This is a genomic window from Synechococcus sp. Cu2B8-bc1011 (assembly GCF_047302735.1).
Taxonomy (GTDB): Bacteria; Cyanobacteriota; Cyanobacteriia; order PCC-6307; family Cyanobiaceae; genus Synechococcus_C.
The window spans coordinates 111934-167880 of record NZ_CP138915.1; the positions used below are offsets into that span (position 1 = coordinate 111934).

A 55947-nucleotide genomic window follows, 5' to 3' on the forward strand; every position below is an offset into this window, starting at 1 on the left:
GAGCTCACTCCTAAAAGCAAGTGACTACTCTAAAACCACTGATTGACAACGGATTTGGCCAAATTCAACCAAGTCTCTCTAAGAATCGTGATTTGGCTGATGGGGGCTGGTTACCTCTTCATTGAAGCCCGCGAATTCGTAGCCACTAAGCAACTCTCAAACATAGCAATATTTGCCATTTTGTTCATCCTAGCAAGCTACCAATCAAGCGTTTCGCGACTTTATATCTCTCTCAAGAAATTCGCGCCAGCATGTCGCTGTTACCGGGCATCAAGCCTGATGTTTACAGCTTCATTAATGGCAGTATTCGATGCTTCTCTTGACTTTTTAAAAAGCTCCATCTCACCCGAATCCCTCGCACCGATCGCCCTTACCTTGCTCTTCATCCTGGGGTGGAGTGTGAATTTAACGGCAGTTATCTTCACCCTGATCTCAATGGAATTGTTTCTCCCGATCATCATCTCTGGACCAAGCACACAACCTGCCGATTGGGATTCGAATACCGTTTCAAACAGTGGTGATTAAGCAAAAAACAGAGTGAAGAAGCAAGCAAGATCTGAGCGCATCAAAGGCGTTTCCGTACTCCCTCAAGGATTAGAGGAAGCTGGAGTGGCTGAGCTCGTGGCTCTCGGAGCCAAAGCGGTCAAACCACTACGGAGAGCGGCCACGTTTGAGGCCGACATGGCTTGCTTCTATCGGCTTCATTTGCAATGCCGACTTCCTTTTCGATTGCTTCGAGAAATGGCTCGTTTCCGATGCGATGGCCGCGAGACGCTGTATTCAGGGATTCAGGAAGGACTGAACTGGGAACGTTGGCTGCATCCTTCGATGAGTTTCCGGGTGGATGTCACCGGCACGGCTCCCGGCCTCAATCACAGCCACTACACCGCACTACAAATTAAGAACGCGATCGTCGATCGACAGCGCGACATCTGGGGGCAACGGTCCTCAATCGATCTCGAAGAACCCGATGTTTCCCTGCATGTGCATCTCGATCGAGAGGGTGGGGTCCTGAGTCTGGATGGATCAGGCGGCAGTCTCCACCGCCGCGGCTACCGCGCAGAAATGGGGGAGGCTCCGCTCAAAGAAAACCTTGCTGCTGGTTTGATCCGCCTGAGCGGATGGACAGGAACAACGCCTCTGGTCGATCCGCTCTGTGGCTCAGGGACGCTCCTGATCGAAGCGGCCTCCTTGGCTGCAGGCCATGCCCCGGGACTGAACCGCAGCTTTGCCCTTGAAGGCTGGGCTGATTTTGATGACAACCTTTGGAGAGAAGAAAAAGAGCGCGCGCTCAACCGCCAAGAGCAGGACCAATTCCAGCCGATCATCATTGGCTGCGAACAGGATCCATCAATTGCCAAACAGGCTCGCAACAACGTCGAGGCCGCTGGTCTCTCCCACTTGATCTCCATCCAAACGGGAGATTTCAGAGATCTCAAACTTCCAGAAGGACCAGGAACGATCGTTTGCAATCCTCCTTATGGATTACGTGTCGGAGCCGATCAGGATCTTGAGGCGCTGTATGGCGATCTCGGTGGCATGGTGAAAACCCAGGCCTCAGGATGGGACTTCTGGTTGCTCAGCGGCAATGCTGGTGTCACGGGAGCCCTCCGGATGAGAGCGTCCCGACGTATCCCGATCAACAATGGTGGGATCGACTGCCGCTGGTTGCACTACCAGGTGCGTTAGCCGCAATCGATCAACGCCCCATCACAGCACGGGTGGTTTTGGACAAGCCTTCAAGGGTCTGCGGCAAATAAGGACCCTTCGCCAGCTGTCCTCCAATCCGCAAGCTCGCACCAGCAAGCACCACATTCAACACAGCAAGGGTGAGCAACGACTGCATCAAGGTCCAGTTGAAAGCGGTTTGCGACCAAACAACAAAAGCCGTTTCAACAGCCACAAGAGCCAGGAGCATCAAGGTTCCGCCCATGGCCAAAAACACTCCCCCGCTGATCAGGCGACGCTTCTCGCGACCGACCTCCTGCAACGCAATTCGCACATGCAGGTCCATCACCGAACCAGCTAAAGCTGTCACTCGAGCCGCAGCGCCGAATCCCCTTGGGCGGCTCTCTTGAGATCCTGGAAGTTCACTCATCAGGAACGACGACCTCCAGTTAGCAGGGCACCCACCAGGACGCCAACGCCAGCAGCGATGGCCAACGCCATCAGCGGCCGCTCCCTGACGGGACGTTCAATCTTGGGTCGCAAGGTGGCATTGAGATCATCAAGCAGCTGCTCGAGTTGCTCCTCGAGGGGCTCAAGCGTGTCCGCAAAACGACGCACACCATCACCGGGCTGATGCATCAGATCTTCCAGCTGTTGCTGCACGGTTTGCACCGCTCGATCGCCTTGGGAGGCAATCAATTGCACAACCTCATCAAAACTGCCCCGGGTGGCCTCTAAGGCTTGATGCGTCACCTCGGGCCACCGACGCTGGATTTCAGGGACGAGAGACTCAAAATGATCCCGAAACCGTTGCGCAAAATCCTTGTCTTCCTCTTGGGATGGAGCTGAGTCCATGGATAGGGGTAACGCCTTTCTCAGCCTAGAGATGGTGTCCAGGAGATGACACCCATCACCGTGCAACTGTCTCGATACCTATTCCTGGAACACACGAATGCGCCAGATGATCCGACCTGCCGACATGTGGATTTACTCCTGGAAGATGGCGCAAGCTGCCGCACCTGGCGTCTGAGCAGTGTGCCCCTTCCCAACGGCCCCAGCCTCCAAGCCATCCCCTTGCCAAGGCACCGTCTGATCTGGCTTGAGCGAACGTCAGCGGCAGTGTCTGGAGGACGCGGCTGGGGACGCCGCATTGTGGGAGGTGCTTTTCAAGGGGTCTTGCCCGACAACCCAAAGGAGCCGATCAAGGTTGAACTACTTGGCACTGCCGCTCTCCACTTACCAGACCCCTTAACCCTTGAACTGGCCAATGGCGAATGCCGGCTGCACACATCGGCTCATAACGGTCCAGCAAAAAGCCCTTGAGCTTTTCAGAAGCTTCGCTAGTTTTGATTTGCTGACAGCTGTGTCACCTGTTGGTCCATATCAATCAGGTCGGACTGACCCATTTCAAGTCCTTCGGTGGGGCGATGACCATCCCCCTCGAGACCGGGTTCACTGTGGTGACCGGTCCAAATGGGTCTGGAAAGAGCAATATTCTTGATGGAGTCCTTTTTTGTCTCGGCCTAGCCAATAGCCGAGGGATGCGTGCCGATCGCTTACCCGATCTGGTCAACAGCGGCATGCTCAAAGCTGGCAAGTCGGCTGAGACCACTGTCAGCGTGCGTTTTGACCTGAGCGACTGGCAACCAGATGCAGCAGAAGAGGGGATTGAGCCCCCTGAAGAGGGTCCCTGGATTCAAGCTGATGCCAATGAGTGGACGGTGACGCGCAAGCTGCGCGTGATGCCTGGAGGCTCGTACAGCAGCACCTACAGCTCAGACGGTGAGCCATGCAATCTGCAGCAGTTACAAACCCAGCTGCGCCGATTACGCATCGATCCTGAAGGCAGCAATGTCGTGATGCAGGGCGACGTGACTCGGATTGTCTCGATGAGCAATCGGGACCGCCGCGGCCTCATTGACGAGCTGGCGGGTGTGGCACTCTTCGACACTCGAATCGAACAAAGCCGCCGCAAGCTCGACGATGTGCAAGAGCGGCAAGATCGCTGCCGCATCGTTGAACAAGAACTGCTCACAGCGCGACAACGTCTTGAAAAGGACTGCGCGAAAGCACGGGCCTATCAAGATTTACGCGATCAGGTTCAGCGTGGCCGACAGCAAGAGCTGGTGCTGGCCTTTGAAGCAGCTGAAGCGCAGCTGAAGCAGCTCAAAACCCGCCAACAACACCTCAGCGAACAGGAGGTCCGCGACAGCGCAGCAATCAAGGAGAAAGAGAGCAGCCTGTCGGAGCAGGCCACACGCCTCCAAACCCTTCAAGACAGCGTGAAAGCTCTAGGCGAAGACCAACTACTCAGCGTGCAGGGTGAATTGGCCGGTCTCGACCCCCAGAACCGCGAACTCGAACGTCAAGCCACGCAACATCAGCAGGAGGGCGAACGCTTACAAGGACTGCGACACAACCTCACCAGCCGCCGTCACCAACTTCAAGCAGACAGCGAAGGACTCAAACAAGCCAACAACCCAGAGGTCCTCCAGGCAGCAGAGCAAGCCTGCCGCGATGCCGAAGCTGCGGTTGAAATCTCGCGCAGACGCCTCGGCGACGTGGCCGGGCGATCTGGAGCCTGGCTGGATGAGCAACGTCAAAGAGCAGCACGCCGCTCAGACCTACAGACCACGCTCACTCCTCTTCAAGAGGAACAACAGCAATTACAAGAGCGTTTGCGTCAGGACGAAGCCCGTCAATCCGAGCTGCAGCTGGAACGAGACGAAGCCGGCGCAGAAGACCGCGAAGTCCAAGACCAGCTGGAACAACTGGAACAGGAGTGGCAATCGCTTCTGGAAAGCCTGCGAAGCGGCAAAGAACAGCTTCAAGAACGCGCTGAAGCCGTTGCGATCCAACAACGCACCCGCACCAGGCTTGAAGAGGAGCAAACCCGTCTGGAGCGGGAAATTGCCCGTTTGGAGAGTCGACGAGAGGCCTTACAGGAAACACGAGGGACGGGAGCCTTGCGCCTCTTGCTGGAGGCGGGGCTGGATGGAATCCATGGAGCGGTGGCCCAACTTGGCGAAGTGGAAGATCGTCATCGCCTGGCCCTAGAGGTGGCAGCAGGAGCACGCATGGCCCAGGTGGTCGTTGACGACGACCGGATCGCAGCCCGTGCCATCGACTTGCTGAAAAGCCGGCGTGCAGGCCGTTTAACGTTTTTACCTCTCAACAAGATTCGATCCCAAGCCGCCGGTGGTGGCGCGGCGATGGCCCGTGGCCGCCGACCGGAGGGGGGCAATGGCGACGGCCTCATCGGTCGAGCGGTGGAGCTGATCCGCTATGAGCCGATCTACAGCGACGTATTCGGGTACGTCTTTGGCGACACCCAGGTGTTCAGCGACTTGGGCAGTGCTCGGCAACAACTCGGGCGTTTCCGAGCTGTGACCCTCGAAGGCGAACTGCTCGAGAAAAGTGGCGCGATGACGGGGGGAAGCTTCAGCCAACGTAGTGGTGGACTGAGTTTTGGTGTCAGCAGTGACAGCGATGAGGCCGAGCCCCTGCGGCAACGGTTGCTCGAGCTCGGCGAGACCCTGGCGGCTTGTCGACGTGAAGAAAACCGGCTGCTTCAATCTCTCGAGCAAGAACGACCACTCCTGCGTCAGCTGGAGCAGAGGCAAGCGGCTCTCGATGCGGAGAGAACGGCAGCCAAGCGAGCCCATGGACCATTGCTGGAGCGTTGCCGCCAACGCAGCGAACGTCTCCACAGCCTTCAAGTCAACCGCACGGAACAGGAACAGCGGCTCCAAGTTCTCAAAACCACCATCAACCCTCTGCTGGAAGAACTCGAGAGAATCTCCACCGAGGAACAAAAAGTGCAAGCCGAGGCCGATGCCGGGAATTGGCAACAACTCCAGGCCGAACTCGAACAGTCGGACAACGCCCTCGAACAGGCCCGCCGCCATCGTGATGAGCGTCTTCAACATCAGCGTGAACGCGAGCTCGCACAAACCCGCATCGGTGACCAGCAACAGGCCATTGAAGAAGAGGAAAACAGTCTTCAACTAGCGGTCACAGCACTCGCTGCGGCACATCAACGCTGGCGGGAGGAACAAAAGGAGTTGGAGGAACGCCGTCAAACTCTGGAAAACCAGCAACAAATCCTCCAAACCAAGTTTGGAGAGGAGCGTCGCGCTCGGGATGCAGCGGAAGCTGCCGTGGCCGAATTGCGTCAGAACCTCCAGCAAGCCCGCTGGGAACTTGAACGGTTACAGGAGGAGCGCCAAGCGATTCAAGAGCAACTGCGCAGCGGTGGAATCCGACTCGAAGAGCTCAAGCCAACACTGCCCAACCCCCTTCCCGAGATCCCAGAAGAGATTCGCCATGCCGGGCTTGAGGCACTGCAAGACCAGCTGCAGCAACTTCTAAAACGGATGGAAGCCCTCGAACCGGTCAACATGTTGGCCCTCGAGGAACTAACGGCCCTGGAAGAAAGGTTGGGAGACCTGGGCGAACGCCTGGATGTGCTCAGCCAGGAGCGCGAAGAACTGCTCCTGAGGATTGAAACCGTGGCCACACTCAGGCAAGAGGCGTTTATGGAGGCCTTTCAAGCCGTCGATGGACATTTCTCAGAGATTTTTGCAAGCCTCTCCGAAGGCGATGGCAAGCTGCAACTGGACAATCCGGATGACCCCCTCGAGGGAGGGCTCACCCTGGTTGCTCACCCAAAAGGCAAGGCCGTGCGCCGCCTAGCGGCCATGTCTGGTGGGGAGAAGTCCCTGACAGCACTGAGTTTTCTGTTTGCACTGCAACGCTTCCGCCCCTCACCCTTTTACGCCCTTGATGAGGTCGACAGCTTCCTCGATGGCGTGAATGTGGAGCGGCTGGCCGCGTTGATCGCCCGTCAAGCCGAACAAGCCCAATTCCTTGTCGTGAGCCACAGGCGACCGATGATTGGCGCCTCTCAGCGCACCATTGGTGTCACCCAGGCTCGTGGCGCTCACACCCAGGTTGTGGGATTACCCGATGCAGCTTGAACAGCGAGCTCCCGGGTCTTGCGTCAAAATGAGTCGAATTGCTCCGGCAGAGGCCTGCGTTTGAGCTCGTCCCCGTCCCCCAACGACCCACTGGCAACCGTCCCCAGCGACAGGCTGTGGCTTCGGTCGGAATTAATGGGGACCCAAGTCATCACCCGCGACTCAGGCAGACGCTTGGGTGTGGTCGGCGAAGTGGTGGTCGATATCGACCACCGCGAAGTGGTTGCCCTCGGATTGAGAGACAACCCGCTCACCCGTTTCTTACCGGGACTTCCCCGTTGGATGCCCCTGGATCGCATTCGCCAAGTGGGGGACGTGATTCTTGTTGATTCCGCAGACTCCCTAAGCGAGGCCTTCTCTCCAGACCGCTACAGCCGGGTGATCAACTGCCAGGTGATCACAGAATCGGGGCAAACCCTCGGCCGCGTGTTGGGCTTCTCCTTCGACATTGAGACAGGCGAACTCAGCTCGCTTGTGATGGGAGCCGTTGGTGTTCCCCTTCTTGGAGAGGGCGTGCTCAGCACCTGGGAAATTCCTGTCGATGAAATCGTTAGCAGTGGCGCCGACCGAATCATTGTTTATGAGGGTGCCGAAGACAAACTCAAACAACTGAGCAGTGGGGTGCTGGAAAAACTAGGCGTCGGCGGACCGAGCTGGGAAGAGCAAGAGCGGGAGCGATACAGGGTGAACATCGTCCCTGTCGAAAACCAGCTCAGTTCAGGGCAAGCGGTGGAAGAGGCACCACGAATGCTGGAAGCCTCAGAATCACAACGCTTCGAAACGGAACGGGAACTCGAGTACGTCGAACTGGAAGATCGCCGCAGTGACAACACGCGTGAGCGTCGCTACCTCGATGAAGCACCGATGCAGGAGCGAGAGAACTCCTATCGAGAGCCCTATCGCGAACCCGAGAGATACAACGAGCCCCCGTTGTATCGAGAGCCCCAACCGTTCAATGGACGACGGTCGGTCGATGAGAGACAGCCGCTGGATGAGCCACAACGATTCAATGAGCAACAGCGCTACAACGAATCTGACCGGTTTCGCGAACCCCAGTCTTTCCAGGACGAAGACCGCTATCAAGCCCCTCAGCGCCCATCACAGCCACCTCAGGAACTCGATGCAGCTCCACGCTTCGAGCAACGTCCAAGACCGGCGTCTCGTCGTCCGATCGAACGGCCAGGCGAACCCCTTGATGTTGAACCCATCGAGCTTCGCTCTCCTCAAGACCAGGAGAGCCAGCCCCTCGATGATCCCTGGTAACTCCAGGGATCAATCCACACCTCAACTCAAGCGGTGGCTTTCTTTTTGAAGTCGAGGGAAGCACTGTTCGTGCAGTAGCGCTGACCTGTAGGAGCCGGTCCATCGTTGAACACATGTCCTAGATGGGCATCACAACGTGCGCAAAGGATCTCTGTTCGCACCATCCCATGGCTTCGATCCTCATGGGTGCGAATGGCACCCTCGGTCACACCATTCCAGAAGCTTGGCCAGCCGGTGCCCGACTCATATTTTGTGCTGGAGCTAAAGAGGGGTGCATCACAACAGACGCAGTGATACATGCCGTCTTCCTTGTGATTCCAGTAGGCACCGGTAAAAGCAGCTTCAGTACCGCCCTGACGCGCCACTTGAAACTGGGTGGGGCTGAGTTTCGCCTTCCATTCCTCAGGAGTGCGTTCCACCCGATCACCACCTGCTACTGGCGCACTCGTCATGACTCAAATTTGAACTAGCAGGGACGCTAGTCGGAAAGAGCTAAGGGCAAGAGTCCCTGAACTTCCTCAGCAAGTGCTCTAACAGCACCAGGTTCACCCCGAAGGCCGCGCAAATCATCGCGTTGCCCCTGCAACCTCTCGGGTGTCGCGAGCCAGGACTCAGCCTCAAGGGCAATTTGCTCAGGCGTGATCGGACCCACGCGTTCAGGAACCACCATGCGACCAGCGCTGATGTTTGGCCAAGCCATGAATCCATGGTTTCGGAGACGCCAAGCGCTCAGCAACAAGCCGATCAGACGCCGCAGACCAGGCAGACGGGCCAAGAGCCCGAGCCAACCATCCCAAGCCTGCATCACACCCAGATGCTGGGTGGGAACCAACACGATCATGGGCACACCCAGAGCGCCAAGTTCAGCCGTGTTGGCTCCGACGGTGGTGAGCGCAAGCTTGCACTGGCTCAGGGCGCCGTGGGCTGGAGGATTTTCCTGCAAGTGAATCTCCGTGCCATTGCGTGTCATCAAGCGCCTCAATCCCTCGCCGGCACGAGCCGGTTCAATCGAGGCGACATCGGTGTCGTAGGAGGCAGCGATGGGATTCGAGCAACTTGCATAACGTTCCAAGTCTTCGACGGAGGTGGTAGGTGCCACCGGCAACAAAAATCGGCAGCCAGGGCGTTGAGCCGCCAAACGGTCTGCAGTTTCCAGCAGAAAAGGAACACCCACGCTGAGTTTGGCCGGTTTCGATCCCGGTAACAAAGCCACCCACTCCCCCGATGGCAGCGGGGCCTCTTCTTTGGCATGGCTGGACAGATCCGCCATCAAGTCACCCACCACGCGGCAGCGAGAGCGAAAGCGTCTGGGCAGCTGGTCTCGCACCGTTGGGGCCATAGCAGCGATCCGATCGTTCCAGCGCGGCCAACGCGCCACCCACTCGGCGTAGGTGATGTGGCGATAGCCCAGCCGAGCTGATAACAACACACTCCAAAATTGATCCCCACCCAAAAAGACCACCACACCTCGGTCTGGCCAGCTCCCAAACCGAGAAGGCTTCAACAGCAGCAACCAAAACTGCCTGGCCAGAGTGATGCGATCAAACAATCCCCAACGGGAAGCTGCGGCGGCTTCCGTGCCAGTGGCATTGGGACAAGGGACCAAAACAAGCCGCAGGCTCACCAACGAGCCAGGGGCTCGAGGCCGCATCAGCAGGCGTCGATGCAGACGCTCAGCAAGGGGACGAACCCAGGTCGTGAGTTCACCAGGGCCGTTGGAAACGAAGACCACAGCCAGGGTTTGGTCCTTGGTGGGTGACGTCACTCAGTGCCGGTGGGGCTGGAAAAGAATGATGCGGATGGCGAGACTTGAACTCGCAAGGCCGAAGCCACACGCTCCTTAGACGTGCGTGTCTACCAATTCCACCACATCCGCGTGGCGACGTTGCCGATAGGGCTCGTCGATGGATGAGTATACCGACAGGCAGAAAAGTCCTAACCGCTGATACGATCCGCCCTGGCTCTGATGCTGCGGAATGCCCATCGGCAAGGTGCTGATCGCCAACCGCGGCGAGATTGCCCTAAGAATCCTGAGAAGTTGCCGTGAACTCGGCATCAGCACAGTTGCGGTGTACAGCACCGTGGATCGCAATGCACTGCACGTGCAACTCGCTGACGAGGCGGTCTGCGTCGGCGAAGGCCCCAGCAACAAGAGCTACCTCAACATCCCCAACATCCTTGCCGCAGCAACCTCCCGCGGTGTGGATGCCATTCACCCCGGCTATGGGTTTCTGGCAGAAAACGACCGCTTCGCCGAGATGTGCCGTGACCACGGCATCACGTTTGTCGGTCCGTCTCCCCATGCCATCCGCTCGATGGGAGACAAGTCAACGGCGAAAGCCACCATGCAGGCTGTTGGCGTGCCAACGGTGCCTGGGAGCGAAGGCCTCCTACCCAACCCGGAGGCAGCCGCTGAGCTCGCTGCTGCCATGGGTTATCCCGTCATGATCAAGGCCACCGCTGGAGGCGGTGGCCGTGGGATGCGGCTGGTCCCCAGTTCTGATCAATTGGTAAAGCTATACAAAGCGGCTCAAGGGGAAGCCGATGCAGCGTTTGGGAATCCAGGGCTGTACATGGAAAAATTCATCGACCGCCCCCGGCACGTCGAAGTACAGATCCTGGCGGACCGTCACGGCAACGTGGTCCATCTGGGAGAAAGAGACTGCTCGATCCAACGACGTCATCAGAAACTTCTCGAAGAGGCGCCAAGCCCGGCCCTTGACCCTGAGCTGCGTCTTCGCATGGGAGAAGCGGCGGTCGCAGCGGCGCGCAGCATCGATTACGAGGGTGCCGGCACGGTGGAATTCCTCCTGGATCGAAATGGTGGGTTCTATTTCATGGAAATGAACACCCGCATCCAGGTGGAGCATCCCGTCACGGAAATGGTGACGGGGATCGACCTGATTGCTGAGCAGCTACGCATCGCCGGCGGGGAACCGATCAGCATCCGCCAAGAAGACATTCATATGAACGGGCATGCGATCGAATGCCGAATCAATGCCGAAGATGCGCAGCACAATTTCCGGCCAGCCCCCGGACGGATCACGGGTTGGTTACCCCCTGGAGGCCCTGGGGTACGCGTCGATAGTCACGTGTACACGGGCTACGACATCCCGCCCTTCTATGACTCCCTGATCGGCAAGCTGATCATCTGGGCTCCCAATCGCCCAGCCGCACTCGAACGCATGAAACGAGCGCTCAACGAGTGCGCCATCACAGGAATCCCAACAACGGTGGACTTCCATCTGCGCATGCTCGACCGCCCTGAATTCCAAGCGGGCGACGTGCACACCAAATTCGTTGAAGAGGAGATGCTCTAGATCAGAGCAACAAGGATGCCCAGTGCTCTCCAAAAGCGCTTAGGCAATGGACTGGGCGCGGAGCAGCACCAGGGAGAGCAAACCCTGCTGACCCACCAACAGCTCCCGAAGCAAACTGAGCAGCCCAACCCAGATCACAGGAGTGACATCCACGCCCCCGATCGGAGCGATAACTCGGCGGGTCAACCCCAAAATCGACTCAGTGGGCCAGGCCACAAGGGGCCAAAAGCCTTTGGACAGATCCACCTGCGGGTACCAAGTGAGCACGATGCGCGCGAGGAATGCGAGGGTCCATGCAGCCAACAGCAAACCAAGTGCCAAGTTGAGAGGCGGAAGGATGGCGACAAGCGTTGGCGTCACAAAGCCCTAAGCAATGGTGCCGTCATCGTAGAAACTTGACCTTGATCCCTAAAATCGCAGCGAATCAGGCCTCGCTGAACGCATTCGGTCCTAACCCCTATGACGCCTTCCCTCTCCAATTTTCTGACCAGCCTCGTTGCTGGTGTCGCGATCGTTGTGATCCCTGCATCTATTGGACTCTTTTTTCTCAGCCAAACCGACCAGGTTGATCGCAAACTTTGAAGACCCTTTCACGCTCCGTAGACTGAGCTCACTCGACCCGAGCTTCGGTTCCACGCAGGTCGTTATCAGAGAGCTTCACTGTGGTTAATGCCAGTCTGAATTGGGCCAGCATTGTTGGCATTGTGCTGGCTGTAGGTGGGGCACTGCTCTACTTCATGCGCAGTTTCAAGCCTGCTCTCGCCCGTGATTACGACGTATTTTTCGCGGCAATCGGCTTGCTCTGCGGAGGAATTCTTTTCTTCCAGGGCTGGCGGCTCGATCCAATTCTCCAGTTTGGGCAGTTCTTGTTGGCAGGAACCACCGTGTTTTTTGCCTATGAAAGCGTTCGCCTTCGGGGGATTTCAGCGGAACAGGCAAGACGCTCCGCCTATTTCGATGACGAGCCTGAAGCCAACAGCCCCGCTGGAGGTCTGCGCGGTGGCTACGACGATCCCTACGACCGCTTCGACGAGCCCCAGCCGATTCGTCGGCGATTTGGAGGCCAAGGGCTGGATGAAGACGAGAGGCCTGAACAAGATTTTTATCGCCCGCGTCGCACCTCGCGAGCTGCAATCCCTGAACAGGCAGCGAGTCGGAGCCGTCAGCGTTCCGATCCCGCCTCCGATTGGTCAGACAGCAGCGAACGAGATCGACGCATGGCTCGGTTCGGTCGCAGTGAGGACTCTGCACCGAGTGGCCCAAGCTTTGGAGAGCGCCGCAGCCAACGCCAGGATCAGCGCAGAGGGTCCAGGCCTACCGCAGTTGCGTCATCAAGGCCTGCCCCCTCATCCCGCCCCTCTGATGGGGCGGCTGGCTTAAACCAGCGCGCTCCAGGGTCAGCTCGGAGCGGTAGCGGCCTAGATGGGACACCTGGCATTCCTCAAGGCAGCCCACTGCGACGCGAGCCCGAAGATGCCGCTTACTCCCCAAGCACGCGTCAAAACGCCTCCACTCCTCCCGTGAGCAGACGCAATTCCCCTCCTGAAGACAGACCTGCAACGGCTAGGGACACCAATCGCACCCCTCCCCGCAGTTCCCGCCCAAGGGACAACAGTTCTCGCTTTGACGACTGATCAGGCTGAGCATTCACTCCGGTATGACCCGACGCCTCCTCTTTGTGCTTCTTGCACTTGGACTCGTCGCTTGTGAAGGTCGCTCGACCCGAGCACCATCTGGCCTGCTTTCACCACAACAACAAGACCCTGCTCTCAGCGGTAATGGTCGATTGTTAGCCGTGATCGAAGACCAAAACGGACGACCGACCGTCCAATTGCGCGACGTACAAGGAGGGGGCTCATTGCGTTTGCGCCATCTCTCACGTCATCAGCCCCACAGCTCACCGTCCTTGAGCTGGAACGGCCGTTATTTGGCCGTGATTACCCAACGCGGCAACCACAGGCTGGTCTTGATTGAAGATCGCCTGAGCGGCAAAGCCCACCCCTTGCCCTTGCCCTCCGGTCGAGATCCTGTTCGGGTCAGCCTGGCTCCGGATGCACGCAAACTCGCCATTCAGACTGCAGATCAAGGACGTTGGCGCGTCGAAGTGATTGATCTGAGCGGATTGCTAGAACCCGACGGCCCGGGAGGCCAGCGACGCACCACACCCAGCGAAGCCAACCGATGAGACAGCGATTCATCACATCGGCCCTACTGCTTTGTTTCGTCGTTTTCGGTTGCAGTCAAAATGGCATCCGTCCCATGTCCCGGGTCGGGGCATCGCTACGTCGCAGCGCCGAGAGCAGGCGCCTTCCATCGATGGGGCGACGTTGGCTGGCGAGCCTCGCCAATCGCAACGGACGAGAGCGCGTGGAGCTGATTGACCTGAGCAACGACACACCCGTGCCCCTGAATGGGATTCATCAGGCCGACTCCCAGACCATCAGCCTCAGCGTCAGTGGGGATGGTCAGAGGATCGCCCTGATCCGGCAACGCGAAGAACGTACCGAGTTAATGCTCTATCGACGCAATGTCAGCGCTTTGCAACGACTCCCCATCAATCCGCCTGGTGTACCCCGTTCCGTCAGCCTGGATGGAAATGGTCGACTGCTCGCCGTTCAAGTGAGCCGCAGAGGCCGCTGGGATGTGGACTTAATTCGCCTCCCTTAGGCAGGGAATCAGCTAGTCAGGGAATCAGCCCTGCCCAATGCAAAAAGGTATCCCGACTGAGGGCTTCAGTGAGCAAGACAGCTAAAAATCCGATCATGGCGAAACGTCCATTGATCCGCTCCGCATAGGCGCTCCAACCAAAGGCAGGCAGATCTTTGGTGGTGGCACTGGTGGTGACACTGGCCTTTCGAGCGGTCGACACCTTGGAGGGCTCCTCCGGAGTGGGATCAATTGGTTGATCAGATTTTTTCATGGTTGATAGCTACTGGCAGGGATCAGGCTCCAATCGCCATCCCCTCGCAGTTCAAGCACGTTGTCATGGAAGTGCTTGAGGGAAGGACGATGGCCAACACTAATAAACGAGAGATCTCGATCTACAAGCAACTCATAAAGCTGCTTTTCCGTCTTCACATCAAGAGCACTGGTCGCCTCATCCAGGACCACAAAACTTGGCGAGTTCAACAACAACCGTCCAAACGCCAGGCGTTGCTGTTCTCCCAGGGACAGAATTCGAGGCCAATCCTGCTTGATATCCAAGTCGGGATATCGCGTCACTAGCTTCTGCAAGCTGACTTGTTCAAGCACGCTTCGCAATTGCTCATCGCTAAAACGATTCTCATCTGCTGGATAACACAGCTGCTCTCTTAACGAGCCCAACAACATGTAAGGCTTCTGAGGGATGAACAGGAGATCACCCATCGACGGCCTCTCAACACTGCCTCGACTTGGTTCCCATAGGCCGCTAATCATGCGCAGCAGCGATGTTTTTCCGCACCCAGAAGGCCCCACAACCAATAACTTGTCGTGATCAGAAATATCAAGCGTGAGATCTTCGATCACTGGATTGTTTCCATTCGGCGGATATAGATCGGCAGAACGAATGAAGATGCCGTTACTTCCTGGAACAATGCGACTGTTACTACTGGGAGCCTGTTTGCTTACCTGTTCAATCTTGGTCTGGAAGCCTTCCAGACGACTAATACCCGCGGCAAATTGAGCAAGCTGCTCAATTCGAGCCACAATAAAGAACAACGAACCCTCCACCATATTGAAGGCAAAATTGGCTTGATTGAACACACCAAAATCAATCTCACCGGCAAAATACACAGGCGCCATAACTAAGAAGGGAAGAAAAACTCCTGCGTAGGACACCGATCGACGCATCACATCAATGATGACCTGCCAAATAATCAAGAGATTAAAGTTTTGAACAACCGAGCCAAGACGCCTGTAAGATTCTTGCTTCTCTTGACCTTCCCCAGAGTAAAAAGCAATCGATTCGGCATTGTCCCTAATATGAACCAGACCATAACGAAAATCAGCTTCATAACGGAGCTGATCGTAATTAATTCGCACCAGATTGCGCCCTGAGACAACCAGCAGAGTTGTGGCAACTGCCGAATAGCCAAACAGGGCAAAAGTAAGCCTAGAACTAATACTCCAAAGCACCAATATATTCAAAGAAAACGTCAGGAGTGCATCAAAAAGGCCCAGGGCAAGACTTAAGCTTTGCGCCGTGAATGATTCCGTGTCCTGAGTAATTCTCTGATCAGGGTTGTCAATATCCGTTTCGTCTTCACTGTTTGGATTGAGAACATAATAGGCCTTATTTTTCATATAATCACCTATCAAAGATTTAGACAGCCACTCCCGCCAAATAATTCCCAGCTTTGCAGTGATATAAACCTGAGTCACCCGAATAGGGAGGGCAACCACAAAACAAGCGCCATAAATCGCCAATCGACCATAAAAGCCACCTTGATCCTTCTCCACCAAGGCATTCGTAATGTCTCGGTAGATGAATCCAATCCCCGTATTAATTCCGTTAACAGCAAGCAACATGAACACAATCGTTGCCAGTAAGCCCCAATTGAGCCACCGCCTATGGCGCAATTGCTGACGGAAAGCAACGAAACTGGCCATCCCAACCAGAAACAGAGCGACAAAAGCCACTCCCCACCAACTCGACCAAATCGTGGCAATCGTGCCGGATACACCAGAGAGATATTTCTCCGTTAAGTCCGGCTGAAACCGATCCAGGCTTCGGATCAGTGCGGTAAGAACCGCAAGCACCAATCCGCCAACACAAAACAGAAGGCACACCAACAGCCAGATGAACTGCCATCCGCTGGCCTGATCAAGCGGCAAGAAAAAGGGTTGGGCCAGGTGACGCAGCTTTGTGAGCTGATTGCGGAGATTTTTGAACGGGCCGCTGCTGCCGAAAGTAGACGCTGTCATGACGCCATTCTCACAAGCCAAGCCTTCATCCGGGAGGCCAATCCAGGGAACGCCCACCAATGACATGCACGTGCAAGTGGAACACGGTCTGTCCTGCACCCTCTCCGCTGTTAATCACCGTTCGCCAATCCCTTAAGCCTTCTTGCTTGGCAACCCTCGCAGCCACCATCAACAAATGACCCAGAAGCTCCTCATCCCCTGGTTCCGCCTCGCGCAAGCTCTCTAGTGGCTTGCGTGGAATCACCAGCAGATGAACAGGAGCAACCGGCGCGACGTCACGGAACGCCAAGCAGCTCTCATCGCTGTACACCTCATCGCATGGAATCTCTCCACGCAAGATGCGGGCAAAAATCGTGTCACCAGCCATGGTCACAACCCTGGGCAAAACAGTGCATGAGACGGGTGGGGCATCAGATACCTACCCCGCAACCATCCAATGCTGGCACGCTGCTCCAGCGCATCCCTTCAAGGCATGGAGGCGCTCCCCGTCACGGTAGAAGTGGATCTGGCCCCAGGGCTTCCCGGCCTTCAACTTGTGGGGCTTCCAGATACCGCAATCCAAGAATCGCGCGAACGCGTTCGGGCAGCACTTCGCAACAGCGGCTTTCGCGGGCCCCTCGTTCGCGTCATCGTGAATCTGGCACCAGCGGATCGACGCAAGGAGGGACCAGCCTTCGACCTCCCGATCGCCCTTGCCTTGCTCGTGGCCAGCGGTCAGCTTGATCCCCAAAAGCTGGAAGGGCTCTGCTGTGCAGGAGAACTAGGCCTGGACGGAAGCTTGAGGTCTTGCCGCGGCATTCTGGCCATGGCCTGCCAGGCAAAGATCCAACAAGCCAAGGCGTTTGTGGTGCCATCAGCCAACGCGGCAGAAGCGTCTCTGGTAGCCGGACTCACCGTCATTAGCGCCAAAACTCTTAGGCAACTCGTTGAGCAATTACGGCATGGGATCCAACACAACTGTTGCCCTCAACCCAAAACGAAAGAGCCTGCAACGCCAATCAACCCTGAAAGCGCATTGGAGCCGCTGACCGCAGCACCCCTCACGATTCAACATTTCGCTCGACAGGCACTGGCGATTGCTGCAGCTGGGGGACACCACCTCCTGATGGTGGGGCCTCCTGGCTGTGGCAAAACGATGTTGGCGCGCCAGCTCCCCAAGATTCTTCCACCGTTGAGCGATGCAGAGGCTCTGGAGCTCACACGCCTGCAATCCATTGCTGGCACGCTCGGCAGCGTGACAAGCCTGGTTCGACAACGACCATTCCGGGCACCGCATCACAGCACCACGGCAGCAGGCCTTCTCGGCGGAGGCGTCAATCCTCGTCCCGGTGAATTGAGCCTGGCCCATGGAGGCGTGCTGTTTTTGGATGAACTCACTGAATTTCCGAGATCCATCCTCGATCAGTTGCGTCAGCCTCTGGAGGAGGGAGTTCTCTGGATCAGTCGAGCCCGAATGCGCTGCTCCTTCCCCTGTCGGGTCACCCTGGTGGCTGCCACCAATCCCTGCCCTTGTGGCTGGCATGGTGATTCTTCCAATCGCTGCCGTTGTTCGGAGCTTCAACGGCAGCGCTACTGGAATCGTTTATCAGGTCCATTTCTAGATCGTCTCGATCTTCAATGCCGCCTCGAACCCGTACCGACAGGCCAACTACGCCGTTGCTTCAAGACCACGGATGATCCAACAGACAATCAATCTGGAGGCAGTTTCTCCCCCGAAGCAATCCAGGCCGCGCGCATCAGAATGTGTGAACGCAACCCGGGCGGCCAACTCAACAGCCAACTCAGTGCGCTTGAGCTTGGGCGCTACGGCCAGATTGAAGAACGAGCCTTTCAATGCTGGGAGCAGGTGGTGTCGAAACGGCAGCTGAGCATGCGCAGCAGCTTGAGGCTCCTGCGCGTTGCCCGAACGATTGCCGACTTAGAAGCTCTGCCAAAGGTGAGTGAACAACATCTGGCAGATGCGATCTGCTTCCGTAGCTATGACCACACGCCTTCAGCCAGCACTTGAGCTGATGGCCACTAACGCGATCCGTGATGAGGAATATCCCGGTAGGGCTGGACACCAATCGGAGGAGGAACCGTCTTCTTCTCCTCACTTGGATTGCCAACGGCGTGTGACAGGGTTTCGGCAAACCAGTCACGAAGGGAATTAAACATGGATGCCATAAGGAATCTCATTCGAGATGCTTCAAGTCTCGGAAGACACTCAGAAAAAAGAAACAGTCGAAATACCGATTAATTCGATATTTCGACACGTCCTATCAGGTCTAAAGCTAAAAATGCTGTTCGATCAACGACGACGACGGCGCTGTTGAGCTTTGCGCTTGTACTTCTCGATTGGAGTCTCGTGATGGCGCAGGCGCTTGAGATCTGCAAAGATCCCGGCCTTGGAGACCTGACGCTTAAAGCGACGCAAGGCAGATTCGATGCCTTCGTTTTCTCCAACCGTGACCTGAGTCATTCAACAAGCGAGGATTTCCAGCTAAGCAATGTAGCAAGCGATGGGCAATGCGCTCAGAGTGCATCTGGGGATCCGGGCATGCCATCCCGATACACATAAAGATGTCCCAGCGTGCGCTTGCCGTATTGACGCCTCATCAGCTTCCAGCCTGGTTCAAGATTCAACTTGATGAAACCGTTTCCAGGACCTCCTGAACGAGCCACCACCATGGTGGGACGGGAGGGATCACGCGTCGGGACGGCCAAAAGCTCGACATCTGATCCGGATTTGACCACGGACAGGCGGTAACGCGTTCCCAGGTCATCTCCACCAATTCGCAGGGAATAGCCATTCCCATCGATATAGCGGTTACAGATTCCGGTGAAGTCGAAGCTGGCCAACAGCGGATCAACCACTGCAGGGGCAGCTCCCGAAACGGCAAAACACGGACGGGCACTGGTGCGCTGTTCGTAAATGTTCAGCTGAGAACTCTCCCCTTTACCGATGGGAGCCGACACCATCACGAACTGGCTTTCGTCCACGTCTGCAGCGGTGAAAACAGAGCCTTGAGCAGTCGCTGCTTGCGGGAGACCTGTGGCCAAAGCGGAGGCAAACACAGCAAAAGCAACAGCAGCGTTCCAAGGACGGCCCATCAATCAAATCCGATCATTAAGGGGATCGTATTAGTCCCTTTGGGTCCAAGCACGTGCCATCAGGCCGGTTTGTTGAGACGAATCGCGACCAAAAGTGACCCAAGTGTTGCTGGGAGACTCAAACCAAGGATCCACCGGGTTGGATTCACGCCGAGATCAGGATCGCCGTAGGCCAATTCAAAAACACTGCCTGTGGCTGCGATGCCGAGCACGCACGCCAGGGCCAGAAACAGGCCAGCAAGGGGTTTCATTGGCATCGGTTTAAGGCGTCATGGGGCGGACGTCCGTTGCAAGAAAGCCATGGTCTTTCAACTCCTTCTTCAGCCCACTGGAATCGGTCACGCGATCCACAAACAACACCCCACGCAGGTGATCCATCTCATGCTGGATGCAACGCGCCATCAAACCATCAGCCTTCATGGTGCGCGGTCGTCCCATCTCGTCTCTGAAACTCAATTGAATGGCCGTTGGACGGACCACATCGAGATACACGCCTGGGATGCTTAAGCAACCCTCCTCGTATGTATCAACCGATGCGCTGCAGGTTGTGATTTCAGGATTGATCAGCACAAGAGGTGGGGTGCTGGGTGTCTCAAGATCGAGGTCGATCACCAGCAATTGCTGATGAACCCCAACCTGAGGAGCCGCCAAGCCAATGCCATGGGCGGTGTACATGCTGCGCAACATATCGCGAGCCAAGTCGCGCACGCGCTCGTCCACCTTGCCGATCCGGCGAGCATCCCCGCGCAACGCATCGTCGCCAAGGGTATGGATATCGAGTGGAGCCTTCTCTAAAGGCTCCTTAGGTACGGCAATCGAGGAGCTGCTCTTCTCAGCCGATCGTGCCAACTGGGCAAAGCTCCTAGCCAAAGCCCCTCCTACCTTGAAGTTGTCCTGATCTTAGGCAGACCTGATCTCTGCCTGATCCGTTCGACATGTCTCTGCAACAGCCCCTGCCCGCAACAACCGCTCTCGGACGCACTCCGGTGCTGCGAGCTCCGCAACTGCTGGGGGATTGGGTGCTCTGGCTGGAGCAGCGCCCCCACGAGAAAGGACGCACCACAGCACTGATCCGCCGCTGGAAGGAGACAGCCAGCACACCCCTGGAACTCACACCAGCCCCCATCAATTTGCGCAGCAGAGTGCACGACTACGGGGGAGCACCGCTCACAGCGACCCTGATGGAGGGAACACTCCAGGTGGTTTGGGTCGATGACAAGGACGGTTGTCTCTGGTTCCAAGCCTGGACAGGCCTGGATGGGGCTAGCGCCCAATCACTAAACGCCCTGGCACCCCCCCATCGGCTGACCTCTCCCAGCGATAGCGCGCTGGGGGGAGGCGTGATCGACCTTGCCCGCTCTCGCTGGTTGGGCGTGATGGAGGAAGCCGGTTGTGATCGCTTAGTGAGCGTTGCCCTCGATCAACGGAACCAAACCCCTGTCGTCGTGCATCAGCCCGCTGATTTCGCGGGCTATCTCGCCCTTAGTTCAGACGGCGGCCAGCTTGCCTGGGTGGAATGGCAGCAACCCTTCATGCCCTGGGATTGCTCCCAGCTCGTTCTGGCGCGGCTTACGGCCACAGGAGCACTGGAGGAGTGCCAAGTGATCGCCGGCGCTGACCCCGCAGATCCTCAGGGAATCTCAGTGTTTCAACCCCAATGGCTGCCGGATGGAAGCCTCGTCGTGGCAGAGGACAGGAGCGGCTGGTGGAATCTGATGCGCCACCCCCGCGCCGAAAGCTTGAGCAACCACTGGCAACGCCTTTGGCCCATGGCCAAGGAGACGGCCATGCCCCAGTGGGTGTTTGGAATGAGTACCACCGCTTGGGATGGAGACAAGCTGTTAGCGGCCATCTGTGATCAGGGTGAATGGCAGTTGCAACGGCTTGGACTCGATGGCTCAGCAGAGCGTGTGGACCAACCCTTCAACGATCTCGCCGATCTCAACGCAGCCAATGGCAGGGCCGTCGCCATCGCGAGCAACAGCACCACAGGCCAAGGGCTCCTCGAGCTCGACTTGGGCTTAGGCAGCTGGCAACACACTCCAGCCGCGGCAGCAGCCATGGAGGTCAACGCGATCAGCGTGGCCCAGTCGTTGTGGTTTGACGGGTCTGACGGGCAACGCACCCAAGCCTGGTATTACCCCCCAGTCGGGGGAGCCGATGCCTCGTCGCCCCTGCTGGTGAAGAGTCATAGCGGCCCGTCGTCGATGGCCCGCCGCGGCCTAAGCCTCGCCATTCAGTTCTGGACTTCGCGGGGCTGGGGAGTCGTGGACGTGAATTACGGAGGCTCCACAGGATTTGGGCGGACTTACCGCAACAGGCTGCAAGGGAAATGGGGAGTGGTGGATGTCAACGATTGCGCCGCAGCAGCCAAAACCTTGATTGCCAAGAACTGTGCGGATCCGAACCGCATCGCCATCGAAGGGGGAAGCGCCGGTGGCTTCACCACACTGGCCTGCCTTTGCTTCACAGATGTGTTCCGCGCCGGAGCCTGCCGTTATGCCGTGAGCGATCTCAGCGCTTTAGCCACGGAGACCCATCGCTTTGAAGCCCGCTATCTGGATGGACTGATCGGGCGGTGGCCCGAGGAGAGGGATCTCTATGAACAGCGATCGCCGCTGCGCCATGCCGAACAGATTCGCTGTCCTGTGATCTTTTTCCAGGGTCTCAAAGACAAGGTCGTCCTGCCACAGCAAACCGAACGCATGGCCGAGGCCTTGCGCCGCAATGCGATCCCAGTGGAAGTGCACACCTTCCAGGAGGAGGGGCATGGCTTCCGAGATAGCGCTGTGCAGGTCGCCGTTCTGGAGTCAACAGAGCGCTTTTTCCGCCAACACCTCAATTGTTAGCGGCTTGGCCATATCCCAAGCCACGGAACTGGCGATGGACCTCTTCCATTTGTGATGCCGACAACAGCGGAGGTTCCCCGAGCTGCAGAGCTTGCAAATACATCTGTGCCAGCGTCTCCACCTCGACGGCAATCTTCAGCGCCTGATCAAGATCCCGTCCCAAACTGACCAATCCATGGTGAGCCAGCAAACAGGCCTGCCGGTCCTGAAGTGCCTGCACCGTATGGGCTGACAACTCAGCGGTGCCGAAGGTGGCATAGGGAGCACAGCGAATGTCATCCCCACCAGCCACCGCTGTCATGTAATGGAACGGTGGAATCCCCCGGTCATGGCAGGCCAAGGCGGTTGCATGGATGGGATGGCAATGCAATACCGCCATCGCATCGGGTCGATCAGCGAAGACATCGGCATGCAAGCGCCACTCTGAGGAGGGTCTGCGGTCATGACCAGGCCGTCCGCTTGGCAAAGGTTGGCCGTAACAATCGATCGCCACCAGATCTTCCGGCTCCATCTGGTCGTAGGCCAAGGAGCTGGGGGTCACCAACAATCCCCCCTCAATCCGCAACGACAGGTTGCCGGACGTGCCCTGATTCAAGCCAGTGCTGTTCATGGCACGGGCCACCTCCACGAGCTCGCAGCGCAATGCCCGATCGTTCATTGCACCTCCTGAATCAGCCACGGTTGTAGAGCTCCTTCAGGCCAACTTCGTTAGCCGTCGCCACACCACGGTCGGTGATCAGAGCCGTGACAAGCCGCGCCGGGGTGACGTCGAACGCCGGATTAAACCCGGCACAACCATCAGGCGTGAGCTGCACACTCACAATTTCACCGGCCGACTCCCCAGCAATCACACGCCCCTGCATGGAAGTCACTTCCTCAGCAGAACGTGCCTCAATCGGGATCTCTGCCACACCATCCGCAAGGCGCCAGTCGATGGTGGACGTCGGCAGGGCGACATAAAACGGCACGTTGTTGTCATGGGCCGCCAGGGCCTTGAGATAGGTGCCAACTTTGTTGCAGACATCGCCGCAGCGCGTGGTGCGATCGGTCCCAACGATCACAGCATCCACCTGGCCATGCTGCATCAGGTGACCACCTGCGTTGTCCACAATCACGGTGTGAGGCACCCCCTCACGGGCCAACTCATAGGCCGTAAGCGATGCCCCTTGATTGCGCGGCCTGGTCTCATCCACCCAAACATGAATGTTCAGCCCTGCTCGATGGGCTTTATAGATCGGTGCCAACGCCGTTCCCCAGTCAACGGTTGCTAACCAGCCGGCATTGCAATGGGTGAGCACCTGAAAGGGCTCGTTTTGCCGTGCACTCGGTCGCTGCTCGGCCAACCTCCGAAACAGATTGAGGCCATGCTCTCCAATCGCCTCGCACATCGCCACATCTTCATCAGCAATCAGCGCCGCCTCCCGCCGAGCCGCCGCCGCTCGATCCGCTTCCGGCAACGGTTGCACTAAATCTCGAACCCGTTCCAAAGCCCATCGCAGGTTCACAGCTGTGGGTCGACTTGCGTTGAGCTGATCAAAGGCGTGGGACAAGCCAGCATCGCTGGCGTCGTCTTGAAGGGCGAGCATCAAGCCATAGGCGCCGGTGACACCGATTAATGGCGCACCCCGCACCACCATGGTGCTGATCGCATCTGCCGCCTGGTCACAACGCGTCAGCGTTCGAGTGATCAAACGGTGGGGCAGCAGGGTTTGATCGATCACACCCACGGAGCGCTGATCGGATTCAAGCCAAATCGTCCGCCAGGCCTGGCCATCAATGTTCATGGTCGAATCAACGGCAAGCGCCGAATGGCTTCTTTCATTCTCTGATGCGCACGATCCAGAAGTGAATCGGCCAAATCGCGCCACCTCTCCCTGTTGTAGCGGTCACATCGGCAGCTCAAATCGGTCGATACCCAAACCAGTCAGGCACCTGATTCTGACTTTCACCATCGAGCTGGCGATGGAGGTGCACGTAAACATTGTTGCTCCCAGTCAACGACAACTGTTCAATGGCCACGCAATCATCCACAGCACTGAGATCGTCCTTGTGCTGCTCAAGCGCATCCAGCAACCAGCGCGTCTTGGCTGCTGATTTAGCGGCTTGCCGCGAAGGGGCCACCACGAGTCCAAAGCGATGCAATTCCGCAAGCGAGTCGGGCTGGTAGCCCCCGAGGTTGACGAACCACAACCGCTGTTCATCGGAAGCAGGCTCCAGCTCAAGGGTGATGCGCCAGCCGTCGATGCAATGCACGGTCATGTAGCTATCGAGATGCAACCCGCGACGGCGACCAAACCACTGACGACGAAGCTCGGGATAGGTGTCCTCGATGCAGCGGCCCACCACAAAACGCACATCGTGAAGCTCGATCAAACTTCGATCCGTGCGACCTCCGAGTACCACCAGAAACAAGGTTGGGAGTTCCAAACGCGAGGGGTGGGAAGGGCTCATTCAAGGTGCCATCGTGTGGCCCAGATGTGAACCATGCGTGGATCTATTCGAAAGGCAATGGGCCACATACCGAATCCTGGTTGAACACAACCTGATGGAGCATTGTGAAATCAGTGAGGCCACAACCGCTGGGATCCATCAATGGCTGGCCCAGCGAGAGGATCAGACTCAAGCCGTTGCCATGGTTGATCTGGGCTGTGGAGACCTCGGGCAGCTAGCGCCCCTACTCCGCACCCTTCCCCTCAAAAAGTACGTCGGTTTAGACCTCACACCAGCAGTTCTACCGATCGCTCAACGCAATCTGGGGTCCGTTCCCTACCCCTGTGTCTGGGAACACGGCGATCTCCTGAACTGGGCCTGTTTAAGCCAACACAATCGCGTTGACCTCATCCACTCATCCTTCGCCTTACACCATCTCAGTCAAGACCAAAAGCTGATGTTTCTAGAGGGTGCAAGGAAAAAGATTGAAACCAATGGACTGTTCATCTGGGCGGATGTCTTCCGCCCCAATCAAGAATCACGATTGGACTACCTCAGAAGATATTGCAAACGAATCAGCCAATGGCCTGGCCTCTCTCAGACCCAACGAAACTCCATCTCCCAACACATCCAAACCCATGACTTTCCCGCCAACCGTGATTGGCTCGAGCAGCAAGCGAGAGCCCATGGCTGGTCAATGCGCTGGGCTTGGATCGGTCAACACAATGCTGAGGCTGTAGCCCTGCTTCAACCCATTTAGAAAGTCGCTAGCCGTTTTCACGGAAAAACTCGATCACACTCACCAGCTCATCAGCAAAGCAATCGATTTCAGCATGAGTCGTACAAAAGCTGAGGCTCGCGCGGGCTGAGCCCGTGACTCCGTACAAGCGATGCAGCGGCTGACAGCAATGGTGACCACTGCGAATACAGACACCGGCCAGATCAAGCATCGCCGCGATGTCGTTGGCATGAACACCCTCCACCACAAACGTGGCAAGGGCTCCTCGGCCAGGCTGCTGCTCTGGCGTAGGACCAAGAATGCGCAGGCCGTTAATCGATTGAAGCCGACTAAACAAATGGCTGGTGAGTTCCGCCTCCCACGCCTGAATCGCATCCAGTCCCAGCGTTTGCAAGTAGGTAATCGCAGCGCCCATACCGATCGCCTCACCAATGCCAGGGGTGCCCGCCTCAAATTTGTGAGGGAGCGCCGCCCAGGTGCTGTGATCCAAGAACACCTCTTGGATCATCTCGCCACCACCAAGGAAGGGCGGCATGGCCATCAAGGTGTCTTCCGACGCCCACAGAAAGCCCATTCCGGTGGGGCCACACAGCTTGTGAGAAGAGCCCACAAGGAAATCGGCCCCGAGAGTCTGCACGGCAATGGATTTGTGAGCCAGGCTTTGGCACGCGTCCACCAAAACCTTGGCACCCACAGCATGGGCAAGGGCTGCAATCTCTTCGATCGGGTTACAGCAGCCCAGGGTGTTGCTGATATGAACCAAGCTCACCAAGCGCGTTTTCTCCGAGAGCTGGTCGCGCAAGTCGGCGAGGTCAAGGGTGCCGTCAGGCGTCACACCCACATGCCTGAGTACGCAACCGGTGCGATCAGCGAGCAATTGCCAAGGCACCAAATTGCTGTGGTGCTCCATCACGGTGAGCAGCACCTCATCACCAGCCTTCAGCTGGGCATCGCCCCAACTGCGAGCCACCAGATTGATGGCTTCGGTTGCATTGCGCGTAAACACAATTTCTTTTGAGCTCGATGCACCGATCAATCCAGCGGTCGTGGCACGAGCCGCTTCAAACGACTCCGTGGCACGCGCACTGAGCTGGTGAGCACCACGATGCACATTGGCGTTGTCGCAGGCGTAGTAGTGCTGAATCGCATCGAGCACCACACGAGGCTTCTGACTAGTCGCCGCATGATCCATATAGATCAGGGGCTGACCAGAACTTGAAACCTGCTCAAGTATTGGAAAGTCAGCACGCACCCGTTCCGCGAGAGTAACGGGTGCGTTACGAGGAAGTGTGGTCATGGTGTCATTCCTCCCACTTGCAAGCTGCCGCCCAACCAGCGCTGCGAGCCATCAAGAGGCAAGCGATCCAGCACGTCTTGGCAGTAACCACGCAGGAGCAAAGCGGCGGCTGAGGACTGCGTAATGCCACGGCTGCGCAGATAAAAGAGTTGATCCTCCTGGAGCTGGCTCACGGTGGCCCCATGGGTACAACGCACGTCATCAGCCACGATTTCCAACTCAGGCTTGGCATCAACCCGAGCGCGTCCCGAGAGCAACAAGCTCCTGCTGAGCTGGGAGGCGTTGGTGCGCTGCGCTGGCCTAGGCACTTGAATAGCCCCGTTGAAGATGCTGTGAGAGCGGTCGGCCGCAATCGTTTTTTGGACTTGATCGAGCGTGCCTTCAGGCCCCTCAAAACGCACGTCGGTATGGACCGCAAACTGCTCATCAGCAGCGGTGACAGAAAGACCCTGAATCGAAGCAGAAGCCTGACCATCCACCTGAACAAGGCTCGGCTCCAGCCGCCCAAACGACCAGCCCTGCGACACCGAAACCAGGGAATAGTGACTGCGCGACTCTTGCTCCACGGCCAGATTGGCGAGCAGAGCCTCTTGGCCATCTCCCAAGGCAAGCAAGCCGTGATTCACCTTGGATTCCTGGCCAAGGTGAATTTCGAGAAGATGGCTATGGGCAGCCTGGCCCTTAGCACTCAAAACCTGGAGACAGTCGAGCTCTGCTTTTTCCTCAACCAGCAACAGAACCCGGGTTGGGACCAACATGGCGTCGGACGCAACCATGACCAACTCAACCGGTGGAACCTTGCCGCGAATGCGTAACGCCAGAATCTGCTGGCTCACCCCGTGATTGAGCTCAACGGGCCAATCCGACGCGCAGCGACAGCGGGACAAGGTGTGGCCTAAGGCTTGCTGCAACTCAGCACCCTCAAGCAGAGAAATTCCTGTTGGCAAGGTCACCCCCTGCAACGGATCCTGGCTGCCATCAATCACAAGCCTCAGGGCCTGCGCTGGAATCCTCGGCCAGCTGTCAGCACTGGAGCGACGTGGTGCCTGCTCAGCCAATGACAGCTGAAACAGGGCCTCCAGTCGCCTGAGATCAGTGAGTCTCCATGACTCCTGCCTCCGACTGGGGAAGCTGTGCTCTGACAACGCTAATCGTCCACGGCGCTGAACCGGTTCAAGTGTCCCCGCTGGCGCAGGGAGCTGTGTCAACCAACCCTCGGGCATCGCCATCGTTAGGCCACCCCCTCGGCCGCGAGCTGCTGATCCACCCAGTCATAACCAGTTTTTTCCAGCTCAAGAGCCAATTCACGCCCCCCGGTTCGCAAGATGCGCCCAGCACCCATCACGTGCACATAATCCGGCGTGATCTCATCCAAAAGCCTTTGATAGTGAGTGATCAGCAACGTGCAGTTGTCCGGACTGGCCAACTGATTCACGCCTCCAGCAACGATGCGTAAGGCATCAATATCAAGACCAGAGTCGGTTTCGTCGAGGATCGCGACCACGGGATCCAACAGGGCCATCTGAAGAATCTCGTTGCGCTTTTTCTCGCCGCCAGAAAAACCTTCATTCACGCTGCGCTCCAAGAATGCAGGGTCCATTTGGACCACTTGCAAGCGGTCACGCACGTGATCATCGAAATCAAACGTGTCGAATTCCTCCTTACCTTGCTTCTCGCGCCGGGCATTCGTAGAGACCCGGAGAAACTCGAGGTTGCTCACTCCAGGAATCTCAATCGGGTACTGGAAGCCCAAGAAGACTCCGAGTCGAGAGCGCTCCTCAGGCTCCAAATCGAGAAGGTCACGGCCGAGGTAACGCACAGACCCAGATGTCACGCGATAGGCGGGGTGACCAGCCAAAACCTTGGACAACGTGCTCTTACCACTTCCGTTACGGCCCATCACGGCGTGAATTTCGCCGGCTTTCACCTGCAGGTTCACCCCATTCAGAATCGGCTTGCCCTCAACGGACGCATGCAGATCAGTGATTTCGAGGAGCGGCGCAGCGTCGGGACGGATCACGTCAGAAGAAAACGAAGAAAAAAACGAGCAATAGAAGCTTGACGCTGGGTTTAACCCACCGAACCCTCAAGCTTGAGAGCGAGAAGTTTGTCGGCCTCAGCCGCAAACTCCATGGGGAGTTGATTGAACACATCCCGACAGAAGCCACTCACCATCATCGACACAGCTTCTTCGAAGCCGATGCCACGGCTTTGGAGATAAAACAATTGGTCTTCCGACATGCGGCATGTACTGGCCTCATGTTCGATCGCAGCTTGAGGCTGCTGAGAACGAATATATGGGTACGTGTTCGCTGCCGCTTGATCTCCAATCAACATCGAATCGCATTGGCTGTAGTTCCGAGCGCCGGTCGCGTTTGGGCCAACTTGAACGAGGCCTCGATAACTATTGCTGGACTGACCAGCGCTGATCCCTTTACTCACAATCGTGGAGCGGGTGCGAGGTCCGACATGCACCATCTTTGTACCGGTATCGGCTTGTTGACGATTATTTGTGAGAGCAACTGAATAAAACTCGCCGACCGAATCAGCGCCCTGCAATACACAACTTGGGTACTTCCAAGTAATAGCTGAACCCGTTTCGACCTGCGTCCAACTAATGCGACTGCGATCGCCCCTGCACTGCCCGCGCTTCGTCACAAAGTTGTAAATACCGCCAACACCATTCTCATCTCCCGCGTACCAATTCTGAACAGTTGAATACTTTATAGAGGCATCATCCAAAACAACCAATTCGACAACAGCAGCGTGAAGCTGATTCGTATCAAACATCGGCGCAGTACAACCTTCCAAATAGCTCACCGATGCACCTTCTTCAGCCACAATCAACGTGCGCTCGAATTGCCCAGTATCACCGGAATTAATCCGGAAGTAAGTAGAAAGCTCCATTGGGCACTCCACTCCCTTTGGGATGAATACGAATGATCCATCACTAAAAACAGCAGAATTCAAAGCCGCAAAATAATTATCGTTACTAGGGACAACCGAACCGAGATACTTCTCGATCAACTCAGGATGCTCAACAACCGCTTCACTAAAGGAGCAAAAAACCACTCCGTGCTCTGCAAGCTTTTCTTTGTAGGTGGTTGCGATCGAAACACTGTCAAAGACAGCATCCACGGCAACATTGCTAAGCCTTTTTTGCTCACTTAGCGGAATCCCAAGCTTGTCAAACGTTTCGAGAAGCTTGGGATCAACCTCATCAAGACTTTGCTTTTTATCTTGCTGTTTGGGCGCAGCGTAATAAACAATCTCCTGATAATCAATAGCTTTATAACCCAACTCAGCCCAGTCAGGCTCTTGCAACTTAAGCCAATGGCGATAAGCCTTGAGCCGAAAATCAAGGAGAAATTCCGGCTCATTCTTCTTGGAAGAAATCAGTCGCACTACCTCCTCGCTAAGACCTTTTGCGATCTTCTCGGTTTCGATATCAGTGACAAACCCGTACTTGTACGGCTGACTAACGAGATCGCGTGTGGAGGTACTGGTCATGGCCTTCAACCTGCTGTGGCGTGAATCGTTTCAGTGCTGATGGTCTGCTCCTCGCAGCGGAAGGGATTGTCTTCGGTGAGAAACAACATGCAATGGCAATCCTTCCGCTCTCGCATTGGCACACAGGGACAATTCCAAAATGCCTGAGAGACTTCTGCTTGCTTGTCTTCGTAATGACGACACGGGCAAAGTGCACCACCCAACTCGTCTTTGTGCTTGGCAAGACCCTTTAAAACGACTGCCGTCACACCGGGATCACTACAAAAATAGGTACCGGTCCGTTGGGCATAGGTTTCGGCAAATTTGCGAATGACCTCAAGGCTTTCAGCTGTCGGCTCTGTGCTGCCAGCGGACGCATCGGACATTGGGCTCAAGGGGGGAAAGGAGAGGACGTAGTTCAGAACAAAAGCCTGAATACACTCCGGCCAAGGGTCAGGCCAGGACCGAGATACGAAACAAAAAGGTTTCGTTTCCAGGAGACTAGGGCACGGATCCATCGTCCGGAGACGCCATCATTCTGAAGGGGCGAACACCCGCTGAGCAGAGATCGGGCCAATCTTCGTTAATCCTGGCAAAGACGGCAGGGGACTCTCAAGGCGGTTGAGGCCTTCCCGTGGCATCGTGAGTTCAACAGTTTCATCCCATGGGCGCTCAGGCTCAGGCCCCTACCCGCGAAACCACGCTCACCTTGCTTCTAAGGCAGGGCGAAGCCAGCGCGGCGACATTGGCAGAGACGCTGGGAATTTCCGTGCAAGCCATGCGCCGACATCTGCGCAGCCTTGAAGACGATGCTCTTGTGGAGGCCAGCCCCACGCCAGCGGGGCCAGGCCGTCCATCGAACCTTTGGAGACTCACGCCTAAAGGGCACCAGCACTTCCCGGACGGCAGCGAGAACTTTGCGCTAGGTCTACTGGAGTCCATGGCTGCGACCTTGTCGCCTGAGGTGATGGCGGACCTACTGCGCCAGCAAGCTCTTGAGAAAGCCACCCAGTACCGGAAACAGCTGGGGAACGCATCCCTTGAAGAGAGAGTCCGGGCGCTTGTAAACCTCCGACTAAAGGAGGGTTACGTCAGCGACATGCAGCCAGCCCCAACGGGACCGGGGTGGTGCATCTGCGAATTTCACTGCTCTGTACAAAGAATTGCTGAGGAATATCCAGCGGTCTGCGATCAGGAGCTGCAGCTCATCAGACACACCTTTCCCGATTGTCTTGTGGAGAGAGTGCATTGGCGCCTGGAATCGGGACATTCCTGTGGCTTCAGCATCGCCCCTAAGCAGGACTGATCCATGGCTGAACGGCCGATCTTCGGTTCAGGCCCCTTATCTCGAGCGGATGCCGAGCGGATTGAAGCCACGTTGCTTCCCAACCTCGATCGCCACCACCTGCGCCTCCTAGCCCACTGCCTGCGCAGCTTTCAAGTGATCGCAAAGCCACGTCAGTCAGGTCCACTTCCAGACCAACGCTCGCTCGAGCAATGGCTGTTGGAACAACCCCAATTGGTTGACGAGCCTCAATTCCGCGACCTACTCCTCAATCAATTTCTTGCCGCGGCACAGCAGCTGGAAGACCTCGCCAGACAGCGAGACCTCTCTCCTTTGGAACTCAACCTGGAAGAGCTCATTGAGGCCAGCACCACGGCAAGCAAGGCCAGAATCGAGGCCCCCCACAACCACCCCTTGGACTGCGATCATCCAATACAAGAGTCATCCCCCTCATGACCTCGGCCATCACCAACGCTGTCCATTTCTTTCAAAAAAGTTGCGGTCGCTGGCGCTCACAACGCAGCGTTCATCACCTCTTGCACCGACGAGCAGAAGCGGGTGGATCTCTCATCGTTGTGGAAGATCTCGATCCGAATGACCCCCGGCTGCAAACACTGGCGGAACAACACGGCCAATCCCCGGGGAGCATTGCAGGAGGGAGCTTTGTACGCTGGAGCGCCTCCATGGCCTGGGATCAAAACGGTGATGCCCATGACGGCGAGACGGTCTTTGGCCTGATCCCCGATGGGGAGGGCGGACGCAGCGGAACCCTGCTTCGCGATTTGGGCTACGCCGAAAAAGCACCGGCCAGCTCGACCTTCCAAATGGATCAGCAGGACGGTCTCATCCTCTGCACCAGCTACGAAACCATGACCGTCTGGGAACGCTTTTGGTTCACAAGCCCAAACGTCAGGCTGCGATCCAGCACGGTGGAAGGTCTCTCGAACAACGCATCCTTTTGCATGGAAACGCGTTTAAGTGAAGAAACAGAGGACATCACAGAGGCCCCAGCAGGGGCAAAGGATGTGTCATTGGAACCACTTTCAGCCCCCTTCGGCTGGTGAGAGCCAACGGCAGCAACTATTACGGACTGTGAGTGCTGGCCTGCGAGGAAGAGGCACAACGGACTCTTCTTCTACGATCGCTGGCGAAGGATGTTGAAGTTTGCGTGGCCATTCCTCTATTGCAGTACGCACCGATCACCCAAAATGCAAGGGTGGCGGCTCTGCGGGTCGCATCGGACGAGGTTCCACGGTCGTATTCCATGGACATCGCCATGGATGCCGAGAATCTGAAGACCGTGATTGAATCTGCTTACAGGCAGATTTATTTCCACGCCTTCAAGACAGATCGGGATGTGAATCTGGAATCCCAGCTGCGAGACGGTCAGATCACTGTCCGCGATTTTGTTCGTGGCCTCTGTCTCTCCGACACGTTCCAGAGAAGCTTTTACGGCATGAACAGCAACTACAAGGTGGTTCGCCACCTTGTAGAGAGGCTTCTAGGTCGCAAAACAGGCGGCAAATCAGAGGAGATCGCCTGGTCCATCCTGATTGCCACAAAGGGCATCACCGGGATGGTGGACGCGCTTCTTGACAGCGAGGAATACCTGGACGCCTTTGGGTACGACACTGTTCCCTACCAACGCAACAGGGTGCTTCCAGGCAGGGATCTGGGAGATACACCATTCAATATCACAACCCCTCGCTACGACGAGTACTACCGCGGAATCCTTGGGTTCCCCAAGTTTGTCTACACAAACTCGATCAAAGCCAAGACCATTCCAGAGAGAGCCAAAGTCAAGCGTGGCGGCTTCCCAGAGGACTACATCCCTTGGGTACGTGGTCTGGGAAATACCAATGGGATCGCTCCCAGTGGAACAGCAGACATGGATTACCTCTCCAAGGTTCCTTATCGCAGCATCGGTCGCTGAACCCAAAAAAAAATTCGATGAAAGACAAGGGGGCATCAGGCCCCCTTTTTTGTGTGTCCAGCTCGTGGGAGCAGCCAACTGAAGACTTCGAGGTCCTGGGCTGGAGTCAGAAGATGCTGACCACAGAAGAGAAAGGCGCCTGAAAAATGGAAGTTGGCTGCAAACTGATCCCGAAGAAACTCGGTTGGTTGTCCGTGACGCAAGCCCTCTCATCTCTAGCCCGCCTGACGCTGCGTCAGCTCCGCCAGATGGCAAGTGATCTGGGGGTAACCCTCTACAGCCGCAAAAGCAAGGAAGACCTTGTTAGCGCTATCGCTGAACGCCAAGATCGTCGCGAGGGCGATCGCGAAGCCATGGAAGCAGAGCTCCATGCTCCCTCCATGGCCGAAGCGACAACCCGCGTGGTCTTCCTGCCGAGAGACCCACAGTGGGCATACGTTTTTTGGGAAATATCGGAAGGCGATCGACGGCAAGCTCAATCAGAAGGAGCGGTCTTCCTTTGCCTGCGTCTCGCCGATGTAACTGGACTCGAGAACGGCTCCTCCCACCCTCACACCCTCCAAGAAGTGCCGGTGGATAGCCACAGCACGGAGTGGTACCTGCCCGTTCCTCTTTGCGACCGTGATTACAGAGTTGAACTTGGATACAAGTCAGAGAACAAATGGATCTCCCTGGCTTTCTCCTCCGTCGCCAGGGTGCCAGCACTCCACCCCAGCGATCAGATCCTGGATCAGTTTGTGCCTTTCAGCCTCGATGCCACACCAGCTGCTGCTCCCGTGCAGCCGATGACCATGCCTGGTCCTGATCCAGAACCAACCGACAGCAAATTGCATGAGCGTCTTTACCAAAGCGCAACGACCCACTTCCGTAGTCGTCGGGTTGGCTCTGAGATCCTGCATGAAGGCGATTCGATGGGCTCAGGTCAGCGTGGTCTCAATGATTCAGGCGTTGGCTTGTGGGCCAGTGGACGCAATGAATCGGGCCTTGGTGGAGTTGCCCCTCGTCAGCGCTCCTTTTGGCTCGTTGCTGATGCTGAGCTGATCGTCTATGGCGCAACAGATCCATCAGCACGCCTCACCATTGGCAACGAGGATGTACCCCTTTCAAACGACGGTACGTTCCGCATTCAAGTGCCATTCCGCGATGGCGAGCAGGTGTACGCGATTGAAGCGACTGCCGCAGATGGAGAACAGAAGCGCAACATCACCCTCAATTTTGAGCGTGTCACACCTGTAGACAACAGCAATCCCGCCAGCGAAGCTCGCGCTGAGTGGTTCTAATTCTGAACTCCTCAATGTTGCGTTGGTTTGTTGCAATCACTCCTCTGGCAGGCGCTATCGCCTTCCCAATCCTTGTGCCGATCACCATGGTGAAAGTGGGGATCGGCGCCGGTGTGGGGGTCGCTCTCGTTCTGAGCACCCTTTGGTTTGTCTCCATGTTGCTGACATCTGAGATGCCTCACTGAGGGTGGAACCCTCACTCTGAGGAGTGCTCCATGTCCTGTGAATCGTTCGCAACGCAAAGCCGCTTTTAATGGCTTGATTGTGTCGGCCTTATCTGGTCTGCTAGCGAGCGGTTGTAGTCGAGCTGGAGTTGTGCTCGGGCAGACGCCAGTCGATCTGAGCTTGCCCGAAGGAATCGCAGTTGGCTTTAACCACCGGACGGGTCATCGCTATCGAAGTCCGTTAAGTGGAGCATGGAGAACTGGCGACAATCTCGAACAGATGCTGATCGAGGCGATCCAGTCTGCCGAAGAAGAAATTTTGGTGGCGGTTCAAGACCTATCTCTGCCTCGCATCGCCCAGAGTCTTGTTGCCGCCACCGGCAAGGGCGTGAGTGTGAAAGTCATTTTAGAAAACAACTACAGCACCCCCTGGAGCCAACAGCATGAGCTCGATCTCAGACGTCATGGACGTCAAAGACTCCAGCGCTTAAGAGCTCTCGCCGATGAAGATCAAAACGGACTGATCAGCCTGGAGGAAGCACAGAATCACGATGCCTTACGCATCCTTCAAAACGGACCCATCCCTTGGATTGATGACACCGAAGACGGGAGCAAGGGCAGCGGCCTGATGCATCACAAGTTTGTCGTGATCGATGGTGAACGGGTCATCACTGGCAGCGCCAACTTCACCAACTCCGGCATGCATGGCGATGCTGGTGCCCCACAAACTCGCGGCAATGTCAATCATCTGATCAGCATTCAAAGTCCAACGCTGGCGACAGTTTTCAAACAAGAGTTTGCTCAGATGTGGGGCGATGGCCCTGGCGGATCGAACGACAGTCGATTTGGACGCAACAAAACACCCCAGCCTCAGCAAACCATCAAGGCAGGTACGGTGAACATCAGCGTGCTATTTCCACCCCATGCCAAATCACATCAAGGCCATGGGCTGGATGTGATTGAAGAGCAACTAGGAAGCGCCAAGAGAACGATTGACCTTGCCTTATTCGTTTTCTCTGCGCAGCAGCTCACCAACAAACTTGCACAGCGGATATCCGCTGGAGCCAAAGTGCGCCTGCTAGCTGACCCTGGATTTGCAAGCCGGTCCTTTTCAGAAGTGCTTGACCTGCTCGGCCTCGCACTGCCTGATCGCTTCTGCAAATTAGAGGCAGGCAATCAACCCTTAAGCAAACCGCTCAAAGGCATCGGTACTCCCGGCCTTGCTCGCGGCGACAAGTTGCATCACAAGTTCGCGGTGATCGACAACAAAACCGTGATCACGGGGTCCTTCAATTGGTCGCCCTCTGCGGCGCACACCAACGATGAAACCCTGCTAGTCATTCATTCACCCCTGCTCGCCAAACACTTCACGCGCGAGATGGATCGGATGTGGCGAGGTGCAGAACTTGGGATCACTCAAAGAATGAGCCGAAAGGTTGAAAAGAAGAGAGCGAAATGCGGGAGCGGAATGAACAGGGACTGAGCGGGTCGAGACAGGCCTAGAGCTAGCTTTAGAAGGGGCTTAGGAGATAGGGGGGCTTGTCCCGATCATCAAGGCAAGAGAGCATTCTCTTCTATTGAAATAAAATCCCAAAAACTTTCTACCGCGAGATGGCGCCCAAGAGACTTAACGAGGCTGGGGCAAATGACATTCCTGCCACAAGCAATTAATCTGAGAAAGAGCTAGCCAAAAACTGCTTTTAAATCTTGACCATCATGCATACATGTTTCCAGAGCCAGATTGACAGAGCAGAAGCATTTCGTTAAACATAGGAAAAACTTGGCATTAACAGCCGACCATGCATCAAATCTCAGAAAAAACAAACAATAATTTCCCAAAAAAGCTAATCGCGATTATCGCAATACTGGGCCTGTTAATTCTAGGAATTAGATTAATTTTAGCACCTGTTCAAGAAGTCCAAGCAGGCGTAGACATTGCAGCATGGCTAAAATTCTCTCAAATCTCTGAGCACATACATGCCCTGAGCGCATGCACATTCTTAGCTTTATCCGTTGGCGCAATCATTACGAGAAAAGGATCAGAAAATCATAAGATTTATGGCAAGCTTGGACTACTTGCATTGCTATTAGGATTACTATCTTCTGCGATTTTATTGATCGACTTGACAATAGAAGATCCATCTGGGGTTTATACTAGCCGAGTCATGATTAATGAAAACAACTCCATACTTTTTACATTACTCATTACAGGATCATATGGGGGAATGACAGGGTACAGGTGGGCAGCGCTACCTCAGCCAAAGCTTGACCTTGACTTAGTTTCTGGAGGGTTCGCCATTTTAGGAAGCATTTTTTCAATTGCTCTAATACCGTTTGTCGTCATTTTAGATCCAATAACTGCGGGAGATGTTGGTTTTCCATTAACACCATTTTCAGCTGGACTGCTACTGGCTGGGGAGAGCGTATTACTCGGAACTTTCGGATATAATGACATTACTGGCTTTTATGGCAAAAAAGCCAGCAAGACAGAAAGAGTCATTAAGCACGCCTACAGAACCATGATCACGGTCGGTGCTGCATTCGCCGCAATCAGTATCGTCCATTTAGGACCAGTCTTCGTTAATTACCCAAATCTTGTTTGGCTTCTTTATTTTGTCCCCCCTTCAATCATTGTTGCATTGACGATTTATTTAAAAGTAAATTATATTGCTTCAGCAAAGAGTTAGCTGGCGGATCAATCAACGGGCGATAGCGATTCAACCTCTGATCAAGCTCAGCATGCTGAACATCACACCAGATCTCCGCTGAGATCCCCAAGTGCTCTTGCTCTGACAGCAGGATCATCGAACCTGCCCATGCGGTTGATGAAGTGATCCTTCCCATCCAGACGAACCCTCACTTGCAGCGCACCTTTGTTATTCCTCAGGGTTGGTGCTTTCCTCAAGATCCAGTTCCTCATCTGGGATCTGGCTTAAAGCAGCCCCTACCAGAAGCCAATTTCACTTAGCTCTCTATAGCTCTACGGCATCTCACCCAGTCCAATGGGTGAGAACGGCTTCGACTCTGGCTCCGATCCCCTGAGCATCCCTGAGAAACTGAGCTGAGAGCTACATCTCAAGGATGTCCGCTACAAGTTCGCAGTGATCGAAAACCGCAAAGTGATCACAGGCAGCTTCAACTGGTCGCCCGCTGCCGCACAAACCAATGACGAAACACTGCTAGTGGTTCACTCACCCCAACTCGCCCAATACTTCACCCGAGAGATGAACCGAATGTGGCGAGGAGCAGATCTTGGGATCACGCCGCGAATACAACGCAAGTTGGAACAGCAGCAAGCCAAATGCGGGAGTGGGGTTGAGAGAAGCTAAGGGGCAAGGGATACAGTGGAAGTATTCTCCAATAAGCAAATGAAAGTCCTATTTTCATTACTTACATCGGCGGTAGCAATAAGTCTTTACCTACCCGCGGAAGCCAGCAAAGGAAAGCCAGCGGATATTGAAATGCTTGATCAAATCTGGCAGCAATACGATATCCCTAGCAGCCAGGGAGACCAAAATGCTTGCCTACTAAGAGACAAATATCAAATGACAATCAAACAGAATTTTCCCAATGCAGTCCGCGCCATGTGCCCACCAGAGACGAAAAGAACCTGGTTTGAAACTGGTCGAAAAGCCATGGCAGTAGGCTGCATACTGCCTTAATTATTGCTCTGAGCAAAATTCAATCATCTATTTTGCCTGATTAAAACTGTCATCACAGGCAGCTTTAGCTGGTCACCCTCTGCTGCACACACCAAGAACGGAACATTGCGGATCATACACTCACCCAAGAGCACCACTGTTCCAGCGTGAATATAACTTTTTGCATATACATGCATGATCACCAAAAATACAGAAACTTCGATTCACGGGAAATAGCAATCATCGAATCTGACTCCTAGTTCTTCCCCCACAAGGGTTCCTATCATTACCATTGACTGACCTTTGTCAAAGCGTTGGTAGGACTTATCTGATCTTTTTATGGTGCACCTGACCGAACCGCCAAGAAACTCCCCATCCGTCATCTGAAAGAGAATAGCTTTTTCATTGAATAGAATATCGTCAATAATACCAGCATATCCAGTTACCCTAATTCTTTTTCCTTTAAGCTGATCCTCCGCACGTGCACTATTTCGATCAAACTCGCTGGATATTTGCCTGACAGACATAGACAAATCATATTGTCTGAGCGCCTTAACCCTTTCAACACGTTTCTGCTCTACTTCGATTGCTTTCTTGTCAGCCATACTTTGAGATTTGATCTTTTCTAAGCGTTCTTTCTCGGCACGCTCTGCATTGCGTTTCGCTGCTTCTGCGCTTTCTTGTTTAGCGATTTGAGCTCTAATTTTTCTTTCATTAGCGATAGGCATAGATTCGCTAATGCTGTCTCCAATCCCAAAGGGAATTGAGAAAACAAAGAAATAGCCAATAAGGCTTAGTATTTTCCTTAAGGCCGTACGGTCCTCGGAAGAATTCTTCCATATCAAAACAGGCAAACCGATGAGACTTAATAAAAATACTGGAAATGCTATAACATTTAAAGATTCAAAAGCTTGTGCTTTTGAAACAACAATTCCACAAATCAGTCCGACGATTATTACAGCAGGAATTCGGGTTGATCTTCGCCGGAATAAATCAAAAAACTGTTTCAATTGATCCATTGCTGATCGAAAAGAGTTTGTCAATATACATCGCTGAGTTCAAGTCGTAAACGAAGAAAGCTCGGAACGTAAAGACACTATTTATACAGTAGCCACCAATGAAACGAAGCCTTCAATAAGCTAGGCAATGCAAACGGAAATAATAACGAAACTCTGCTAGTGATTCACTCACTCAAAGTTGCTGCTCACTTCACCCGAGAGATGGATCGGATGTGGCGAGGTGCAGAACTTGGGATCACTCAAAGAATCAGCCGAAAGGTTGAAAAGAAGAGGGCGACATGCGGGAGCGGAATGAACAGGGACTGAGTGGGGCTAAAAAGTAGCGCAAGAAGTGACCAGCAGCCATCAAAGAAACACACCCCTCATTAATATTATTCCTAGAGCGCATCTCTTTAGCACAATCCCAACAGAAGTGCCTACATTAATCAACAACGGCAATACCACTATCATAACTCTTGGGGAAATTATTGAATGCCAGAAGAAACCTCTATATAGCTTCAATCCTAGAGCAAGGCCTATCAAATTATGCTCTAGGCGATTCGTTCGCCCACTGAAACACAGATCGGATTCATTAAAGACACAAACCCAGGCAGCACAAGTGATAAAATGGCAAAAGAAACACAACACAGATGGATCAAGCTTTAATCTTTGAAAACATTTTTTCGCCCGCTGTCTTATTCTTTTTCATGGGCGCCTTAGCCGTTTTCCTCAAGATCAATCTGGAAATACCTCAACCAGTTTCAAAGCTGCTATCACTTTATTTACTCATATCAATTGGCTTTAAGGGAGGTGTGGAATTAATGGTCAGCGGCCTAAGTGGCTCAGTCCTAAAAATACTTCTTCTCTGTTTTGTTATGGCCGTGATAATACCGGTCTATGCATTCCCAATCCTCAGACAACGCTTTGATCCTGGAGACTCTGCTGCTCTCGCCGCATCATTTGGTTCAATCAGCGCCGTAACATTTATCACAGCAAGTTCATTCCTCAATGAACTCAAGGTTGAACACTCCGGATTTATGATTGCCGCCCTCGCTTTGATGGAATCTCCTGCGATTGTGATGGGTCTAATACTGCATGGAAAATCAAAGCAAGCACCAAACAACGAATCAGGGAAGAAAAGAAAACTTGCCAATATTATTCAGACATCTATTTTAAATACTTCAGTATTTTTACTTCTAGGGGCCCTTGCGGTTGGCGCACTCTCGGAATTTTTTGATCACTCGGGTGTTGAAAAGATTGCTCCATTTACCAACCAGATTTTCTATGGAGTGCTTTGCTTATTTCTACTGGAGATGGGGATTTCTGCTGCCTCGCGGATCAACGAATTAAGAAAGAGTGGCATGTTCTTAATTGCTTTTTCAATTTTATTCCCACTCTTCAATGCATTCATTGCAATCGCCTTGACCAGATTCTTTAGCTTGGAACCTGGAAATGCACTCTTATTTGTCATTCTCTGTGCAAGTGCTTCTTACATCGCTGTTCCGGCTGCGATGCGCTCATCTTTACCTAATGCCAACCCAAGCCTCTACCTCTCTGCAGCACTTGGAGTGACCTTTCCCTTCAATATAATCATTGGGATACCACTGTACTTCTCTTTGATTCAGAAGTTTTCTGCATAGGAATCAGCAGCAGACTTCAATACAGTCAAGGTGTCTTGCACCGATGACATGATTCTGGGGTCAAAATGGCCCTATGACTTCCCCTCTGCCCGTCCGACTCTCGCCACTCCTTCTTGGGTTAACGATCCTGGCGCCTTGTGCTGTTCGCGCACAATTGAGATACGTTCCTTTTCCCACCAAGAGTGAATTGAGGTCCCTGCAGCTGCTGGCCTTCACCTGTTCAAGGGAGAACAGCGTTGAGAGCTGTACTCGCACGCGTAAAACCGCGGATCCACTCATGGATCATCCTCGTCTCCCAGCAGCCTGCAAGGACACCGTTTGGGAGCTCATGCAAGAAGCAACGCCAGCCACAACCAACAGCTTTCAACGTCGCGACAAAATTGACAGCCCCGCACGCAGGCTCACCGTGGTCTGTGCTGATCCCGAAAAGCCCACCAAACCGGACAAGCCGGCTCCAGCGGGATCTCCATCTAGTCAAACTTGAAGCCCTGACCAGGCATGAGGAGACTGAGTTCTTGGCGAAGCTCTTGCATGAGTTCCGCACTGATCAATGGATGCGAACGAAGCTCATTGACAAGCTCCTGAACATTGCCAGGAGTGAGTCCACCGCTGGACACCATGGCCTCCAGTCGCTGTTTGAACAACAGCAGTAGATGCTGTTGTTCTTCGTTCAGAGGAAGGCCATTGGGATGCCCGATCTTCATGCTCATCAGAAGAGCCCCCAAACACAACAGATTGTTCCAACAGTAGCTGTGATAACTGGCCTCACCTAGGGCCAGGAACGCCCCTGCACAGGCTTAAGTTTTGGGAATCGATGCTGCCTCGTCATGACCCCTTCAATGCCGACGGAACCCAACCAGCGGCAGGTGCAACTCGAGGCGCCGTTCACCGACCAAAAACCTGGCACCTCCGGTCTTCGTAAAAGCAGCCAACAGTTTGAACAGCCCCACTACCTCGAGAGTTTCATCGAAGCCTCCTTCCGTACCCTCCCTGGCATGCAGGGTGGAACCTTGGTTCTCGGCGGAGATGGTCGCTACGGGAACCTCCGCGCAATTGATGTGATCTTGCGCATGGGTGCGGCCCACGGGTTGCAGAAAGTGATCGTCACCACAGGCGGCATCCTCTCCACACCTGCCGCCTCAAATTTAATTCGACAACGTGAAGCCATCGGCGGGATCATCCTTTCCGCCAGCCACAACCCCGGTGGGCCTGATGGTGACTTCGGCGTCAAGGTGAACGGAGCCAACGGCGGCCCCACCCCTGCTTCCTTTACGGATGCGGTCTACGAGTGCAGCAAAACTCTCAGGGACTATTCGATCGTGGAGGCACCTGCCATCAGCCTTCAGGCCCCGGGGCAGCATCTCATCGGTGAGATGCAAGTAGAGGTTATCGATGGCGTCGATGACTTCGTGTTGTTGATGAAGCAGTTGTTTGACTTCGAGAGCATTAGCGATCTCATTCGCAACGACTTCCCGTTGGCCTTTGATGCCATGCATGCGGTCACAGGCCCCTATGCCAAAAAGTTGCTGGAAGAGGTCTTAGGCGCAGCTGCTGGCACTGTCCGCAATGGGACTCCCATGGAAGATTTTGGTGGTGGGCACCCTGATCCCAACCTCACCTACGCCCATGAACTAGCAGACCTTCTGATGAAAGGCGATGCCTATCAATTCGGTGCTGCGTGTGACGGCGATGGCGATCGCAACATGATTCTGGGCAATCGTTGCTTTGTGAACCCAAGCGACAGCCTGGCCGTCCTGACGGCCAACGCCACCCTTGCCCCTGGTTACGCCTCAGGCCTCGCCGGAGTTGCACGCTCCATGCCCACCAGTGCGGCAGTGGACGTCGTCGCAAAAGACTTGGGGATCAACTGCTTTGAAACGCCTACTGGCTGGAAATTCTTCGGAAACCTGCTGGATGCCGGCGAGATCACGCTCTGCGGGGAAGAAAGCTTCGGAACAGGCAGTAACCACGTGCGCGAAAAGGATGGTCTCTGGGCGGTGCTGTTTTGGCTTCAGATCTTGGCGAAGCGACGCTGCAGTGTCGCCGAAATCATGACCGAGCATTGGAACCGTTACGGGCGTCACTACTACTCGCGCCATGACTACGAAGCCGTTCCAAGCGAAGCAGCCCATGGGCTTTACGACCGCTTGGAGACGATGCTTCCAAGTCTCATTGGTCAATCGTTCGCGGGCCGCAGCATCAGTGCTGCTGACAACTTCAGCTACACCGATCCCGTTGACCAATCCGTCACCAAAGGGCAAGGACTGCGCATCCTGCTGGACGATGGAAGCCGGGTGGTTCTGCGCCTGTCTGGCACCGGCACCAAGGGAGCAACATTAAGGGTGTATCTCGAGAGTTACGTCCCAACCACGGGTGACCTCGCTCAAGATCCTCAGGTTGCACTTGGCGAGATGATCACAGCCATTAATCAACTTGCCGAAATCACAGAACGCACGGGAATGGATCGTCCAACCGTGATTACCTGATTGGATTCAGGCGTGGGTTATTTCTTCTGTGACCCACGCCTGCCTCGATGGGCATTGGGATGGCGATAAACAGGATCAACGGCTTCTTCCTGAAGTTGACGGGTGGTTTCGATTGCAAAACCAGCGAGCCCAGATGATGTAATCACCATTAAGTAGAACAATCGCATCCTTCTGAGATCAATCTCAGCCGGTGTGTTTTCAATTAAAACCTTCAAAAAATAAGCAATTGCACAACCGATAGCAAGTCCAACCGCAATTGCTATCAACACCCTTGAGCCACTGAATGTCTTTTTTGTCATTAGTTGAGCTGCGGATCAGAAGAAGGCTTGGCATCAGCCTGACCAAGAAGTGTTTTCATTACCACGTAGAACACAGGAACAACCAGAGTGGAAAGGAACGTAGCCACTAATAAGCCACCAAACACCACCAAACCGAGTGAAGACTGGCTTTGAGCACCAGCTCCACTCGCCAGCATTAAGGGCAAGAATCCGGTTAATGAGGAGATCGCTGTCATCAAAATCGGTCTTAAGCGAGATTGAGCAGCAAAGCGAGCAGCTTCAAGAGCTGAAGTGCCTTCGCCCATTTTTTGGTTGGCGAGATCAACAATCAAGATCGCGTTACCGCCGGCCAAGCCGATCAACATCACCAGACCAACCTGGGCATAAATATTGAGAACTTGACCAGCAGCACCAAGAAACACCAAGGCACCAAGCAACGCAGTTGGTACCGTCAGCAGAATGATGATGGGATCCGAATAGCTTTCATATTGGGCTGAAAGCACCAAGAACACCGCCAAAATACCAAGAGCAAAAATCACAACGGCCAAGGATCCTGCCTTCACTTCTTCTCTTGAGATACCAGTCCAATCGAAGCCCAAGCCTTGCAGATTGGCATCTTTGAAGATTGTCTTCATCGCTGTAATCGCCTGACCAGAGCTTTTGCCGACGGCTGGTGTTCCGTCAATTTTGATCGAGCGGTAGAGATTGAAGTGAGGGATCACGCTGGGGCCAGTGGTTGACTTCACGGTGAAAAACTCAGACAAAGGGATTTGTTCCCCTTTCATGCTCTTCACATAAACCGACGAAAGCTGCTCAGGCGTTGCTCGATTAACATCATCAGCCTGTACATAGACACGTCGAACCTTACCCTCCTGGAAGGTGTCGTTGACATAGGCACCACCAAAATTGACGCTAAAAGATTGCATGGCGGAGCCAAAATCAACTCCTAGAGAAGCCATCTTCTCGCGATTCACCTTGATCTCAATCTGAGGTGATTCTGGAGAAAACAATGTATAGACACGGTTGAGAATTGGATTGGTATTGCCCGCCTGAATAATCTGCCCAGCGGAAGCAAAGAATTGGTTCAATCCATAGGCTCCACTACTCTTATCTAATAGCTGAAATTCAAAACCACCACCAGCGCCATAACCAGGAATCGATGGAGGCTCCACCACAAACACCCGGCCACCATCAATCGACATCAACAGCTTCTTGTTCAAGCGTTCAACAATCGCCGCCACGGAGTGTTCGCTTCCTTGACGTTCATCCCAATGCTTCGTTCCAAAGAAGAACAGTCCTTTGTTTGGAGCATTACCATCCAAACTGGCTCCACTAAACAAAGCAGCAGCAGAAATATCATCCTCAGATCGCAAAACCTCTGCCACTTTGCGGTTAATCGCTAGGGTCGTTTCATTCGAAACACCCTCTGGAGCCTGCACAAAGCCAATGGCATAACCCTGGTCTTCGATCGGAACAAATCCACCAGGAATGCGTGTGAAAGCAAAGCCAGTGAGCAGGATCCCGGCGGCAAGAGCCGCCATCACAATCGGACGGGCTTTGAGCACCTGGTCAAGGACTTTGGAATAACGCTTCTCAAAGCCTGAGTAAAAACGATTGAAATGAATGAAAATCTGAGGAACATACCAGCCAACAACAAGACCAATCGCCGTGAACAAGATCACAGGTATGAGATTGGTCACACCAACGAGAATTAAACCCACAACGGCTCCGCCCACAGCTCCAGGCATCCGCAATGGAATCGAAGTGAGCTTCATCGCAACGAAGCCCACCAAGGCACCAACAACCACTGGAATCAGGACCAATCCGGCCCCATCGCCGGCGCTCAAAAGGCCGTACGCAAATCCAAGAAAAACACCTGCTGTGGCGTATTGCTGTTTACTTAGCTGCTTGGTGTCCTTCGAAAGCAACAGAGCCGCCAGCATTGGCGAGAAGGTGAGTGCGTTGAAGGTTGAGATCCCGATCGAGAACAGGATGGTGGCAGCAAACTGTTTGTAAATCGTTCCCGTTGCTCCTGGGAAAAACAACACAGGGAGGAAAACGGCCATCTTCACCAGCGACGTGGCAATAACAGCGCTGAAGAGTTCATCCATGGTGGCCATCGCCGCCTGAACCGATGTCATCCCTTCAGCTTTTTTGGCAGACGTGTCTTCCACCACGGTGATCGCATCATCAACAACCAAACCTGTTGCCAGAACGAGGCCAAACAAGGTGAGCTGATTCAGAGAGAACCCGAAGGCCAACACGAGAGCGAACGTACCAATCAAGGCCACAGGAATGGCGATGGCGGGAACAAGCGTCGCTTTCCAATTCTGGAGGAATAAAAATAAAATCAAGACCACAAGAATCACTGCATCCCGCAGAGAATTTGTGACACCTTTGATCGACTGATTAATGAAGTCGGTAGTGTCGTAAATCACCTGGGTATCTAGGCCAACAGGAAGCGTCTGTTCGAATTGCTCAATCACCTCCTTCACGCCGTTAGACACCTGAATGGCGTTACTACCCGACAGCTGATAAACAGCAACACCAACAGAAGGTGTGCCTTTGAGGTCCATCGCGTCGATGCCATAGGTTTCTCCACCCAGGCTCACGCGACCAACGTCTTTGAGCTTGATCAAACCACCCGTATCGGTCGTTTTTAAAACGATATTTTCAAACTCTGATTCCGTCGTCAAACGGCCTTGCAATTGCACAGTGAATGTATATTGCTGACCTTCAGGAGCAGGAGAGCCACCAATTTTACCAGCAGGAACGAGGCGGTTCTGGCTTTGAAGTTGCTGTACAACATCGGCCGAAGTAAGCCCATTTGCCGCAAGTTTTTCCGGATCGAGCCACAGCCTAAAAGCAACTTTACGATTGCCAAAGTAGGTAACTTCTCCAACGCCAGGCACGCGTTTAATATTATCGGTTAAGTTTTTATCCAAGTAGCCACTAATGGTTTCAACACTATATTCCGTCTTAGAAGGGTCAGAATTAACGAAGTTATAAACAAGTAGAATCGAGTTCGAAGCCTTATTAACTGTGACGCCCGACTTGCGAACCTCCTCAGGAAGCTGGGGCTCAGCCAATGAAACTCTATTCTGAACATTAACCTGATTAATATTCCCGTCAGTTCCGCTATTAAAAGAAACAGAAACAGAACTCACCCCATCAGAAGAGCTGTTGGAAGTAATGAAATCCATATTTTCCACACCATTAATCTGCTGCTCAAGCACGGTGGTCACTCCCTGCTCAACTGAAACGGCATCAGCACCTACGTAGGTGGCCTGGACCTTGACCGTTGGAGGAGCAATATCAGGAAGATTCTCAATAGGAAGGATAGGGATTGAGATCAATCCCACAATCACGATCAAAAGGCTGCAAACAGTACTGAGTACCGGTCGCGTGATGAAATTATTTGATGCAGACATGAATCAACCTCAGTTCTTAGCTGCAGCAGGCTGTGATCCCGCGCGTTGTGTTTTCACCTGAATCGGCATTCCATGCTTGAGATTGAGGAGATTGCTCGTAATCACCTTCTCGTTGAGCTTTAGACCTTTCGTGACGGGATAACGATTGTTCTGAACCTGACCAATATTGACTGGTGTTTGAAGTGCAAACAGGGCATTTTCTGGCAACTTTCCCCTCTCGATACCTTGACTGATCCGTTCGATGTCAGACTTGCCTGGATTGGCCTTCAGGTCGGCAAAGCTGCCAACACGAAAGACAAAGCTTTGCCCTGAGGATTGCGTCACTGCCGCAAACGGCACTGAAATCTGCTGACCGGATTTCAATTGAACCCTGGTCCGTAGTCGCTGACCACTTCGTAGCTGGCCATCATCGTTGTTAAACAAAGCCTTCACTAACAGACCCTGAGTTTGAGGATTCACTTGAGGATCAATCGACTCAATCTGACTCGTGGCAAGGGGCTTAACCGTTCCAGGCACACTCAAAATGACGGGTTGGCCGATGGCAAGACGATCCCCATAGACCGCCGGCACTTCGACCTTCGCCTCAAGAATGTTGTTTTGCACCACACTCGTGAACGGTTGGTTTTGAGTCACCACATCCCCAACCTTCACCTGGACATTTGCCACGGTCCCTGCGGTCGGAGAGCGCAAATTGCTGTAACTGAGCTGTGCTTCTAACGCTTTGACTTTTTCAACTGCAGCGACGTAACGCGTGCGATAAGAGTCCCTTTGACGCAGCGAAGCCGCCCCTGCTTTTGCGAGAAATTCCTCACGCTCCCAATCAACTTTGGCTGTTGCCGCTTTGGCTCGTTGTTCCGCCAACGCCGCCCGTTCCTGAACCTGATCGAGCACGACGAGCAACTGACCCGCATCAATACGATCGCCCTGAGACACTTTGATCTCAGTGACACGGCCTGACGTCTGGGCTGCTAGCTCGACCAACTCATTGGCCTCGAGCGTGCTCACCGTATCGATATCGTCGGTGAACGTAGCTTCAAGAACAGATGCTTGCTGGACCGGTAGCACTGGTGTCTGTTCATCAGAGCCTCCACAAGCACTAATGGACATTGCTGTTAAAAGCACAGGCAGCAGTGGACGAAAACGCAGCACAAATCCTGTGACGAACGTAGGGATTATGTACGAATTTCAACCCAATTTTGGTTCGGATCAGGCAAGAATCCATACACAAAGACGATTGAGGGGAGATTGCTCGGTTGGTTGAAGATCTGTTCAGCCACCACGGGAAAGAGCTGAGGCGGCGTCAGGCGCCCTTGGCTGACCGTTTAAGGCCCACATCACTCGAGGAATTTGCAGGCCAACACGCGATTCTCGCCGAAGGCCGTTTGCTGCGCCGGGCGATCGCCGCAGACCGAGTGGGCAATCTGATCCTGCACGGACCGCCTGGCGTTGGGAAGACAACCCTGGCCAGGATCATTGCCACCCACACCCGTGCGCAGTTCAGCAGCCTGAATGCTGTTTTAGCTGGCGTTAAGGACCTACGTGAGCAAGTGGAAGCCGCCAAGCAGCGCTTGGAGAAACATGGCTTGCGAACCATCCTGTTCATCGATGAAGTGCATCGCTTCAACAGTGCTCAACAGGATGCGCTGCTCCCTTGGGTCGAGAACGGCACGCTCACCCTGATCGGTGCCACCACAGAGAACCCTTACTTCGAAGTCAACAAAGCTCTCGTGAGTCGCTCGCGCCTGTTTCGACTTCAATGCCTGGAGGCGAGTGACCTCCGTCAATTACTCCATCGAGCTCTTCACGACAAAGAGCGGGGCTATGGCAATCGTTCAGTCACGATCACGGCCGAGGCCGAAACTCACTTAGTGGATGTGGCCAACGGGGACGCGCGCAGCCTCCTCAATGCCCTCGAGCTTGCAGTGGAAAGCACAACTGCCAGCGATCCTGAGGCCGCGATTGAGATTGATTTGACCATTGCCGAGGAGTCGATTCAAGAGCGCGCTGTGCTCTACGACAAACAGGGAGATGCCCACTTCGACACGATTAGCGCATTCATCAAATCCCTGCGGGGCTCCGATGCGGATGCCGCCCTGTTTTGGTTGGCTCGCATGTTGGAAGCGGGGGAAAATCCAAGGTTCATCTTTCGACGGATGTTGATTTCAGCCGGGGAGGACATTGGTCTTGCCGACCCCCAAGCCGTCGTTGTGGTCGAAGCCTGCGCCGCGGCCTTCGAACGCATCGGCCTACCAGAGGGGCTGTACCCGTTGGCCCAGGCAGCCCTCTACCTGGCCTGCGCTGAAAAAAGCAACAGCACGATGGGACTGTTCGAAGCGATCCGTCTTGTTCGCAGTACTCAGAATCAGGATGTGCCAAGCCACCTCCGCGATGCCCATCGCGATGGTGATGCCTTTGGCGATGGAAAGGGATATCGCTACCCCCACGCCTACAGGGAGCATTGGATCGCACAGAATTACCTTCCCGATGCGCTGCAAGGGGAGGTGTTCTGGACACCGAGCAAGCAAGGCTGGGAGGGAGAACGACGAGGAAGAATGCTCGAACGTCGGGCTGCTCAGCTCGCCGTGGCAGGAGAAGCGGCCCAAACCCATCCCCTACTCCTCAGTAGTGGTCCAGACCTTCCAGACATGGAGCGCTGGCTGCATCGACAGCTCGCCCAAAACGATGAGCGTTTGCAAGACCTCCAGCAGAGACTCTGGACAGACGTGACTTTTCAACGCACCGACAGGGTGCTGGTGCTCGGGGGGCGATCCCTGCTCTGGGCCCTGGGTCCACTCAATGCTGTGCAAGAGGGGAGCGTCACGATCCTGTGCAACACCGCTGAAGAACACGCCCGACTTGAAGCCCAGCTTGAGCTGCTGGATCCATTGCATCGTCCCAACCTGCTTAGGGGTGGATCCGAGGCTTTGCAAGGTCTTCCTCATGACTGGCAATTCGAAGTCGTCGGGGGGCGACTCAGCAGTGAGGATCGCGATTGGATCGAATCTCCAGAGTTTTGGCAGAAACTGCAAGGCAAGCTGTCATCAGCGGCTCAGCTGCATGTTCTTCTCAGCCAAACAGCGATCGGTCCAGCGGCAGCGCTCTCAGAGCAATGCTCTGGATCCAACGAAGCCCTCTCAGAACTGATCGAAAAGGAACAACAGTGGCTTTTAACCCAGCAGCTTGATCAGCTCGTACGGCAGCAGCTCGAAGCCCTCTCAGCCTCAGTGATCACGGAGCAGTGGCAGGAATCTCTGTCACTGCCGATCGACGAACGCCTCATGAAACGCTGGCTTGGAAAGGACCGTCCCTATCGATCTCTGATCAATCGCTGCAGACAATCCGAGGTGGTGCTCTCCACACTTCAGCAGCTCCTGCAAACACAACGGGGTGGGCAATTGCCACAACCGCTGATCCATCACCGATTGACCTGCACGATGGCGTCCTCCTAGTGGCCAGCCATAAAAAAAAGCCCCGGCATCGCCGAGGCTTGGAAAGGCCGAAGCCGTGCGATCACCAGAGGCCGCGAACGGGAGCAGGTGCAGCAGCGCGAGGTGCGGGCGCAGCAGGAAGGATCTGCTTGGCTTGTACACAAGCGGGCAGGAAGACGTACCAAGACAACAGGGAAGTGGCCTGGGCGCCATCAAGACCGTCCTTACAGACGTTCTGGGAACCATCGGAAGCACCGTTGTCAGCCAAAGCGAAGTCAACGGGAAGAGCATTCAGGATGCCGGCAGAAGAGATCTGGCCGTCAGCAGCATCAAGGATGATGGCGGAGCGAAGAGCAACAACAGCTGTCTCCTGCTTCCTCCAGTAGGGGTAGTAGCTCTTGGTCTGATCCTGCAGGAAGGCAACGCCATCACTGGAATAGAGGAAACGTGAAACGCCCACGAGGTCAACCTCGTAAGAACGGGTCATGCCTTCCTGGATTTCATCTGCAGTCCAACCGGAATTGTTGATTCCACCTTGAAGACCGCGATCGGTGATTTCACCGTCTGCGAAGAAGGTTTTAAAAGCGTTGGACTTAGTGGACCAAACAGCACCACCTGTTTTCCAGCGCACAGGACGCTGAGCGGCTTCAGCCGAAACAGCCAAAGTTGTGAGAGACGCAGCGGCGAGAACGCCAGCAGCAAGACGGGTGAACACGGACGATGGAGATAGAGATATAGACATCATTTAAAACTTAGTCGCAGGAAAATGGATTGCCAACAAAAATGGTGGGTCCAGTACAAAAAACTGTCCCCAATGCGCACTATTGGAACCAATGCACTATAGGTATTAAATCGAGACTCACGACTCTCGCCCTATGAGTGCTTTAAAGCGACAAATACTCAGCGTCTGGGATCTCACACAGCTTCCATCCTTTAGGGCAAGCCGCAGCTTTCTGGTCAGCAAAAACAGGCCTTCGCCCTCGACATTGATGACTTTCAAGCTTGGAGCCATTAGATAGACACAATCGCAACATAGTGTTCACTCCCGCGTTGAGGGGTCAGCCATCGATGCGAACCGCCGCCCTTTGTTCAAACGCGAGCGTCCACGTTTTCATCGCCACTGAAGCCAGCCTTAACCAGCGATGACGCAAATTGCCCCCAATCAAAGCTGGCGAGCTGTCCGCAAACGATCGTCATCGAGCGGCTGAACAAAACGTGCATCCCTTGGGAGGCCCATTTCACCTGGAGTCAACACCTGCATCTGGGATGGTCGCGATCACGCCTAGGAAGCCCAAAACAAGGACAGCGACCACGGTGGAAACAGATCGCATCCAACCTTGTTCCACGCCAATGAGAGGCTGATTCTGATTGAGATTTCAACTGAGGCAGACCCTTGTTCCAGTCAAGTTCTGCTCGCAAGCTGACACGATCGCAATACCCCATGGCCCTAGTTGGCGACAGTGCGCATCGACCTGAAGACCTTTTCCCTGGTGGCTTGCACTCAACCCATCGGCCGCCACAACCCAATGCGACAGATCTTGCGCCAACGATCCCCGATGCCACTTAATCGCAGCTTCCTTGATCAGCCAGTGCTCCAACACACTCTGATGAAACGCTTGTTTTGGGAGGCCTTTCAATTGATGTTGCTCGCTTAATGCGTAGTAGCGCCTCATCAGCGCTTCAGAAGCAAAGGGACGATTCAATCGCTCTAAATCAACCCCAACGGGGGCAGAAGACCAGGCCATCAACGCAGAGCCTTGGCTATGGCTGAGGCTGACAAATCCCCAACCTGAGTGCATCGAGGGAGGCGCACCCGGGGGCGCATGCAAAGGAATCTCCTGCGCAGGCACTCCCCACAAATCACTAAGACACGAACGCATCCAGGCTCGGGAGCCAAGGAAACGCTGCTGACGGGTCTTACCCAAGTTGCAAGCCCAAGCGTGTTCCTGATCTGACACGCAAGAATCCACTGAGGACATCGGACCAAGCCACATCACGGTTACGCTTCCGCTCTGGCTGTTGCCTTCCTCCATGACTTTGCAGATCGGCGATCTCGCGCCTGATTTCACACTTCCTGACCAAAACGGAGAGCCCGTGCACTTGGCCTCCTTGCGGGGGCAGCGCGTGGTGATCTATTTCTATCCCAAAGACGCCACCCCTGGTTGCACGAAAGAGGCCTGCAACTTCCGAGATCGCTGGTCGTCCTTTCAGGACCATGGAATCCACGTCTTAGGGATCAGCAAGGACAACGCGGCATCCCATACGCGCTTCATCGCCAAGCAGGAATTGCCCTTCACGCTGTTGAGTGATGAAGAGCCTTGCCCCGTTGCCAGCAGCTTTGAGAGTTACGGTCTGAAAAAGTTCATGGGCCGCGAATCCATTGGGATGATGCGTCACACCTTCGTCGTAGACGCGGAAGGACGGTTGGAACTGATCTACCGGAAAGTGAAATCTGATTCCATGGCCGATCAAATCCTCAGTGATTTAGGGATCAGCTGATCAGCTCGACCATCGCCTCCATTACCAAGTTCGGGGCATGTAGCACCTCCATCCCCAACTGCTTCTGAAGTTTCGGGAGTAGTTGGAGGGCATCTCCTCCACAGAGCCAAATCGGCCAAGGGCTTTGCGCGTGGGCTTCACGGATGAGACCCACCAAACTTTGCTGCGCTCCAGAGCGCATGGCGGCCTGAGTCTCGAAGGGGAAAGACTCAGCTTCTTCGGGGGCTAAAACCAAGGGCGAGGTCGCTGTTAGTCCTGCTGTGGCCTCACCCATCGCGCGCAATTGCAATCCATAACCAGCCGCCAACAACCCACCGGAGAACGATCCATCCGCAGAGATTCTGGTAAGGCTGAGAACCGTGCCTGCATCCACCACCAGAACGCCAACACGATTTTGATTCGCACGCCAAGCTCCCCATCCAGCGAGAGCTCGATCGATGCCTAACCAAGGGGGAATCCCCTGAAGTGGGATCGCACTCAGGTTCAGCCGTTTACTGGACTGCAAACAAGGATGGCTTGGGACCACCCCCACAGCCGCCCAGGCGAGGAGATCGCTGGGTGCATCCAACGCCTCAAGCGCCGCGGCTTCATGCTGATAGATCCAAGCAGAAGCGCCCCTCTGCTCTGCCCAATGCCAGCGGCTGTTCCCAATCAACAAGCAACGGGATGGGAGGGCCTCGCTAGATGCCATCACCCATAACACCTGGCAGGTGGATGCCACATTCCTGTTTGAGGCCAGCAAAGCGCGTGTCTCGTCCCGTCGCCTCTAGCCCGTCAGGGCCACTGGAATGCCAATCACCAACCGTGGAATATCCCTTCTCAAACAGCGGATGTTGGGGAAGATCGTTCTCCTTCATGTAATAGAAGACATCCCGTGAGGTCCACTCCAAAAGCGGCCTCAGGGAGAAGCGACCACGAATGGGATCGAGCGCAGTCATGCTTCGGCGTGTATCCGTCTGAGCACGGCGCACACCACTCGCCCAGCAAGACACCTGAAGACGATGCATCGCTTCTTCAAGGGGCTCTACCTTGCGGATTTTGAGGTAAAGCTCCATGTCCTCAACAACACCTGATTCCCAGAGGCGGCCATGGAGCGCCTCCATCCGAGCTGCAGACGAGGAAGACTGAGCGATGTGGAGGTTCAGATCAAAGCGCTCGCGAAGCTCCTCGGCGTAGCGATAGGTCTCAGGGGGGAGATAGCCGGTATCCACCCAGATCACTGGAATGTCTCGGGCTCGATCCATCCCGCTCAACAAGTGCAGCAATACAGAGGATTGGATCCCGAAGCTCGTGGTCAGGGCAAAACCCGACCCAAACTGCTCATAAGCCCACAGCAACCTTGAGCGCGCATCCAACGGCTCAAGCTGCTCACGCGCTAGTTGCAGTTCTCCCGCCTCAGCCTTGGGGCCAGCGGCAACGACAGGCTGATTGTTGGAGGTGGACACATCCCTCATCTCTCCATCTTCCAACGCCGAGGGGCATGGTGTCATGTCTATGGTTTCAAAACCATTTCTGAAGTTCTGACTTCAAGTACCACCATGCACAACAATCCAATCATTGTTGTGGGCGGTGGATTTGCAGGTCTAACAACAGCTTTAGCCCTCAGTAATCAACGGCCCCGTCCACCGTTGTTGTTGATTGAGCCGCGCCAACAATTTCTCTTCTTACCTCTTCTCTATGAGCTTCTCAGCGGCGAAATGAAGAGTTGGGAGATCGCTCCCACCTATGACAGCCTTCTCCAGGGGCGGCGCATTCCTCACCTCGATGACCGGGTGACATCGATCAATACGGCTCAAAAATCTCTACAAACCAGCCGCGGCCGGGTTTTGAACTACAGCCAGCTGGTGCTCGCAACTGGCTCTGAGCCCGATGACTTTGGGATTACAGGAGTCAAGGAGCATGCCCTGACCTTTCATTCCCTACTGGATATTTCTCCACTCAAAGAACGCGTCCACAGGCTGTGCCAACGAACAGCCAAGGATGGGGCACTGGTCATCGTTGGCGCAGGAGCAACAGGCGTTGAATTGGCTTGCAAACTCAGCGACATGCTGGACGGATCAGCCGCCGTTCATCTTGTCGAATTAGGGGACAGCATTCTCTCCCGATCCCGAGCCTTCAATCGTGAACAAGCACAAAAGGCACTTGATCAAAGGGGCGTGCATCGTCACCTGAACACTCGCGTGACCTCTGTATCCACCAACGCCGTACAACTGGTTCAAAACGGCTTACCGCAATCTCTGAACCATGATGGTTTGATCTGGACGGCAGGGACCAAACCGGTTCTGCCCACCCTGATCCCCAACCCCACCAAGGAGCGCGGGCTGCTCTGTGTTGAAGATGGGTTGCAATTAACGACAGACCCGAATGTCGTGGTCCTTGGGGATGTCGCCTCTCATCACGATGCAGACGCCCCATGGCCCCGCTCTGCGCAATCGGCACTCCAACAAGGAGCGGCGGCGGCTCGAACGCTTCAGGCCATTCGCATGGGACAGGCTGTTCCAAGTTTTCAGTTTCAAGATCTTGGCGAGATGCTCAGTCTTGGCATAGGCGACGCCTCGATTACAGGCATGGGGCTCACCCTCGCCGGCCCACTCGCCTATCGCATGAGGCGACTCACTTACCTCGCTCGAATGCCAGGACTCTCCTTGGGCTTGAGGTCTGCAGGCGCCTGGCTTTTTCAGTCTTGAAGCAGGCTCACCTAGCAGGCCGAACCCATGGCCTACGTCCGTCACTGATCCGTCAGCTTGAGCGTCTGAGTCAGAGGAGGCACCCCAGCTCAAGCGGCGCCGATCCGCTCACCCTGGGACGAGTGTCTGAGCTCGTACTCGATTTAGGTCAGCCGTTGCATCTGA

Annotated in this window: 58 protein-coding genes, 1 tRNA gene and 1 pseudogene (1 of these 60 only partly in view); 30 read left to right on the forward strand and 30 right to left on the reverse strand. The window is 54.9% G+C overall.

Annotated elements, in window-relative coordinates; all coding sequences use genetic code 11:
* The first annotated feature begins 42 nt into the window (after positions 1 to 42).
* On the forward strand, positions 43 to 525 hold the full coding sequence (locus SIC18_RS00625; RefSeq protein ID WP_245407141.1) for a hypothetical protein: 483 nt from the start codon (positions 43 to 45) through the stop codon (positions 523 to 525).
* A 12-nt stretch (positions 526 to 537) separates the two neighbouring features.
* Positions 538 to 1689 (forward strand): THUMP domain-containing class I SAM-dependent RNA methyltransferase, encoded by a 1152-nt coding sequence (locus SIC18_RS00630; RefSeq protein ID WP_413429912.1) that lies wholly within the window; start codon positions 538 to 540, stop codon positions 1687 to 1689.
* A 10-nt stretch (positions 1690 to 1699) separates the two neighbouring features.
* Here the strand turns inward: SIC18_RS00630 and SIC18_RS00635 are convergent, their stop codons facing one another.
* Complete coding sequence (locus tag SIC18_RS00635) at positions 1700 to 2098, reverse strand: phage holin family protein (protein ID WP_048347251.1); 399 nt, start codon at positions 2096 to 2098, stop codon at positions 1700 to 1702.
* Complete coding sequence (locus tag SIC18_RS00640; protein WP_048347252.1) at positions 2098 to 2523, reverse strand: glycine zipper domain-containing protein; 426 nt, start codon at positions 2521 to 2523, stop codon at positions 2098 to 2100. The genes SIC18_RS00635 and SIC18_RS00640 overlap by 1 nt, the downstream gene beginning before the upstream one ends.
* A 45-nt stretch (positions 2524 to 2568) precedes the next feature.
* Here SIC18_RS00640 and SIC18_RS00645 point away from each other — a divergent pair, with 45 nt between their 5' ends.
* From SIC18_RS00645 to SIC18_RS00655, 3 genes are all read left to right on the forward strand, one after another.
* On the forward strand, positions 2569 to 2991 hold the full coding sequence (locus SIC18_RS00645) for a hypothetical protein (RefSeq protein WP_413429913.1): 423 nt from the start codon (positions 2569 to 2571) through the stop codon (positions 2989 to 2991).
* A gap of 104 nt (positions 2992 to 3095) precedes the next feature.
* On the forward strand, positions 3096 to 6647 hold the full coding sequence (gene smc, locus SIC18_RS00650; protein WP_245407143.1) for a chromosome segregation protein SMC: 3552 nt from the start codon (positions 3096 to 3098) through the stop codon (positions 6645 to 6647).
* 60 nt (positions 6648 to 6707) lie between these two features.
* Entirely contained in the window at positions 6708 to 7910 is a 1203-nt protein-coding gene (locus tag SIC18_RS00655; protein ID WP_048348321.1) for a PRC-barrel domain-containing protein, read from the forward strand.
* 26 nt (positions 7911 to 7936) lie between these two features.
* On the opposite strand, the gene msrB is transcribed toward SIC18_RS00655, so the two are convergent.
* The 3 genes from msrB to SIC18_RS00670 form a co-directional block, all read right to left on the reverse strand.
* Entirely contained in the window at positions 7937 to 8362 is a 426-nt protein-coding gene (gene msrB / locus SIC18_RS00660; protein WP_250395351.1) for a peptide-methionine (R)-S-oxide reductase MsrB, read from the reverse strand.
* A 26-nt stretch (positions 8363 to 8388) separates the two neighbouring features.
* Complete coding sequence (locus tag SIC18_RS00665; RefSeq protein ID WP_413429914.1) at positions 8389 to 9675, reverse strand: glycosyl transferase; 1287 nt, start codon at positions 9673 to 9675, stop codon at positions 8389 to 8391.
* 29 nt (positions 9676 to 9704) lie between these two features.
* Positions 9705 to 9786: transfer RNA gene (locus SIC18_RS00670), tRNA-Leu, on the reverse strand.
* A 100-nt stretch (positions 9787 to 9886) separates the two neighbouring features.
* Here SIC18_RS00670 and accC point away from each other — a divergent pair.
* Positions 9887 to 11230 carry an acetyl-CoA carboxylase biotin carboxylase subunit gene (gene accC, locus SIC18_RS00675; RefSeq protein WP_048347256.1) on the forward strand — a complete coding sequence of 448 codons (1344 nt, stop codon included), beginning with the start codon at positions 9887 to 9889 and terminating at the stop codon, positions 11228 to 11230.
* A 39-nt stretch (positions 11231 to 11269) separates the two neighbouring features.
* Here accC and SIC18_RS00680 read toward each other — a convergent pair whose 3' ends face one another.
* Positions 11270 to 11590 carry a YggT family protein gene (locus tag SIC18_RS00680; RefSeq protein WP_048347257.1) on the reverse strand — a complete coding sequence of 107 codons (321 nt, stop codon included), beginning with the start codon at positions 11588 to 11590 and terminating at the stop codon, positions 11270 to 11272.
* Between the two features lie 99 nt (positions 11591 to 11689).
* On the opposite strand from SIC18_RS00680, the gene psbX reads away from it, so the two are divergent.
* From psbX to SIC18_RS00700, 4 genes are all read left to right on the forward strand, one after another.
* Positions 11690 to 11812, forward strand: a complete 123-nt coding sequence (gene psbX / locus SIC18_RS00685) for a photosystem II reaction center X protein (protein WP_011620364.1) — start codon at positions 11690 to 11692, stop codon at positions 11810 to 11812.
* 80 nt (positions 11813 to 11892) lie between these two features.
* The gene (locus SIC18_RS00690) at positions 11893 to 12864 is read left to right on the forward strand and encodes a Ycf66 family protein (RefSeq protein ID WP_048347258.1); all 972 of its coding nucleotides are present in this window, start codon (positions 11893 to 11895) and stop codon (positions 12862 to 12864) included.
* Positions 12865 to 12887: 23 nt separating this feature from the next.
* A complete protein-coding gene (locus tag SIC18_RS00695) occupies positions 12888 to 13415 on the forward strand; it encodes a TolB family protein (protein ID WP_413429915.1) in 528 nt (175 codons plus the stop codon).
* A complete protein-coding gene (locus tag SIC18_RS00700; RefSeq protein ID WP_413429916.1) occupies positions 13412 to 13897 on the forward strand; it encodes a hypothetical protein in 486 nt (161 codons plus the stop codon). The genes SIC18_RS00695 and SIC18_RS00700 overlap by 4 nt, the downstream gene beginning before the upstream one ends.
* A gap of 16 nt (positions 13898 to 13913) precedes the next feature.
* Here the strand turns inward: SIC18_RS00700 and SIC18_RS00705 are convergent, their stop codons facing one another.
* Genes SIC18_RS00705 through SIC18_RS00715 form a run of 3 tightly spaced genes read right to left on the reverse strand, consistent with a single transcriptional unit; the run spans position 13914 to position 16502 of the window.
* Positions 13914 to 14150 carry a chlorophyll a/b-binding protein gene (locus SIC18_RS00705; RefSeq protein ID WP_084764087.1) on the reverse strand — a complete coding sequence of 79 codons (237 nt, stop codon included), beginning with the start codon at positions 14148 to 14150 and terminating at the stop codon, positions 13914 to 13916.
* On the reverse strand, positions 14147 to 16135 hold the full coding sequence (locus SIC18_RS00710; RefSeq protein WP_413429917.1) for an ATP-binding cassette domain-containing protein: 1989 nt from the start codon (positions 16133 to 16135) through the stop codon (positions 14147 to 14149). Before SIC18_RS00710 ends, SIC18_RS00705 begins: the two co-directional genes overlap by 4 nt.
* Before the next feature lie 25 nt (positions 16136 to 16160).
* Positions 16161 to 16502, reverse strand: a complete 342-nt coding sequence (locus tag SIC18_RS00715) for a histidine triad nucleotide-binding protein (RefSeq protein ID WP_048347261.1) — start codon at positions 16500 to 16502, stop codon at positions 16161 to 16163.
* 69 nt (positions 16503 to 16571) lie between these two features.
* Between SIC18_RS00715 and SIC18_RS00720 the strand changes: the two genes are divergently transcribed.
* Positions 16572 to 18143 (forward strand): YifB family Mg chelatase-like AAA ATPase, encoded by a 1572-nt coding sequence (locus SIC18_RS00720; RefSeq protein ID WP_413429918.1) that lies wholly within the window; start codon positions 16572 to 16574, stop codon positions 18141 to 18143.
* Positions 18115 to 18288 carry a hypothetical protein gene (locus SIC18_RS00725; protein WP_413429919.1) on the forward strand — a complete coding sequence of 58 codons (174 nt, stop codon included), beginning with the start codon at positions 18115 to 18117 and terminating at the stop codon, positions 18286 to 18288. The genes SIC18_RS00720 and SIC18_RS00725 overlap by 29 nt, the downstream gene beginning before the upstream one ends.
* 137 nt (positions 18289 to 18425) lie before the next feature.
* Here the strand turns inward: SIC18_RS00725 and rpsU are convergent, their stop codons facing one another.
* Genes rpsU through def form a run of 4 tightly spaced genes read right to left on the reverse strand, consistent with a single transcriptional unit; the run spans position 18426 to position 20098 of the window.
* On the reverse strand, positions 18426 to 18596 hold the full coding sequence (gene rpsU / locus SIC18_RS00730) for a 30S ribosomal protein S21 (protein WP_006043142.1): 171 nt from the start codon (positions 18594 to 18596) through the stop codon (positions 18426 to 18428).
* Positions 18597 to 18649: 53 nt separating this feature from the next.
* A complete protein-coding gene (locus tag SIC18_RS00735; RefSeq protein ID WP_048347263.1) occupies positions 18650 to 19228 on the reverse strand; it encodes a DUF3747 domain-containing protein in 579 nt (192 codons plus the stop codon).
* 59 nt (positions 19229 to 19287) lie between these two features.
* On the reverse strand, positions 19288 to 19485 hold the full coding sequence (locus SIC18_RS00740) for a hypothetical protein (protein WP_041426722.1): 198 nt from the start codon (positions 19483 to 19485) through the stop codon (positions 19288 to 19290).
* Positions 19486 to 19489: 4 nt separating this feature from the next.
* Positions 19490 to 20098 carry a peptide deformylase gene (gene def, locus SIC18_RS00745; RefSeq protein ID WP_048347264.1) on the reverse strand — a complete coding sequence of 203 codons (609 nt, stop codon included), beginning with the start codon at positions 20096 to 20098 and terminating at the stop codon, positions 19490 to 19492.
* A 65-nt stretch (positions 20099 to 20163) separates the two neighbouring features.
* Here def and SIC18_RS00750 point away from each other — a divergent pair, with 65 nt between their 5' ends.
* Positions 20164 to 22077 carry a prolyl oligopeptidase family serine peptidase gene (locus tag SIC18_RS00750; RefSeq protein WP_250395187.1) on the forward strand — a complete coding sequence of 638 codons (1914 nt, stop codon included), beginning with the start codon at positions 20164 to 20166 and terminating at the stop codon, positions 22075 to 22077.
* Here the strand turns inward: SIC18_RS00750 and SIC18_RS00755 are convergent.
* From SIC18_RS00755 to SIC18_RS00765, 3 genes are all read right to left on the reverse strand, one after another.
* Positions 22067 to 22735 (reverse strand): class II aldolase/adducin family protein, encoded by a 669-nt coding sequence (locus tag SIC18_RS00755; RefSeq protein WP_048348324.1) that lies wholly within the window; start codon positions 22733 to 22735, stop codon positions 22067 to 22069. The genes SIC18_RS00750 and SIC18_RS00755 overlap by 11 nt on opposite strands.
* Positions 22736 to 22748: 13 nt before the next feature.
* Positions 22749 to 23861, reverse strand: a complete 1113-nt coding sequence (gene mtnA, locus SIC18_RS00760) for an S-methyl-5-thioribose-1-phosphate isomerase (protein ID WP_413429920.1) — start codon at positions 23859 to 23861, stop codon at positions 22749 to 22751.
* Positions 23862 to 23976: 115 nt separating this feature from the next.
* Positions 23977 to 24528, reverse strand: coding sequence for a DUF1543 domain-containing protein (locus SIC18_RS00765; protein WP_048347267.1), 552 nt, complete (start codon positions 24526 to 24528; stop codon positions 23977 to 23979).
* Between the two features lie 37 nt (positions 24529 to 24565).
* Here SIC18_RS00765 and SIC18_RS00770 point away from each other — a divergent pair, with 37 nt between their 5' ends.
* Positions 24566 to 25267 carry a class I SAM-dependent methyltransferase gene (locus SIC18_RS00770; protein ID WP_413429921.1) on the forward strand — a complete coding sequence of 234 codons (702 nt, stop codon included), beginning with the start codon at positions 24566 to 24568 and terminating at the stop codon, positions 25265 to 25267.
* A gap of 7 nt (positions 25268 to 25274) precedes the next feature.
* Here the strand turns inward: SIC18_RS00770 and SIC18_RS00775 are convergent, their stop codons facing one another.
* From SIC18_RS00775 to SIC18_RS00795, 5 genes are read right to left on the reverse strand one after another with little or no spacing between them, the layout of a single operon-like run.
* Positions 25275 to 26543 (reverse strand): SufS family cysteine desulfurase, encoded by a 1269-nt coding sequence (locus SIC18_RS00775; protein WP_413429922.1) that lies wholly within the window; start codon positions 26541 to 26543, stop codon positions 25275 to 25277.
* On the reverse strand, positions 26540 to 27772 hold the full coding sequence (locus SIC18_RS00780) for a SufB/SufD family protein (RefSeq protein ID WP_413429923.1): 1233 nt from the start codon (positions 27770 to 27772) through the stop codon (positions 26540 to 26542). The genes SIC18_RS00775 and SIC18_RS00780 overlap by 4 nt, the downstream gene beginning before the upstream one ends.
* Before the next feature lie 2 nt (positions 27773 to 27774).
* A complete protein-coding gene (gene sufC, locus SIC18_RS00785) occupies positions 27775 to 28563 on the reverse strand; it encodes a Fe-S cluster assembly ATPase SufC (RefSeq protein ID WP_048347271.1) in 789 nt (262 codons plus the stop codon).
* Positions 28564 to 28613: 50 nt separating this feature from the next.
* Positions 28614 to 30053 (reverse strand): Fe-S cluster assembly protein SufB, encoded by a 1440-nt coding sequence (gene sufB / locus SIC18_RS00790; protein WP_413429924.1) that lies wholly within the window; start codon positions 30051 to 30053, stop codon positions 28614 to 28616.
* Positions 30054 to 30058: 5 nt separating this feature from the next.
* Positions 30059 to 30418, reverse strand: a complete 360-nt coding sequence (locus tag SIC18_RS00795; protein ID WP_048347273.1) for a ferredoxin-thioredoxin reductase catalytic domain-containing protein — start codon at positions 30416 to 30418, stop codon at positions 30059 to 30061.
* 278 nt (positions 30419 to 30696) lie between these two features.
* Between SIC18_RS00795 and sufR the strand changes: the two genes are divergently transcribed.
* The 9 genes and pseudogenes from sufR to SIC18_RS00840 form a co-directional block, all read left to right on the forward strand.
* Entirely contained in the window at positions 30697 to 31338 is a 642-nt protein-coding gene (gene sufR, locus SIC18_RS00800) for an iron-sulfur cluster biosynthesis transcriptional regulator SufR (RefSeq protein WP_250395794.1), read from the forward strand.
* A 3-nt stretch (positions 31339 to 31341) separates the two neighbouring features.
* On the forward strand, positions 31342 to 31773 hold the full coding sequence (locus SIC18_RS00805; RefSeq protein WP_413429925.1) for a hypothetical protein: 432 nt from the start codon (positions 31342 to 31344) through the stop codon (positions 31771 to 31773).
* A complete protein-coding gene (locus SIC18_RS00810) occupies positions 31770 to 32381 on the forward strand; it encodes a phycobiliprotein lyase (RefSeq protein WP_413429926.1) in 612 nt (203 codons plus the stop codon). Before SIC18_RS00805 ends, SIC18_RS00810 begins: the two co-directional genes overlap by 4 nt.
* Positions 32382 to 32485: 104 nt before the next feature.
* Positions 32486 to 33250, forward strand: a complete 765-nt coding sequence (locus SIC18_RS00815) for a phycobilisome rod-core linker polypeptide (protein ID WP_048348325.1) — start codon at positions 32486 to 32488, stop codon at positions 33248 to 33250.
* A gap of 146 nt (positions 33251 to 33396) precedes the next feature.
* On the forward strand, positions 33397 to 34530 hold the full coding sequence (locus tag SIC18_RS00820; RefSeq protein WP_413429927.1) for a DUF4912 domain-containing protein: 1134 nt from the start codon (positions 33397 to 33399) through the stop codon (positions 34528 to 34530).
* A 14-nt stretch (positions 34531 to 34544) separates the two neighbouring features.
* On the forward strand, positions 34545 to 34715 hold the full coding sequence (locus tag SIC18_RS00825) for a hypothetical protein (protein WP_048347277.1): 171 nt from the start codon (positions 34545 to 34547) through the stop codon (positions 34713 to 34715).
* Positions 34716 to 34752: 37 nt separating this feature from the next.
* Positions 34753 to 36177, forward strand: a complete 1425-nt coding sequence (locus tag SIC18_RS00830; protein WP_413429928.1) for a phospholipase D-like domain-containing protein — start codon at positions 34753 to 34755, stop codon at positions 36175 to 36177.
* Positions 36178 to 36493: 316 nt separating this feature from the next.
* Complete coding sequence (locus SIC18_RS00835; protein WP_413429929.1) at positions 36494 to 37381, forward strand: hypothetical protein; 888 nt, start codon at positions 36494 to 36496, stop codon at positions 37379 to 37381.
* A 396-nt stretch (positions 37382 to 37777) separates the two neighbouring features.
* Positions 37778 to 38023 (forward strand): annotated as a pseudogene (locus tag SIC18_RS00840) (phospholipase D-like domain-containing protein); the annotation flags it as partial.
* A gap of 536 nt (positions 38024 to 38559) precedes the next feature.
* Here SIC18_RS00840 and SIC18_RS00845 read toward each other — a convergent pair.
* The gene (locus SIC18_RS00845) at positions 38560 to 39354 is read right to left on the reverse strand and encodes an OB-fold protein (protein WP_413429930.1); all 795 of its coding nucleotides are present in this window, start codon (positions 39352 to 39354) and stop codon (positions 38560 to 38562) included.
* A gap of 629 nt (positions 39355 to 39983) precedes the next feature.
* On the opposite strand from SIC18_RS00845, the gene SIC18_RS00850 reads away from it, so the two are divergent.
* Both SIC18_RS00850 and SIC18_RS00855 read left to right on the forward strand, forming a co-directional pair.
* Entirely contained in the window at positions 39984 to 40973 is a 990-nt protein-coding gene (locus SIC18_RS00850) for a sodium-dependent bicarbonate transport family permease (RefSeq protein ID WP_048347279.1), read from the forward strand.
* A 73-nt stretch (positions 40974 to 41046) separates the two neighbouring features.
* Positions 41047 to 41457, forward strand: coding sequence for a hypothetical protein (locus SIC18_RS00855; protein WP_413429931.1), 411 nt, complete (start codon positions 41047 to 41049; stop codon positions 41455 to 41457).
* On the opposite strand, the gene SIC18_RS00860 is transcribed toward SIC18_RS00855, so the two are convergent.
* On the reverse strand, positions 41444 to 41683 hold the full coding sequence (locus SIC18_RS00860; protein WP_413429932.1) for a hypothetical protein: 240 nt from the start codon (positions 41681 to 41683) through the stop codon (positions 41444 to 41446). The genes SIC18_RS00855 and SIC18_RS00860 overlap by 14 nt on opposite strands.
* A gap of 117 nt (positions 41684 to 41800) precedes the next feature.
* Between SIC18_RS00860 and SIC18_RS00865 the strand changes: the two genes are divergently transcribed.
* Complete coding sequence (locus SIC18_RS00865; RefSeq protein ID WP_413429933.1) at positions 41801 to 43459, forward strand: alpha-D-glucose phosphate-specific phosphoglucomutase; 1659 nt, start codon at positions 41801 to 41803, stop codon at positions 43457 to 43459.
* Between the two features lie 17 nt (positions 43460 to 43476).
* On the opposite strand, the gene SIC18_RS00870 is transcribed toward SIC18_RS00865, so the two are convergent.
* From SIC18_RS00870 to SIC18_RS00880, 3 genes are read right to left on the reverse strand one after another with little or no spacing between them, the layout of a single operon-like run.
* Positions 43477 to 43758 carry a hypothetical protein gene (locus SIC18_RS00870; protein ID WP_413429934.1) on the reverse strand — a complete coding sequence of 94 codons (282 nt, stop codon included), beginning with the start codon at positions 43756 to 43758 and terminating at the stop codon, positions 43477 to 43479.
* On the reverse strand, positions 43758 to 47168 hold the full coding sequence (locus SIC18_RS00875; protein ID WP_413429935.1) for an efflux RND transporter permease subunit: 3411 nt from the start codon (positions 47166 to 47168) through the stop codon (positions 43758 to 43760). The genes SIC18_RS00870 and SIC18_RS00875 overlap by 1 nt, the downstream gene beginning before the upstream one ends.
* Positions 47169 to 47177: 9 nt before the next feature.
* Complete coding sequence (locus SIC18_RS00880) at positions 47178 to 48317, reverse strand: efflux RND transporter periplasmic adaptor subunit (RefSeq protein ID WP_413429936.1); 1140 nt, start codon at positions 48315 to 48317, stop codon at positions 47178 to 47180.
* A gap of 104 nt (positions 48318 to 48421) precedes the next feature.
* On the opposite strand from SIC18_RS00880, the gene SIC18_RS00885 reads away from it, so the two are divergent.
* Positions 48422 to 50617 carry an AAA family ATPase gene (locus SIC18_RS00885; protein WP_413429937.1) on the forward strand — a complete coding sequence of 732 codons (2196 nt, stop codon included), beginning with the start codon at positions 48422 to 48424 and terminating at the stop codon, positions 50615 to 50617.
* A gap of 61 nt (positions 50618 to 50678) precedes the next feature.
* Here the strand turns inward: SIC18_RS00885 and SIC18_RS00890 are convergent, their stop codons facing one another.
* Positions 50679 to 51311 (reverse strand): alpha/beta hydrolase, encoded by a 633-nt coding sequence (locus SIC18_RS00890; protein WP_245407145.1) that lies wholly within the window; start codon positions 51309 to 51311, stop codon positions 50679 to 50681.
* A gap of 661 nt (positions 51312 to 51972) precedes the next feature.
* On the reverse strand, positions 51973 to 52629 hold the full coding sequence (locus SIC18_RS00895; protein ID WP_413429938.1) for a 4'-phosphopantetheinyl transferase family protein: 657 nt from the start codon (positions 52627 to 52629) through the stop codon (positions 51973 to 51975).
* Between SIC18_RS00895 and bcp the strand changes: the two genes are divergently transcribed.
* Positions 52628 to 53095, forward strand: coding sequence for a thioredoxin-dependent thiol peroxidase (gene bcp / locus SIC18_RS00900; protein ID WP_048347289.1), 468 nt, complete (start codon positions 52628 to 52630; stop codon positions 53093 to 53095). The genes SIC18_RS00895 and bcp overlap by 2 nt on opposite strands.
* Here the strand turns inward: bcp and SIC18_RS00905 are convergent.
* Together SIC18_RS00905 and SIC18_RS00910 are read right to left on the reverse strand one after the other, a co-directional pair.
* Positions 53088 to 53786 carry a type III pantothenate kinase gene (locus SIC18_RS00905; protein WP_413429939.1) on the reverse strand — a complete coding sequence of 233 codons (699 nt, stop codon included), beginning with the start codon at positions 53784 to 53786 and terminating at the stop codon, positions 53088 to 53090. The genes bcp and SIC18_RS00905 overlap by 8 nt on opposite strands.
* Positions 53776 to 54585 (reverse strand): phosphoadenylyl-sulfate reductase, encoded by an 810-nt coding sequence (locus SIC18_RS00910; RefSeq protein ID WP_413429940.1) that lies wholly within the window; start codon positions 54583 to 54585, stop codon positions 53776 to 53778. The genes SIC18_RS00905 and SIC18_RS00910 overlap by 11 nt, the downstream gene beginning before the upstream one ends.
* A gap of 48 nt (positions 54586 to 54633) precedes the next feature.
* Between SIC18_RS00910 and SIC18_RS00915 the strand changes: the two genes are divergently transcribed.
* Together SIC18_RS00915 and hflX are read left to right on the forward strand one after the other, a co-directional pair.
* Positions 54634 to 55782, forward strand: a complete 1149-nt coding sequence (locus SIC18_RS00915) for an NAD(P)/FAD-dependent oxidoreductase (RefSeq protein WP_413429941.1) — start codon at positions 54634 to 54636, stop codon at positions 55780 to 55782.
* Positions 55779 to 55947: the start of a GTPase HflX gene (gene hflX, locus SIC18_RS00920; RefSeq protein ID WP_048347291.1), read on the forward strand. Its footprint extends 1532 nt past the window's final position; only the first 169 of its 1701 coding nucleotides appear in the window; its start codon is at positions 55779 to 55781; the stop codon falls past the right edge of the window. Before SIC18_RS00915 ends, hflX begins: the two co-directional genes overlap by 4 nt.

What these genes read in the sequence shown, in the direction of transcription:
- SIC18_RS00740 (WP_041426722.1), bottom strand. Translation starts at nt 19,485, where the DNA reads ATGCCAATGAAACCCCTTGCTGGCCTGTTTCTGGCCCTGGCGTGCGTG.
- SIC18_RS00810 (WP_413429926.1), top strand. Translation starts at nt 31,770, where the DNA reads ATGACCTCGGCCATCACCAACGCTGTCCATTTCTTTCAAAAAAGTTGC.
- SIC18_RS00795 (WP_048347273.1), bottom strand. Translation starts at nt 30,418, where the DNA reads ATGTCCGATGCGTCCGCTGGCAGCACAGAGCCGACAGCTGAAAGCCTT.
- SIC18_RS00725 (WP_413429919.1), top strand. Translation starts at nt 18,115, where the DNA reads ATGACCACACGCCTTCAGCCAGCACTTGAGCTGATGGCCACTAACGCG.
- SIC18_RS00755 (WP_048348324.1), bottom strand. Translation starts at nt 22,735, where the DNA reads ATGAACGATCGGGCATTGCGCTGCGAGCTCGTGGAGGTGGCCCGTGCC.
- SIC18_RS00850 (WP_048347279.1), top strand. Translation starts at nt 39,984, where the DNA reads ATGGATCAAGCTTTAATCTTTGAAAACATTTTTTCGCCCGCTGTCTTA.
- accC (WP_048347256.1), top strand. Translation starts at nt 9,887, where the DNA reads ATGCCCATCGGCAAGGTGCTGATCGCCAACCGCGGCGAGATTGCCCTA.
- SIC18_RS00715 (WP_048347261.1), bottom strand. Translation starts at nt 16,502, where the DNA reads ATGGCTGGTGACACGATTTTTGCCCGCATCTTGCGTGGAGAGATTCCA.
- sufB (WP_413429924.1), bottom strand. Translation starts at nt 30,053, where the DNA reads ATGACCAGTACCTCCACACGCGATCTCGTTAGTCAGCCGTACAAGTAC.
- SIC18_RS00735 (WP_048347263.1), bottom strand. Translation starts at nt 19,228, where the DNA reads ATGGGCCGTCCTTGGAACGCTGCTGTTGCTTTTGCTGTGTTTGCCTCC.
- SIC18_RS00895 (WP_413429938.1), bottom strand. Translation starts at nt 52,629, where the DNA reads ATGGAGGAAGGCAACAGCCAGAGCGGAAGCGTAACCGTGATGTGGCTT.
- SIC18_RS00700 (WP_413429916.1), top strand. Translation starts at nt 13,412, where the DNA reads ATGAGACAGCGATTCATCACATCGGCCCTACTGCTTTGTTTCGTCGTT.
- psbX (WP_011620364.1), top strand. Translation starts at nt 11,690, where the DNA reads ATGACGCCTTCCCTCTCCAATTTTCTGACCAGCCTCGTTGCTGGTGTC.
- smc (WP_245407143.1), top strand. Translation starts at nt 3,096, where the DNA reads ATGACCATCCCCCTCGAGACCGGGTTCACTGTGGTGACCGGTCCAAAT.
- SIC18_RS00905 (WP_413429939.1), bottom strand. Translation starts at nt 53,786, where the DNA reads ATGGCATCTAGCGAGGCCCTCCCATCCCGTTGCTTGTTGATTGGGAAC.
- SIC18_RS00860 (WP_413429932.1), bottom strand. Translation starts at nt 41,683, where the DNA reads ATGAGCATGAAGATCGGGCATCCCAATGGCCTTCCTCTGAACGAAGAA.
- SIC18_RS00635 (WP_048347251.1), bottom strand. Translation starts at nt 2,098, where the DNA reads ATGAGTGAACTTCCAGGATCTCAAGAGAGCCGCCCAAGGGGATTCGGC.
- sufR (WP_250395794.1), top strand. Translation starts at nt 30,697, where the DNA reads ATGGGCGCTCAGGCTCAGGCCCCTACCCGCGAAACCACGCTCACCTTG.
- SIC18_RS00875 (WP_413429935.1), bottom strand. Translation starts at nt 47,168, where the DNA reads ATGTCTGCATCAAATAATTTCATCACGCGACCGGTACTCAGTACTGTT.
- SIC18_RS00775 (WP_413429922.1), bottom strand. Translation starts at nt 26,543, where the DNA reads ATGACCACACTTCCTCGTAACGCACCCGTTACTCTCGCGGAACGGGTG.
- SIC18_RS00910 (WP_413429940.1), bottom strand. Translation starts at nt 54,585, where the DNA reads ATGACACCATGCCCCTCGGCGTTGGAAGATGGAGAGATGAGGGATGTG.
- SIC18_RS00835 (WP_413429929.1), top strand. Translation starts at nt 36,494, where the DNA reads ATGCATCAAATCTCAGAAAAAACAAACAATAATTTCCCAAAAAAGCTA.
- SIC18_RS00710 (WP_413429917.1), bottom strand. Translation starts at nt 16,135, where the DNA reads ATGACAGCGTCTACTTTCGGCAGCAGCGGCCCGTTCAAAAATCTCCGC.
- SIC18_RS00855 (WP_413429931.1), top strand. Translation starts at nt 41,047, where the DNA reads ATGACTTCCCCTCTGCCCGTCCGACTCTCGCCACTCCTTCTTGGGTTA.
- SIC18_RS00705 (WP_084764087.1), bottom strand. Translation starts at nt 14,150, where the DNA reads ATGAAAAAATCTGATCAACCAATTGATCCCACTCCGGAGGAGCCCTCC.
- SIC18_RS00695 (WP_413429915.1), top strand. Translation starts at nt 12,888, where the DNA reads ATGACCCGACGCCTCCTCTTTGTGCTTCTTGCACTTGGACTCGTCGCT.
- msrB (WP_250395351.1), bottom strand. Translation starts at nt 8,362, where the DNA reads ATGACGAGTGCGCCAGTAGCAGGTGGTGATCGGGTGGAACGCACTCCT.
- SIC18_RS00765 (WP_048347267.1), bottom strand. Translation starts at nt 24,528, where the DNA reads ATGAGCCCTTCCCACCCCTCGCGTTTGGAACTCCCAACCTTGTTTCTG.
- SIC18_RS00870 (WP_413429934.1), bottom strand. Translation starts at nt 43,758, where the DNA reads ATGACAAAAAAGACATTCAGTGGCTCAAGGGTGTTGATAGCAATTGCG.
- SIC18_RS00640 (WP_048347252.1), bottom strand. Translation starts at nt 2,523, where the DNA reads ATGGACTCAGCTCCATCCCAAGAGGAAGACAAGGATTTTGCGCAACGG.
- SIC18_RS00780 (WP_413429923.1), bottom strand. Translation starts at nt 27,772, where the DNA reads ATGGCGATGCCCGAGGGTTGGTTGACACAGCTCCCTGCGCCAGCGGGG.
- bcp (WP_048347289.1), top strand. Translation starts at nt 52,628, where the DNA reads ATGACTTTGCAGATCGGCGATCTCGCGCCTGATTTCACACTTCCTGAC.
- SIC18_RS00820 (WP_413429927.1), top strand. Translation starts at nt 33,397, where the DNA reads ATGGAAGTTGGCTGCAAACTGATCCCGAAGAAACTCGGTTGGTTGTCC.
- SIC18_RS00825 (WP_048347277.1), top strand. Translation starts at nt 34,545, where the DNA reads ATGTTGCGTTGGTTTGTTGCAATCACTCCTCTGGCAGGCGCTATCGCC.
- SIC18_RS00915 (WP_413429941.1), top strand. Translation starts at nt 54,634, where the DNA reads ATGCACAACAATCCAATCATTGTTGTGGGCGGTGGATTTGCAGGTCTA.
- rpsU (WP_006043142.1), bottom strand. Translation starts at nt 18,596, where the DNA reads ATGACTCAGGTCACGGTTGGAGAAAACGAAGGCATCGAATCTGCCTTG.
- SIC18_RS00720 (WP_413429918.1), top strand. Translation starts at nt 16,572, where the DNA reads ATGCTGGCACGCTGCTCCAGCGCATCCCTTCAAGGCATGGAGGCGCTC.
- SIC18_RS00865 (WP_413429933.1), top strand. Translation starts at nt 41,801, where the DNA reads ATGACCCCTTCAATGCCGACGGAACCCAACCAGCGGCAGGTGCAACTC.
- mtnA (WP_413429920.1), bottom strand. Translation starts at nt 23,861, where the DNA reads ATGAACATTGATGGCCAGGCCTGGCGGACGATTTGGCTTGAATCCGAT.
- SIC18_RS00805 (WP_413429925.1), top strand. Translation starts at nt 31,342, where the DNA reads ATGGCTGAACGGCCGATCTTCGGTTCAGGCCCCTTATCTCGAGCGGAT.
- SIC18_RS00845 (WP_413429930.1), bottom strand. Translation starts at nt 39,354, where the DNA reads ATGGATCAATTGAAACAGTTTTTTGATTTATTCCGGCGAAGATCAACC.
- SIC18_RS00645 (WP_413429913.1), top strand. Translation starts at nt 2,569, where the DNA reads ATGACACCCATCACCGTGCAACTGTCTCGATACCTATTCCTGGAACAC.
- SIC18_RS00750 (WP_250395187.1), top strand. Translation starts at nt 20,164, where the DNA reads ATGTCTCTGCAACAGCCCCTGCCCGCAACAACCGCTCTCGGACGCACT.